The organism is Sulfitobacter guttiformis, from assembly GCF_003610455.1.
In the GTDB taxonomy this organism is placed as follows: domain Bacteria; phylum Pseudomonadota; class Alphaproteobacteria; order Rhodobacterales; family Rhodobacteraceae; genus Sulfitobacter; species Sulfitobacter guttiformis.
Window position 1 is genome coordinate 1,997,101 of record NZ_RAQK01000001.1, and the last position, 57,671, is coordinate 2,054,771.

Here is a 57,671-nt window from a genome sequence, read left to right on the forward strand (position 1 = left end):
GCAGGCGGAGGCGCATTGCAACGCCCTGCCTGAAACGCTGTTGCCGATGATGGTCGAAGCGCAGCAGCACCGCGACATCTCATTGGCTGATGCGGCATTGCGGGCGCTGGAGCAGACGGGCGGGCCGGTCGCCGTTATTACCGGCAATGGACATGCGCGTGCCGACTGGGGTGTTCCGTCCTTGCTTGCACATGCAGCGCCTGATGTGATCGTCTTCGCGCTGGCGCAGGCCGAGGGGGATGCGGAGATTAGCGGTGGTTTTTCTCTTACACTTGATGCGCCGGCGCCGATGCGCGGCGATCCCTGCGCGGCCTTCACTCGGTAGGGTCTGGTGCTGTGTTTCCCTGAGGCATAAGGTGGCACTGAACTTTCGGGGTCCAAGGGGCGCAGCATGCTTGCAGGCAAACATATTCTTCTGATCATTGGCGGCGGGATTGCCGCATTCAAATCCCTTGATCTTATCCGGCGTTTGCGCGAGCGCGGCGCTGTCGTTACGCCCGTACTGACCCGCGCCGGAGAGGAGTTCGTCACACCTTTGTCCGTTTCTGCGCTTGCAGGCAGTAAGGTGTTCCGTGATCTCTTCGATTTGGGCGACGAAGCCGAGATGGGCCATATTCAGCTGAGCCGCGTTGCCGATCTGGTGGTCGTCGCGCCAGCAACGGCAGATCTTATGGCCAAAATGGCAGCGGGGCTGGCCAATGATCTGGCCTCTACGCTGCTGTTGGCCACGGATACGCCGGTGATGATCGTGCCTGCCATGAATGTCCGGATGTGGGAGCATGCAGCGACACAACGCAACCTTGCAACACTCATCGCCGATGGCATTGCCGTGGTTGGCCCGAACAAGGGCGACATGGCCTGCGGAGAGCACGGCCCGGGCCGTATGTCCGAGCCGTTGGAGATTGTCGCGGCGATTGAGGCGAAACTGTCGGATGGGCCGCTGAAAGGGAAACGTATTCTCGTCACCTCTGGCCCGACCCATGAGCCGATTGATCCCGTGCGCTACATCGCCAACCGCTCGAGCGGCGCACAGGGCACAGCAGTGGCGCGCGCGCTTGCAGCGCTGGGTGCTCACGTGGTTTTTGTGACCGGTCCGGCCGATGTCCCGCCGCCTGAAGGCGTCGAGATAATTCGCGTTGAAACTGCACAGCAGATGCAAGACGCGGTCGGTACGGCCCTCCCTGTGGATGCCGCTATTTTTGCCGCTGCTGTGGCGGACTGGCGGGTAAGCTCGGCCTCCGAGCGCAAATTGAAAAAGACAAAAGATGGCTTGCCCGTGCTCGAATTCGCCGAAAATCCCGACATCCTGCACGGCGTTAGCCAGATGAAGACGGGGCGTCCTGCGCTGGTTGTCGGCTTCGCTGCGGAGACGAATGACGTGATCGAGAACGCCACGGCAAAGCGGCTGCGCAAAGGCTGTGACTGGATCGTTGCCAACGATGTGTCCCCCGCGACAGGGATCATGGGCGGTGCGGAGAATGCTGTGACAGTGATCAGTGAAGCGGGCACCGAGGAGTGGCCGCGGATGAGCAAGGACCAAGTAGCGCAAAAACTGGCGGCGCGGATCGCGGATTCGATCACACAATGAATGGTGCTGACATTCGCATGATGTGGGAAGCGGGAGCGGATACGGCGCTGGGTCTGCCGCGATACGAGACGGCGGGGGCCGCAGGGGCAGATTTGCGCGCCAACCTGCCTGAGCGGGCATCAATCACCTTGGCAATTGGCGCGCGCGCACTGGTGCCGACGGGCCTGCGTCTCGCAATCCCCGAAGGGTTTGAGGTACAGATCAGGCCGCGCTCGGGCCTTGCCCTGACGCACGGCATTACGTTGCCCAACAGCCCCGGCACCATTGATTGTGATTATCGCGGCCCTTTGGGGGTGATCATGATGAACGCGGGTGATGCCCCTTTTGTCATTGAACACGGCATGCGGATCGCGCAGATGGTTGTCGCCCCCGTCGTGCAGGCTAGGTTCCACTCCGTAGATGTGCTGGAAGCTACAGCACGGGGTGAAGGGGGCTTTGGCTCAACCGGAACGGAGTAATCGGGTGCTAGTACTGGTTTTAGCGGCAGTAATTTGGGGGATTGGCGCGGTCATGGGCACGCCACGACCAGCGCGCTGGATCATGATCGGGATCTTGCTGGTCGCAGTTATCGGGGTGCAGTTGGTGTTCCCGCAGGGCCATCCGCTGCGTGCGGCCACTGGCAACAGTGCAGCCCCGTGGCTGATCCTCACGGGGATCGGCGGTGTGATATTTTTCTATTCCCGCGTTATCTCAGGGCTGCGCGCGCAAACTGGTGTTGATGCTGATACGCCTGCCGCAGTACCGACCCGACAGGGCAGCTTTTCCGAGACCGAGCTGAACCGCTATGCCCGCCACATTATCCTACGCGAAGTTGGCGGCGCTGGGCAGAAAGCGCTCAGAAACGCAAAAGTTCTGGTGATTGGTGCGGGCGGTCTGGGTGCGCCTGTGCTCCAATATCTTGCGGCGGCCGGCGTTGGCACAATCGGAGTGATAGATGACGACAAGGTCGAGAACACGAATCTCCAGCGGCAGGTGATCCACAAAGATACCAACATCGGGATGCCAAAGGTATTCTCGGCGCAACTGGAAATGCAGGCACAAAATCCTTTCGTCACGGTCAAGCCTTATAACCGCCGTTTGGATGCAGACCTCGCGCCGGAGTTGTTCGCGGAATATGATCTGGTGCTGGATGGCTGCGACAATTTCGATACACGCTATCTTGTGAATGCAGCCTGCGTGGCGGCGCGGATCCCGCTTGTCTCCGGCGCGCTGAGCCAGTGGGAAGGCCAGCTGAGCGTATTTGATCCTGCCCGTGGAGCGCCCTGTTACCAGTGTATTTTCCCCACTGCACCCGCCGCCCATCTCGCGCCGAGTTGTGCCGAGGCTGGCGTGATCGGCCCGCTGCCCGGTGTGGTGGGATCGATGATGGCGGTCGAAGCGGTCAAGATCATTACGGGTGCAGGATCACCATTGCTGGGGCAAATGGTGATCTACGACGCGCTTTATGCCGAAAGCCGAAAAATCAAAATCGGCCCGCGTACTGATTGTCCAGTCTGTGGGGCTACGCAGGCCTGAACATTGTATACCTGTCATCGCACCCTTAGTTTGAGTGCAAAGGAGAACCACCTGATGAATCCGCTGTTGCAAGACTGGAAGACCCCCTTTGGCATCGCCCCGTTCGACGCCATTTCCGACGATGATTTCGCACCCGCGCTGGAGGAAGCACTCGCCGAACACAACGCGGAGATCGCTGCTATTGCAAATGATCCTGCGCCAGCGACCTTTGCAAACACAGTTGAGGCGTTAGAGGCGGTTGGGTCAGCGCTCGATAAGGTGCTGAGCGTTTTCTACTCGGTGGCAGGTGCTGACAGCAACCCTGCACGCGAGGCACTTCAACGCGACTTTTCGCCTAAACTCTCTGCACACTTCTCTGAAATTTCTGCGAATAAGGCGCTGTTCGGGCGGGTTAATACCGTCTGGGAGGCGCGTGATACCATCGATCTGACCGACGAACAGGCGCGCGTGCTCAAGCTGACGCATCTAGGGTTTGTGCGTGCGGGGTCTGCGCTGACTGGCGCAGACGAGGCGCGGATGAAAGAAATCAAGGGTCGCTTGGCCGTGCTCGGCACCGAGTTTACCCAAAACCTGCTGTCAGACGAGCGTAACTGGTTCATGAAGCTGGAGGAGGCTGACCTGAAAGGTCTGCCGGAGTTTGTGATCGATAACGCCCGCGCTGCAGGCGAGGAAAAAGAAGCTGGAGGGCCGGTTGTGACCCTGTCACGGTCGCTCATCACGCCATTCTTGCAATTCAGTAGTCGCCGCGATCTGCGCGAGAAGGCATTTAAAGCGTGGGAAGCACGCGGTGCCAACGGGGGCGAAACCGACAACCGCGCCATCGCGGCAGAAACGTTGGCGCTGCGTAAGGAGCGGGCTGCATTGTTGGGATACAACAGCTTTTCCGACTACAAGCTTGAAACTGAAATGGCCAAGACGCCGGCCGCGGTGCGCGACCTGCTCATGCAGGTTTGGGAGCCGGCAAAGGCACAAGCGAATGCTGACGCTGACGTGTTGACGGCGATGATGCACGCGGACGGCGTGAACGGTGATCTGGCCCCGTGGGACTGGCGCTATTATGCGGAAAAGCGCCGCGCTCAAGAACATGATCTGGATGAAGCCGCGCTGAAGCCGTATTTTCAGCTCGACCGAATGATTGAGGCATCCTTTGCCTGCGCGACCAAGCTTTTCGGATTGAAGTTCAAGCCTCTCGACGTGCCGCTGTACCATGCTGACTGCCGCGCATGGGAAGTGACGCGTAACGGCGAGCATGTTGCAGTGTTCATCGGGGATTATTTCGCAAGAGGCTCGAAGCGCTCAGGCGCGTGGTGCTCTGCGATGCGATCGCAAGCGAAGTTCCCCAAGGTGCAGGCGCCCGTGGTAATCAACGTCTGCAACTTCGCCAAGGGCAACCCTGCGTTGCTATCATATGACGACGCGCGGACGCTGTTTCACGAATTTGGCCATGCGCTACATCAGATGCTGTCGAATGTGACATACGAAAGTGTGTCTGGTACCTCTGTTGCGCGCGATTTCGTGGAGCTGCCGAGCCAGCTTTACGAGCACTGGCTGGACGTGCCGGAGGTGTTGGGCGAATTTGCAACCCATGCCAAAACTGGAGAGGCGATGCCCCGTGAAATGCTGGACAAGGTGCTGGGTGCCGCGACCTTCGACATGGGTTTTTCGACTGTCGAATATGTTGCTTCCGCGCTCGTGGACCTGGCATTTCACGAAGGCGATCCGCCTGCGGATGTCATGGTGAAGCAGCGCGAAATACTTGACGGGTTGGGTATGCCTGCAGCGATTACCATGCGCCACGCCAGCCCACATTTTGCGCATGTCTTTTCCGGTGACGGATATTCCAGCGGTTACTATAGCTACATGTGGTCCGAAGTGATGGACGCAGATGCGTTCGAGGCTTTCGAGGAGGCCAGCGGCGCATTTGACCCCGAGCGCGCAAAAGCGCTTGAGGAGCATATCCTTTCGACGGGTGGCAGCCGCGATGCAGCCGAGCTGTACATCGCGTTCCGTGGCCGCTTGCCCGGTGTTGAAGCCTTGTTGAAAGGCCGCGGATTGAAGGCGGCCTAATATCCCAGGGTGCGGTCTACAAGATTGATATAGGGCGCACCCGCCTCTCCCCGCTTTATGTTTTCGACAATCGTCTCGCTTGCTGTGCTGGCGCGTGTTTCAGCAGCAATATGCGGCGTAACGGTAATTTGTGGGTGGGCCCAGAATGCATGTTCCTGCGGCAAAGGCTCAATACGGAACACGTCCAGCGTGGCATGCGCCACCTGACCACTGTCGAGCGCCGCGATCAACGCATTATCATCGATCAATGGTCCGCGACCCGGATTGATGAGGAAAGCGCCGCGAGGCATCTTTGCAAAAGCTTCCGCGTTCAAGATATCAGTGGTTGCTGGCGTATCCGGCAGCAGGGTCACTGCAATCTCTGCGCGGCTCAACGCGTCCGAAAATCCCGCGTTCCCGTACAGGCAAGTGACGCCCGCTACTTCCTTTGGGCTGCGCGACCAGCCTGTAACACGGAATCCTAACCCCAACAGCGCTTGGGCGCATGCCGTCCCAAGCGCGCCCAAACCGAAAATCACAACCTCCCGCTCTTGTGCGAGAGGTGGCGTTTGAACGGACCATTTATGCTCAGGATTCACGATATGCGCATCCATACCAAGATGATAGCGCAGGACATGGCCTGTCACCCATTCAACCATGCCTTTGGTCAGGCCGGGGTCCACCATTCGTGCCAGTGGGATTTTGAGCGTCTTGTTGCCGGTTATCTGCTCGACCCCCGCCCAGAGGTTCAGCACTGCCTTGGCACGGCTGTAGGGCGTAAAATCCTGCAGGTCGCTGTTAGGCGCATAAATGATATAATCGACCTCAGCGGGCGCAATGTCCTGCGCTAGATGTGCTTCGATTCCTGCTTTTGCGAGGGCAGAGCGCAGCGGCGCTTCGTAAGTGGTCCAGCGCTCGGGCTTTGCGGCGAAAAGAACATTGATCATTTGGCGAACGCTCCGGCCATATCGGCCAGCCCTTTGAACTCCAGCGGATTACCGGACGGGTCGGTGAAGAACATTGTGGACTGCTCGCCCGGCTCGCCGGCGAATCTTGTTTGGGGTGCCAGAATGAAATCAATACCCTGCGCTTCCAGCCTGTCGGCCAGCGCGCGCCATTCGTCATAGGGCAGAACTGCGCCGAAATGCGGCATCGGCACTTTGTGCTCCCCAACAAGGCCGGTTGCGGCAACTGCCATGGGTGTCCCCAGATGGCACGACAATTGGTGTCCGAAAAAATCGAAGTCAACCCAAGTGTCAGTGCTCCGACCCTCTTCGCACCCCAGAAGGCCGCCGTAAAAATTACGGGTCTGATCAAGGTCGGTTACGTTAAAAGCAAAGTGGAAAATGGACATCGCGGCGATCCTTATCTGGTAAAGTTGCGTCACAGATAGCCGAGGGGCGGCGGAGTGCAAAGGGTGGTTAGCGCGGCCTATGCACATGCGCTGATTGCACCAATCCAAAGGCCAGTAGCAGCACCAACATGGCAGAGCCGCCATAACTCACCAGTGGCAGTGGCACACCCACAACCGGAGCGAGCCCCATCACCATCGACATGTTGACCGCGAAGAACAAAAAGAAGTTAAGCGCGATACCAAGCGTAAGCAGCGAGGAAAACCGGTCCTTGTTCATCACAGCAGAGACGATACAGAACAAGATGATAAGTGCATAGAGCACCAGCAACGAGATTCCGCCTATAAATCCGAACTCTTCTGCCAGTGTGGTAAAGATAAAGTCGGTGTGTTTTTCTGGCAAAAAATTGAGGCGTGATTGAGTGCCCTGCATAAATCCGCGCCCCGTCCAGCCGCCGGACCCTAGAGCGATTTTTGACTGTGTGATGTGATAGCCCGCGCCAAGCGGATCGGAACTGGGGTCCAGAAACGTGTCGATGCGGCGGAATTGATAGTCCTTGAGCATCTGCCATGGCATCCCGCGCGATTGGAACACAGCGGCGATCAGCCCGACACCTCCCGCGATGAGTGTGGCGAAATAAGCCCAGTGCACACCTGCCAAAAACATGAGCCCACCACCTGCCGCAAGCAACAGGATCGCAGTTCCAAGATCAGGCTGTTTCAGGACCAGCGCGGTTGGAATTAAAATAAAAATGACAGGAAGAAGCACCCAGACGGGGTGCGATGTCTTTTTCGCGGGGAGCCAGTCATAATAGGCGGCGAGAAACATGACCAAAGTAATTTTTGTTAGTTCGGACGGTTGCAGGCGGATAATACCAAGGTCGATCCAGCGTTGCGCCCCCATGCCAACCGCGCCAAAAAACTCAACCCCGACCAGAAGCATAACCGACACGGCATAGGCTACGCCGGCGAGGTTGCGCCACATCCAGATCGGCACAAGGCCCACCGCGATCATCAGGCACAGGCCTACAGCAAACCGTTTCATCTGGGGTTCGGCCCAAGGCGAATACCCACCTCCCGCCACGGAATAGAGCATTAGAAAACCGGTGCCTGCAACAGCAGTGAGCAACAAGATAAGCGGCCAGTTGAGATAGAGAATTTTACGCAGACCGGTCGGGACCGATTTGACGGTATATTCAAGATAACTCATGCTTGATCCTTGCCCTTTTTGACCCGCGCCTGAGGCTGTACGTCGCGCAGGCGGCGTTGCTGTTCCTCGATCTGGCCGCGGTCTCCGGCAGGATAGGCCTCGAGCGGCGGCTCTCCGTTATAAAGCGCCTGAAGCATCACATCGCGGGCGATAGGTGCCGCTGCGGTCGAGCCACCACCGCCATGCTCCACCAGAACAGCACAGGCATAGCGCGGGTTGTCATAGGGGGCAAAGCCCACAAACAAGGCATGGTCGCGCTGCTCCCATGGAACAGATTTGTTGTCGACCACGGCAGAGCGGACCTGACTGGTGCCAGTTTTTCCGGCCATGCGCATATCCTCCGCGATGATGCGGCTGCGGTAGGCGGTGCCGCGCCGGTCATTCATAACTGCGTACATGGATTTACGCATTTTACGCAGGTTGTTCTCGTTCATGTCCAAGGGGCCGTTGCCCTTAACCGGCTGTTCGACCCCGTCAACGGATTTGATAAGTCGTGGCGTCACATCGCGTCCTGTGGCCAGCCGTGCGGTCATCACAGCCAATTGCATCGGCGACGCGAGCATAAAGCCCTGACCGATAGAGGCGTTCACTGTATCGCCGATTACCCATGGCTCGCCGCGGTTTTCCAGTTTCCATTCTTTGGTGGGGGTCAAGCCAGAGTTGACCGAACTGAGGGCGATGTCATGGCGTATCCCAAGACCAAAGCGGTTGGACATTGCAGAGATCTTTTCGATACCGACCTTGAGTGCCAGATCGTAGTAATAGACATCGCAGGATTGTTTGAGCGAATTCTCCAGATCTACCCAGCCATGGCCCGAGCGCTTCCAGCAGTGGAACCGCCTGCCGCCGACTTCGAGGTGACCAGGGCAATAGACAGTCTCGTCGGGACCTATGATCCCCGCCTCGATTGCGGCCATCGCTGTCATCATCTTAAAAGTAGATCCCGGAGGATAGGCGCCCTGCACTGTCTTATTCACCAGCGGGCGATACTTGTCCGTGAGCAGTGGGTCGTAATCTTTGGATGAGATGCCGCCGATAAAAAGGTTCGGATCATAGGACGGCGCGGATGAGTTGGCGACAATATCGCCTTTTTCACAATCGATGATGACGACCGCCGCGCTCTCGCCGGTGAGCCGCGCTTGAACATAGTTTTGTAGCTTTGCGTCAATGGTAAGCTGAAGTGCGGCGCCCGATTGGCCCTCGCGGCGCTCAAGCTCGCGCATGACGCGGCCTGTTGCGTTCACCTCAACCTGTTTGGTGCCAGCCGATCCACGCAGCAATGCTTCTTCCCGGGCCTCTACGTTGATCTTGCCGATCTGGAAGCGGGGAATGCGCAATACTGCGTCCGGATCGTCGAGGGCGTCGAGATCCATCTGGCTTACCCTGCCCACACGGCCCACCACATGGGCGAAATCTGATCCACGGGGATAAACCCGTGTGCTACCCACCTCTGGCGAAACGCCGGGCAGGGCGGGCGCATTGACAGACACGGCGCTGACTGCGTCCCAGCTTACGTCCTCTGCAATGGTTACAGGCAGGAAAGGCGCGGAGCGGTTGAGCTCGCGAAGCGCGCTGTCAACCTGCTCGGGCGTGAGGTTGATCAGGCGGGCCAACCGCAGCATCACATCATCCACATCACCCGCGTCCTCGCGCACGATTACGATGCGGTAGCTGGGCACATTCTGGGCCAATTGTAGCCCGTTGCGGTCAAAAATCTCACCGCGTTTTGGTGGGATGAGGCGGATATTGATGCGGTTTTCTTCGGCCAGCAGACGAAACTGGTCAGCTTGATCGACCTGAAGGTAGCGCATGCGTGCAGCCAAACCGCCCATAAACAAGAGCTGCACACCACCCAGCAGCGCAGCGCGGCGCCCCAGTGTTGCGTGGTTGGCATCGGTTTCGGCTCTGGAGCGTCTCATGCGGTCTGCCTCATCATTATGTTATGCACGCCCGCCAAGAGCGTCCAGCTCTCCAGGTGCGGCACGCCGGACGCCCATAAGGGATCTGGTGACAAAAACCACGACCGGATAGACCAGTATCGTAATTCCCAGTTCTAATAGGCCGAGCCGTAGGTGCGGAGGCGGTACGAGCATCAAGGATAGCACAACCCTGTTGGCAATCAAAATACCCGTGAGTAATACCGCTACCGCAATCCACTCCGCGCCAAATGTCGCATCGCGCAGGGTTCTGCTGCGCCCCTTGAGATTCTCGCAGGCCAGCAGCGCCAGCAATGCCCACAAACCGGGCGGGCGCTGAAGCAACAGATCACTGAGTAGAAACAGCAGGGCCAGCAGCAGCGATGGCACATATTCCGGTCGCCGAAGCGACCAAGCAAATGCAAAGGCTATCAGCAGATCAGGACCGACGAGTATGCGGTTGCTTCCCTGATCCAGAAGCTCGCGCAGGCGCGCCTCGGCAGGGTCAATTGTTGCAAGCGGCGGAAGTAGGTCAGGTGTGAAAAGCGAAACGGGCTGTGTATCGATGGGCAGCAAGTGAAAAAACAATATCACCAGCGCCACAGCGACAAAGGCAATCCGCATCGTCCACAGGCGCAATGGAGAAAGTTCATCCATTTTTGCTCACTCCGTGACCGCAGGCGTATCAACATCCGCATCCGCCAGCGGCAGTTCGGTCTCGATCGCGTCTGGTGCGTCGCGGATGATAGAAGGAAAGTTCACCACAGCATCCGTACCGTGGTGGCGCAACACGCGCAAAAATTCCAACCTTTCGAAGTCAGCAGCAAGACGGACTCGCAGCCGGCCACCCGGATCTGCAGCAATCTGCCCTATAAGCAAGCCAGCCGGAAATACGCCGCCATCGCCAGAGCTGATCACACGGTCACCGGGACGCACCAGTCCGGGATTTTCCAGGAAATCAATCGGAGGTGCAGCAGAGTTGTCACCCGCAACAATCGCCCGCTGGCCCGACGGCTGAATTATCGCTGGGATACGGCTCGAAGCATCGGTGAGCAAGATTACCCGCGCTGTATTTTCACCTACGCCTGAAATTCGCCCGACAAGGCCGATCCCGTCCATGGTTGCCCATCCCTCGATCAGGCCATCGCGCGCACCCACATTGAGTAAGACAGACTGTCGAAACGGAGAGCCGCTGTCCGCGAGAACCACACCGGTGACATAGGTAAGGCGCGGATCGAGGCGTACCTTGTTGAGGTCGAGAAGCCGGGCGTTTTCCTGCTCCAGTTGGAGAGCAGCCTCTTTCCACGTCTGCATGCGTCGCAATTCCGAGCGCAACTCCTGATTTTGGTCCGACAGGCGCTGATAGCTTTGGAAATCCCGAAGCAGGTTAACGGTGCCTGTTACAGGCGCCATTGCCCAATCCAAATTCGGGACCAGACTGTCGGTTACCTGAGCGCGGAACCGCTCGACGCGGGGACTGTCGATGCGCCACAGAATGAATATCGCGGCCAGCAGCAGGGCAAGCACGGCAAGCAATAACCGGCGCAGTGGGCCGACGTAATCATTTGACTGTTGACTGTTTCTGGCCATAGCGGCGGTGCGTTCCCTTGATCAGGACAGCCGAGGAGGGCCCCCTCGGGGGTACTTTTAGCTGTCGTAATCTATAGCGTGACGCAACTGTTTTTCATACTCAAGCGCTTTGCCGGTGCCGAGTGCCACACAATTGAGCGGCTCGTCCGCAACCGAGATGGCAAGCCCGGTTTGCTCCCGCAGGGCAAGGTCCAGATCCCCCAGCAGCGCACCACCACCGGTGAGCATCACGCCACGGTCGACAATATCCGCCGCGAGATCCGGTGGAGTGGTCTCTAGTGCGGTCATCACAGCTTCGCAGATCTGCTGGACGGGTTCCGCCAGCGCTTCGGCAATCTGCGCCTGTGTCACTTCAATTTCTTTTGGCACGCCGTTGAGCAGGTCACGCCCGCGAATTTGCATCGAGGTGCCACGCCCGTCATCGGGCATGCGCGCCGTGCCGATGGATGTCTTGATCCGCTCTGCCGTCGTTTCACCCACAAGCAGGTTCTGCTGGCGGCGCAGATAGCTGATAATCGCCTCATCCATTCGGTCACCACCAACGCGCACCGAGCGCGCATACACGATGTCCCCAAGGCTCAGAACCGCAACTTCCGTCGTGCCACCACCAATATCCACAACCATGTTGCCGGTCGGATCTGTGATGGGCATGCCGGCCCCGATCGCGGCGGCAATAGGCTCTGCGATAAGGCCTGCGCGGCGTGCGCCCGCTGACAGAACGGATTGACGGATCGCACGCTTCTCAACGGGTGTGGCACCGTGGGGCACACAAACGATAATCTTCGGCTTTGAAAAGGTCGAGCGTTTGTGCACCTTGCGGATGAAGTGCTTGATCATCTCCTCGGCGGTATCAAAGTCGGCGATCACCCCCTCGCGCATGGGCCGGATCGCCTGAATGCTGCCAGGCGTGCGTCCTAGCATCAGTTTTGCATCCTCACCCACGGCCAGCACTTTTTTCACGCCGTCCTTAATGTGATAGGCGACTACCGATGGCTCGCTTAGCACGATGCCCTTGCCCTTCACATAGACCAGAGTGTTGGCAGTCCCCAGATCAATCGCCATATCGGACGAAAAGAGGCCGCGCAGATTTCCAAAGATCGACATGTGAATTAGCACCTTGCAAAAATACGAATACGCCCGCGACTCCGCGAGGATGCAGGCATCGTTCTTATAGGCCTGCACAGCGCGAGATTAAAGGGGGTGCTGGCCCGCTTTGAGCGTGATTGTGCCACTTGAATTCCGCGCTGCATGGGTCACTGTATGCCCATCAGGACGAGAGGCGCTCATATGAAGAAGATACAGACACTTGGCGTGCATCACATCACCATGATGGGCGCAGACCGTAAGACCAGCATCGACTTTTGGGAGGGGGTTTTGGGCATGCCTTTCCTGTTCGACCAGCCTAACCTCGACGATCCGGACGAGGGACATCTTTACTTCGATCCGGGTGACGGACGACTTGTCACAATTTTCACCAACGAAAGCCGTACCCGCGTACACAGCCGCACGCCGATGGACGCAGGATGTGTGCATCACGTCGCCTTCGAAGTGGACCGCGCGATGTTCGATCAGGTGCTGGAACGCCTCGAGGCGCGCGGCATTGGTAATTCGGGGATCAAAGATCGCGGTTTCATGCACTCGATCTACTTCAAAGATCCATTAGGCTTATTAATCGAACTGGCATGCTACACCTTCATCCCGCCCCGCGGCAGCAGCCACGCCGAGGTCATGCTGGAGGCGCACAAACTGCGGGTAGCACGGGGTGACAAAGCCATCTCGCGCGAGCATCTGGCGGATGCTGCTATCATGATCGTGGAGCGCAGTCAGGCAACTTTGTCGGACGATCGGAGCGCCAAAAACCCATACCGCTAGTACAGGTTTCGGCAGAACTCCGCTGTTGTTGCGGAAAATCCACAAGCAACTGTAATGCCGAAGTCAATAAGGAATTGGCGTTGAGCCTTTTGCGCGAAGGGTAGATCATTGCGGAAAAACAAATCAAAAAACTGAGGTATCGAGCTATGAAAAATCTTATGATCACGACAGCGCTTTGCTGCGCTGCAACCGGTGCAGCCGCTGAGCTGACCTACGGATCCGCGTTCGTAAATCACCACAATTTCGAGAATGACGGCGGCAACATCGACCTGACTACATTGGGTGGCGCAGCCGAATTTCGTCTGAACCAGCTGACGTTCTCGGGCGAGTTCAATCGTATCGACGGCGAGGGCGAAGCGCTTGATTTTGGTTCGGTCGGTGTAGGCTATGCACTGCCCAACGGCGTAACGCTGGGCGCGGATTACACTCGCTTTGATTTTGGCGGAGATAGCGCAGACATTCTGTCGGGCTACGCGCTCTATAGTTTCAGCGCGTATACTCTGGGCCTGTCCGCAGGCGACTCCTCCGATTTGTCCGATACAACTTACAGCGTCTTCGGCGCATGGGATGTCTCGCCTGAGGGCACTGTCGGGGCCGATCTGATCCGCCTCGAAGGTGAGAACATTGTCGCTGCCTATGCTGATTACGATCTGGCGAACTACAACCTGCAAGCGGACGCAATCGTGACCGGCGAAGCCGAGCTTTTTGCAGTTTCCGGCGCCTATGATCTGGGCAATAATTTTTCCGTGACCGGTAGCCTGTCCAGCCTTGATGTTGACGGCGACGGCCTAACTGCTTTTTCAGTGGGTGGTGCATATGAATTCGTACCCGGCGCCAAGGCAGAACTGGCTGTTGGACGCTTGAACGTAGATGGCGGGGCAAACGTCAATCGCCTGTCGCTTGGCGTGAACTACGAATTCGGCAGAAAGACATCGAAGCGCCGTACGCTTAGCAATGTCGTGGGTACGCTGGCAAACGGCACATTGGGTCTGACAGACTTCTGATTTATGATTTTAACGAAAAAAAGGCCCCGCTGTGATGCGGGGCCTTTTTTGTGTCGTTAGGTATCTAGCCTTAACTTGCGTCTTTGTAATTGATCTCGCGCTTGTCCGTGCCACCTTTTTCGCGGCGCACCAGCAAGCGGTTGAGCGCGTGGATATAGGCGCGGGCAGACGCGACAACTGTATCGGTATCGGCGGATTGGCCCGTCACGATGCGTCCGTCCTCTTCCAATCGTACAGAAACAGTCGCTTGTGCGTCGGTGCCTTCTGTCACTGCGGCCACTTGATAAAGCTGCAGGCGGGCGGAATGGGCGACGATTGCCTTAATGCACTTGAACGAGGCATCAACGGGGCCGTCTCCGTCCTGCTCGGTACTATGCTCGTCGCCGTCCACCGTCAGGGTCATGCGCGCATGGTTCGGTCCTTCTGTGCCACAAACCACATGCATTGACTTCAGTTTGATCCGGTCGGCTTCCGGATCGGTTGCGATGCGCATGAGTGCGATCAGGTCCTCATCGTAGATCTCTTTTTTGCGGTCGGCGAGTTCCTTGAACCGCACGAAAACATCCTTGAGCTGGTTGTCCCCCAATTCGTAACCGAGGTTTTCGAGTTTGGAGCGCAAGGCTGCGCGGCCAGAATGTTTGCCCATGACGATATTCGTCTCTGTCAGGCCTACATCTGCGGGTCGCATGATCTCGAATGTTTCGGCGTTTTTCAGCATACCGTCCTGATGTATGCCGCTCTCATGCGCAAAAGCGTTCTTGCCGACGATGGCCTTGTTGAACTGCACGGCAAATCCCGAAACAGCAGCAACACGACGCGAGATATTCATCAGTTTCGTGGAATCTACGCGGGTCTGGAAAGGCATGATGTCATTGCGGACTTTCAGGGCCATAACAACTTCTTCGAGCGCGGTGTTACCCGCGCGCTCGCCAAGGCCGTTGATCGTGCATTCAACCTGCCGCGCACCAGCCTCGACAGCGGCGAGGGAGTTCGCCGTGGCCATGCCCAGATCGTTGTGGCAGTGGGTTGCGAAAATGATCTCATCTGCGCCCGGTACCCGCTCCAGCAACATGCGGATGAGTGCCGCACTTTCACGTGGCGCAGTGTAGCCGACGGTATCGGGGATATTGATGGTAGTGGCGCCTGCCTTGATCGCGATCTCAACCGTACGGCACAGGTAATCGGCCTCGGTCCTTGTCGCGTCCATGGGTGACCATTGGACGTTTTCGCACAGGTTGCGGGCGTGTGTCACCGTCTCGTGAATACGGTCGGCCATCTGATCCATGGTCAAGTTCGGGATGGCGCGGTGCAAGGGCGATGTCCCGATGAATGTGTGAATACGCGGGTTGCGCGCATGCTTGACCGCATCCCAGCACCGGTCGATATCCCCGATCTGAGCGCGGGCAAGGCCACAGATTTGTGCGGTTTTTGCCTGACGCGCGATCTCGGACACGGCGGCAAAATCGCCCTCCGAGGCGATCGGAAATCCGGCTTCGATGACGTCTACACCCATTTCATCGAGCAGGCCTGCAATCTCTACTTTTTCGGCATGGGTCATTGTGGCGCCGGGCGACTGCTCACCATCGCGCAGGGTCGTGTCAAAGATCAAGACGCGGTCTTGTTTCTGGTCTGTCATGTGATTGGCTTTCTCTTGTCTGCTTTTGCTTGTCTTGGCGCGCGGCACATCCCTCTGAGCGGGCGCGCCTGTTGGCACGCTCAGAGGCGGGCTAGCAGCAGAAGGGCACGGAGCTGTGGCGCAAAATTCTGCGCGAATGTGGGGCTATGTGCAATTGTGTTCATACGCACTGTTATAACGCAGGTTTTGTAGATGGGAAGGGGAGATTGTCTGCAAAAAGGTGAGAGCAGGTTATAACGTAAAATCCGCACGACAGCAGTGTTGAACGCTGTCGCGTGCGAACTAACTGAAGGTCATGAATAGATTTTTGATTATTGGCGCCTCGGGCGGAATTGGTGCGGCACTTGTATCGGTTTTGTCCGGTCAGGGCGCCGAAGTTGTTGAACTCTCACGGTCCGTCCACGGGTTTGACATAACGGATGAAGCCAGTGTGGAGGCGCATATGGACGCGTTGCAAGGTCCATTCGGTGGTGTGATCGTGGCCACGGGCGCGCTTGAGATTGGCGGGGCCGAGCCAGAGAAAACCATCCGCGCCGTAAGTGCGAAGGCTATGGCTGACCAGTTTGCTGTAAATGCCATTGGTCCCGCTCTGGTATTGCGCCACGCGGGGCGTCTGCTGCCACGTGAGGGGCGAAGCGTTTGTGCGGTGTTAACAGCGCGTGTAGGATCTATCGGGGATAACCGGATCGGCGGCTGGACCAGCTACCGTGCAGCCAAGGCCGCCGCCAACCAGATTGTGCATACTACCGCTATCGAGCTGGCACGCACGCACAAAGAGCTGGTCTGTGTGGCGCTACACCCCGGAACAGTGCAGACTCCATTCACGCAAAAATATCTGGGGCGGCATCCGGCAGTGCCTGCACAGGAAGCAGCGGAGAACCTGATGAATGTGCTAAACGGATTGAAGCCTGAAGACACCGGCGGCTTTTTCGATTGGGCCGGTGAAAAGGTTACATGGTGAGCCGTCTCGTTCTGGTGTTGGGCGACCAACTGTCAGAAGGTTTGAGCGCGCTGCGCGAGGGCAACCGACAGACGGATACCGTAGTCATGGCAGAAGTGGTCGAAGAGGCGACCTACGTTAAACATCACCCCAAAAAAATTGCGCTAATTTTTAGCGCCATGCGCAAATTTGCAGCGGCTTTGGAGGACGACGGTTGGACTGTGGCCTATAGCCAGCTTGATGATACGGATAATGCAGGCTCTATCGTAGGGGAGCTGTTGCGCCGCGCCGAGCAGACAGGAGCGGCCGAGGTGCTCTGTACCGAGCCGGGTGAGTGGCGGCTGATTTCCAAACTGACCCATGCGCCGATCAAGACAGTCATCCTGCCGGATGACAGGTTTCTAGCCTCGCACGGTGAGTTCGAGGAGTGGGCCGAGGGGCGCAAATCCCTGCGGATGGAGTATTTCTATCGTGACATGCGGCGCAAGACGGGCCTGCTTATGGACGGTGATAAACCCGAAGGCGGCCAGTGGAATTTTGACCACGACAACCGCAAACCGGCGCCCGGTAGTATCGCCCCCGAAGGCCCGCTAAGGTTCGAGCCTGACAATATCACCGGCGACGTTCTGGCACTGGTCGAGAGCCGGTTTGGCGACCACTTCGGCGCATTACGGCCCTTTTGGTTTGCCACAACGCGTTCGCAGGCCCTGCAGGCTCTGGACCATTTCATAGGGCATTCGTTGCCCACGTTTGGCGACTATCAGGATGCCATGCTGCGAGGCGAAGACTTCTTGTACCACGCGATTATCTCTCCCTACCTCAATATCGGGCTTCTTGGGCCGCTGGAAGTTTGCCAAGCTGCTGAAAAGGCATATCGGAATGGGGATGCGCCAATCAATGCCGTGGAGGGCTTTATCCGTCAGATCATCGGCTGGCGGGAGTACGTGAGAGGCATCTACTTTCTTGAAGGTCCGGAATATGCTGCGCGCAATGTTCTTAAGCAAAAACGCGATTTACCCGCGATGTATTGGGGCGCTGAGACGAAAATGGCCTGTATGGAGGCAGCCATCGGTCAGACCTCCCGCGAGGCCTATGCGCATCACATACAGCGCCTGATGGTCACCGGTAATTTCGCCTTGTTGGCGGGAATTGACCCGGGGCAGGTGTCGCAATGGTATTTGGAGGTTTACGCGGACGCGTTCGAGTGGGTTGAGGCCCCAAATGTTGTCGGCATGAGCCAGTTTGCCGACGGTGGCGTCATCGCGTCAAAGCCATACGTGTCTTCAGGCGCCTACATCAACAAGATGTCGGACTACTGTAAAGGATGCAGTTATAAGGTGAGCCAGAAGACAGGTGAGGGGGCATGCCCTTTTAACACGCTCTATTGGCACTTCCTTGACCGGCATCGTGATCGGTTTTCCGGCAATCCACGCATGGGAAACATGTACGGCACATGGGACCGGATGGATGCCGAAAAGAGGGCAACGGTTCTGTCCGACGGACAGTCAGTTCTGGATAAACTGGACGCGGGCGAGGTGGTGTAGCGTCCTTGCCCGCACAGGATCACCTGATGCCTTGTTAATTAGTCGCCGTATTTCTCGAGGTTCAGCAACGCTGCTATTGTTGAATCTGGAGAGATACACTCATTGTTTCGCGGGCATTGCCCATCCGCATTCCCGAAACCGGCGCTGCGTCGATTGAATCGCGGCCCACAGCAAGTCGTACATACCGTTCGTCCGGCGAAATACCGTTGGAGACGTCAAACGCGACCCAGCCCAGCCCGTCGATGTGCGCCTCGGCCCAAGCATGGCTGGCATCCTGATCAATGCGGTCATCCATCATCAAATATCCGCTGACATAGCGCGCGGGAATGCCGGCATGGCGCACGGCGGAGATGAAAATTTGCGCGTGGTCCTGACAGACGCCACCCCCAAGACCCAGCGCCTGCTCTGCCGTGGTGGTCACATCGGTAACGGCCTTGCCATAAGGTGCCGCGGCGAGAATTTTTTCTGACAGGCTGTGCAGTTCGTTCAGATTGCCGCCGGAATCGGTGATAAGTTCCGATAACTTTGCGATCCCGCTGCCAGCCATGGTGCGGTTGGTAGATTGCTTGAAGTGCCACAGGGGGGCGGTGCCATAGACCTTGCCGTAAATGCCATCGGAACTGTGGGTTTCGACCTCGCCCGACACGGTCAGGGCGATCTGGGTCGCGCCGTCTTTTGCCTGAATAAGGGTGCAGTGATTGTTATATTGGTCGGTACAGGAAAGCTCTCGTGTACCGCCCTCGATCGCAATGTCCCAGTTCAGCACTGTTTGTTGACGGTCTGTGACAGGGGTCAGGCGCAGCTGCTGGAGACCGTAGAGCACGGGCATATCATAAGAATAACGCGTGGTATGGGTGATTTTCAGCTTCATCTGCTCTGCCTGTCTGTTAAGCTGTTAAGCCCTTGTTATCCGTTGAACCGGTAGTCCTGTTCGATCTGCGCACCGATGGCGTTGTTCTCGCGGATGAAGGTGCTGATGAACTGGTGCAGCCCGTCATTAAATATTGATTCGATGGTGTGCTGCCGCAGCGCCGCAAGCTGGGCGTCGATCAGATCGTGGGAGGGCATGCGGTTGCCGTAATCCTTCGCAAGATAAGCGAGATTTTCCTCGATAATACTGCTGGCGAAATACAGCGACCGCGGGAACCGTGTGTCGAGTATAAGGAACTTTGCGATGCCGATAGAGGTCATTTCACCCTCGCCGAGCCAGCGAAACGAGCGATGTGCAGAGACAGACCGTAGCACGGTTTCCCATTGCACGTTGTCCAGCGGCGAGCCCACGAAGCTGGCCGAGGGAAGGAGAGTATAATATTTCACATCGATGATGCGCGCTGTATTATCCGCGCGTTCCAAAGCGGTGCCAATTTGGGCAAAGTCGTAAATATCGTTGCGCAGCATTGTGCCGTGCAACGCCCCGCGCACCAGTGCACTGTGGCGGCGGATTTCGCCCAGCAGTTTTGGCAGGTCGATATCGCGCACAGGATGTTTGAGCGCATCTTTCATCGCCATCCAGTTTTCATTGACAGCTTCCCAGACCTCGGTGGTGAGCGCCGTGCGTACCATGCGGGCATTTGTGCGCGCACTTCCCGTGACGGCCATCACGCTGGAGGGATTGCTGGCGTCGCGCAGCAGATAATCAACCACATGCTCGGCTGTGTAGGTATCATATTTCGCGTCATATCCGTGACGCACGCCTGCCGTGGTAACAACGGATTTCCAGTCGGAAGTTGTGTCATTGGAGCGGGTGAGCGCGATGCGGAATCCTGCCTCGATCAGGCGCGCGGTATTTTCGCTGCGCTCCATAAAACGGAACATCCAATAGAGGCCCCCTGCGGTTTTTCCCAGCATTGCTTTAGTCCTCCAGAACCCAAGTATCTTTGGTCCCGCCGCCCTGACTTGAATTGACCACAAGCGAGCCTGCCTGAAGCGCCACGCGCGTCAGACCGCCGGGGGTGATCTCGATTCCGTTAGGCGAGACAAGAACAAACGGCCGCAGATCGACGTGACGCGGGGCGAGGCCCTTTTTCGCAAATATTGGCACAGTCGACAGCGAAAGTGTTGGTTGTGCTATATAGTTAGAAGGGTTGGATTTGAGTTTATCCGCGAAATCCGAAAGCTCCTGCCGGCTGGCAGCTGGACCAACAAGCATTCCATAGCCGCCCGAACCGTGGACCTCTTTGACGACAAGCTCGGCCAGATTGTCGAGCACATATTTCAGACTGTCGGGTTCTGCGCAGCGGAAGGTATCGACGTTTTTAAGGATCGCCTTTTCGCCAGTATAAAATTGGACAATATCGGGGATGTAGGAATATATCGCCTTGTCGTCCGCAATGCCGGTGCCAGGGGCATTGGCGATGGTGATATTGCCTGCGCGGTAGACGTCCATGATGCCCGGCACGCCCAGCATCGATTCCGGTTTGAAGTTCAGCGGATCGAGGTAATCGTCATCGACACGGCGGTAGAGCACATCGATCACCTTGTACCCTTGGGTGGTGCGCATCGCGATATGGCCGTCGACCACACGCAGGTCGTGGCCCTCGACCAACTCGACGCCCATCTGGTCGGCCAGAAACGAATGCTCGAAATAGGCAGAGTTGTGGATGCCGGGGGTAAGGATCGCGACAGTGGGCCTGCCGCCGCATTTGGATGGCGCGCAAGCCGCCAGTGAGCGGCGGAGGTTTTTGGGATAATCGCTGACCGGTTTGACCCTGTTCTGGCTGAAAAGCTCTGGGAACATTTGCAGCATCGTCTCACGATTTTCGAGCATGTAGGAAACGCCCGAAGGCGTGCGGGCGTTATCCTCGAGAACGTAGAAATCGTCCTCGCCGGTGCGCACAATATCTGTGCCAACGATATGGGTATATACGTTGCCCGGTGGTGTCATGCCGATCATCTGGGGCAGGAAGGCCGAGTTATTTGCAACAAGCTCAATCGGGATGATCCCCGCGCGCAGGATTTCCTGACGGTGGTAAATGTCGTGCAGGAACATGTTGATCGCACGCACGCGCTGCTCAATCCCTTTGGAGAGCTTGGTCCATTCGCGATTGGCGATGATGCGCGGTATAAGGTCGAAGGGGATAAGCCGCTCCTGTGCAGCCTCCTGACCGTAGACATTGAAAGTAATGCCCGTGCGTCTGAAAAACGCTTCGGCCTCTTTTGATTTTTTCTTCAGGCGCGAGGGGTCCTGCCCAGAAAACCATGTTTTATAAGCGCGGTAAGGCTCCCGCACATTGTCGGGCGCTGACAGCATTTCGTCAAAGTGATTTGGTTGTTCATCCATGCATGAAATCCTATCGGAATTTATGCATACTACAACGTAGCAAATGGGGCGGGTTGTAGTTAACCCTTGAGAAGGGCTGCGGCGAGATTACTTTTTAGGCATAACGCGAACTGGCGCGCCGTGCTTGTATCATTATGGTGCAGGGGAGTGTTGCAACTGGTCGCGCAGTGGTGCCACTCATGAACAGAACCGGACGGCCGACCCGCCCCTGATAGACGCAAGGAGACAAGAATTATGTCAATCACCGCAAGCATCTATCACCTGACGCATTACAAGTATGATCGCCCCGTGACGCTGGGCCCCCAGTTGATCCGCCTGCGTCCTGCCCCTCATTCGCGAACACGTGTGATTTCGCACAGCCTCACAGTCTCGCCTGCCGCCCATTTCGTGAACCACCAGCAGGACCCTTATGGCAATTGGCAGGCGCGGCTGGTGTTTCCCGAACCGGTGCGCGAATTCAAGATCGAGGTCGACTTGGTGGCGGATATGTCGGTCTATAACCCGTTCGATTTCTTTGTGGAGGACAGCGCCAAGGAATTCCCGCTGACCTATGATGCGGATATCGCGCCCGACCTGAGCATTTATATGCGGACCGAGCCTGTGGGCCTGCTTTTGCAGGCGTTTTTAGGTAGTGTGTCGCGCAGCCCGATGGTCACGATCGACTTTCTGGTGATGCTCAACAGCCGCTTGGCCTCCGAGATAAATTACGAGATCCGGATGGAGGCGGGGGTGCAGCCTGCAGAGACAACTCTGGGCCGTGCCGCTGGATCATGCCGCGATACAAGCTGGCTGCTGGTTCAGGTACTGCGCAATCTGGGGCTCGCGGCGCGCTTCGTGTCGGGGTATCTGATCCAGCTCAAGCCTGATCTGATCGCCATTGACGGGCCTGCCGGGACAGACAAGGATTTCACGGATCTGCATGCTTGGGTCGAGGTCTATCTGCCCGGTGCAGGCTGGGTCGGCCTTGATCCGACCTCGGGTCTGTTGGCAGGCGAGAGCCATATCCCGCTCGCCGCGACGCCACATTACCGTCACGCGGCACCGATTTCGGGCGTGGCCAGCGCGGCGGATGTGGAATTTTCCTTTGATATGCAGGTGACCCGCACCGCCGAGCACCCCCGCATAACCAAGCCATTCTCGGAAGATGCATGGCAGGCGCTTAACGCGCTGGGCCACAAGATCGACGCGCGACTGGATGCGGGCGACGTGCGCCTCACAATGGGAGGGGAGCCCACTTTTGTGTCCATCGATGATTTCGAAAGTGACGAGTGGAACTCTGACGCTGTCGGCCCTACCAAACGCGGGCTGGCAGACAACCTTATGCGACGCTTGCAGGACAGGTTTTCGACCGGCGGGTTGCTGCATTACGGACAGGGTAAATGGTATCCGGGCGAAACGCTGCCGCGGTGGACCTTTTCGCTGTACTGGCGCAAGGACGGGCGCCCGATTTGGCGCGATGCCGAATTGCTGGCGCGTGAGGACACACACGAGGATGTCGGACCGGATGATGCCCAGAATCTGCTGACCGCGATTGCGGCGCATCTATCTGTGCCACCTGAAAATGTGTTGCCCGCATTTGAGGACCCCGCCGAGTGGATCATCAAGGAAGGCAATCTGCCCGCTAATGTGACACCTGAAAACTCCAAGCTGGCCGACCCCGAGGAACGTGCGCGAATCGCAAAGGTGTTCGAGCGCGGGCTGAGCACACCTGCAGGATATGTTCTACCAGTGCAGCGCTGGCAGGCGCGGGCATCGAGCCGGTGGATGTCCGAGGTTTGGAACCTGCGACGTGGCAAAGTGTTTCTTGTGGCGGGCGACAGTCCTGTCGGCTACCGCCTGCCGCTGGGGACTTTGCCCCACATCCCGCAGAGTGATTACCCGTTTATCATGCCGCAGGACCCAACAGAGGCACGCGGCCCGCTACCCGATGTGGTGCGACAGGCCGCTCCCGTCAAAGAGCAGCCAGTTGCGCACCGGACGGATGCCACCGCAGGGCAGCAACAGGTCGAACAAACGTTGAAAGACATGGATGGGCGTGTGCGCACCGCCATCTCGGTAGAGCCGCGCGACGGGCGATTATGTGTATTTTTACCTCCCGTCGAAACGCTCGAGGATTACTTGGAATTGATCGCGGCCGTTGAGGCGGCGGCAGGTTATATCGGACGTAAGGTTCTGATCGAAGGCTACGCGCCCCCCTCTGATCCGCGCATCGAAGTTATGCGTATCGCCCCTGACCCCGGCGTGATTGAGGTGAACATCCACCCCGCCGCGAACTGGAAAGACTGTGTTGCAACCACACAGGCAGTCTATGAAGAAGCACGGCAGTGTCGCCTCGGCGCGGATAAATTCATGACAGACGGGCGCCATACCGGTACGGGCGGCGGCAATCACGTTGTCGTGGGCGGTGCGACCCCCGCCGACAGTCCGTTTCTAAGGCGGCCTGATCTGTTGAAAAGTCTGATCCTGTTCTGGCAGCGGCACCCCAGTTTGTCCTACCTCTTTGCGGGAACATTTGTTGGCCCCACATCGCAGGCGCCACGCATCGACGAGGCGAGGCATGATGTGCTGTATGAACTCGAAATTGCGCTCGACCAGATTTGGCCACCCAGCGAAGGGGCTGTGCCGCCTCCATGGCTGACAGACCGGCTGCTGCGCAACGCATTGATTGACGTGACGGGAAACACGCATCGCACCGAAATTTGCATCGACAAGCTGTACTCTCCCGACGGTCCAACAGGACGTTTGGGACTGGTGGAGTTTCGCGGCTTTGAGATGCCGCCCGATCCGCGGATGAGCCTTGCGCAGCAGCTTTTGATCCGCGCAATCATCCTGCGCTGTTGGGAGAACCCTATCAGCGGCAATCTCACTCGCTGGGGCACTACGTTGCACGACCGCTTTATGCTCCCTGATTTCATCTGGGAGGATTTCACCGATGTGCTGTCCGATTTGCGGCTACATGACCTACCGCTTGATCCGGCATGGTACGAGGCGCAGGCCGAGTTCCGCTTTCCGTTCTGCGGAGAGGTCAAGTATGAGGGCGTCACGCTGGAATTGCGACAAGCGCTGGAGCCGTGGCACGTGCTGGGCGAGACCGGCGCGATTGGCGGGACAGTACGTTATACCGACAGTTCGTCCGAGCGGATGCAAATATCGCTGAAAGGCGCCAACCCCGACCGGTACAACGTAACGGCAAACGGGCGTGTTGTACCTCTGAGCCCAACTGCGACAAATGGCGTGCGTGTGGGCGGGGTGCGGTACAAGGCGTGGAAACCCTCGCTATCGCTGCATCCGGTGCTGGAGGTGGATGTGCCGCTGCGGTTTGATATCTACGACAGCTGGACCGGCACATCGCTAGGGGGCTGCCGCTATCATGTGGCGCATCCGGGCGGGCGAAGCTTTGATACTTTCCCTGTTAACGGCAACGAGGCCGAGGCGCGCAGGTTGAGCCGGTTCGAGAAGATGGGCCACACCCCCGGCGCATTCACGCCCGTACCGGAGCGCCCCCATCCCGAGTTCCCCATGACCCTTGATTTGCGGCGCAGGCCTGGTCTGTAGTGTTTATGTCTTGAAATGTGCGGTAAATAGATGCGACCCGCAGGACCGGCGCATTTATTTACCGGCTGGCATGCCTTTTTTGCGGTAGCTGGGCAGACGCATCAGCGCGGTGCGCAGTGCATCCCCCCATCCATCCGAAATAGTCTGGTAGTAGGGGTTATCAGCCTCGATGCGGGTCTGCTCTTCGATGGAGAAGCTGTCTTTTGCATAGACCTGAAGATCGAGTGGCATTCCGACAGACAGGTTAGCCTTGATCGTAGAGTCGAATGAAACGAGCAACAGTTTGATCGTATCTTCAAAGCTCATGTCGGGCTGGTAGGCACGCACCAGAATGGGTTTGCCATATTTCGCCTCGCCAATTTGGAAAAACGGGGCATCGTCGGTCACTTCGATGAAGTTACCTTCGGGATAAACCAGAAACAACGTTGGCGCGCCGCCTTTGATCTGTCCACCGACGATAACCGACGCAGTAAAGCGCGACGATCCTGTTTGGCCGCCCTGTGCGCTGTCGCGGATAACTTCCTGAAGGGTGGCACCGACAAGGCGTGCAACCTGAAACATGGTGGGTTGTTCAAGAAGGGTGGGGTTCCGCTCAGATACAGTTTTGGAGCGCTCCTCCAATACGCTGATGAGCGCCTGCGTTGTAGCCAGATTTCCGGCGGTCATGATCGTAATGGTCCGTTCACCGGGGACATTCCACGTAAACATCTTTTTGGTGGTCGAAAAATTGTCGACCCCTGCGTTAGTCCGCGTGTCGGCCATAAAAACAAGGCCGCGGTTAAGGCGAAGGCCAACGCAATAGGTCATTTTGAATGGTCCAGAACAGGGAAAAAACAGGTTTAAAACTCGGGAGATACTTAAAGCGATGCAGACTGCGTTACAATAAAAGATTGTTTTGCATTTTCGGGAGGATGCTTGCGGTAGCCTGTGGATCAGGACGCAATTCTGTGCACCTCGACGGTCTGTTTGCGTAGGTCCATCCAGCCATACGAAGTCATGAACGAGGCATCGGCGGCATCACGCCCCACACAAATGCGGACCATGTCGGAGGGTTTGGCCATGCCGGTCGGATCGAGAAGATGCCAGCCCCCGTCAAGGTAGACCTCGACGACGGCATGAAAGTCCTGGGGGACGACATCGGGAGCATAAACGCTGACGAAACGCGCAGGAATGCCTGCGGCGCGGGCAAACGCGATCATCACATGCGCGTAGTCACGGCAGACACCGGCAAGGCTTTGGAAACTGTCGCTGGCCGTGGTGCCCGCATTGCTGGCACCGTTGTCATAAGTGAAATTGGTGTTGATCCAGTTGCGCATCGCCTCCACCAACACGCCGCCTTGGGAATCTCCGAATTCGGAAGAGACAAAATCGAGGAACAATTCAGAGTGGCAATAGCGTGATGGCATCAGATATTGCACGACATTCGCCGGAATTTGTGTGCGCGGTGTTTGAAGCAACGTGGCGAGGCTGCCGTTGTTGCGCGTGACCTCAACCTGCGCCTGATAGTGACAGTCAAAGTCAGGGCCTGCCTCGATCCATTTACGCGTCCCAAGGCCTTGCTCGCCTTCAATGTTGTGGTGCACGGACACAGGATCAAAGCTGATCTCCGAATGTACGATCCGCTGGACGGCATCCTGCATCGCCTCGATCTGTAATAACAAATCGCAGGGCTGGGTGGCCGCATAGGACAGATGGGTGCGGATCAAAAAGCGCATTTTCGTTTCCAGAATCTTGGGCATGTGCGGATCGCAGAGAGGGTGTATCCCATATAATTGGTCGCATGTCGACAGCCCGCTGGAATGTGCTGTCAGGCGAAGGAAATAAGGGCATGCAGGCATGGCTCGCGGGCTTGAAGGGCCTCATTATCGGGCAAGGGGTGGCATGGCCCGCCTTGTCGGTCGTGTGCACATATGTAAGCCTATATTGAAATTAATTAAACCTAGCAGGATTAAAGATGTCAGTCATACCACCGGATTTCCCGCATTCCACCGCCATTAACGCCCATGGATTTTATTGTATCCCAGGCACATTCCGCAAGCGGGAGGTCGCGCAGATGTTGCTCAAGGGAGAGGTCAACGAACCGCGCACCTTGTCGTTGATGCGCCAGTTTGCGGGTAATGGCGATGTTGTAAGCGGCGGCGCTTTTGTGGGGGATTTTCTGCCATTCTTGTCGCGCAGCCTCAAGCGGGGCGCGTATCTACATTCGTTCGAGCCAAATCCAACGGGATTTGCCGCCACCACGATGACGGTCGCCCTCAATGATCTGACAAACGTCAGGCTGTCACCGGTGGCGGTGGGCAACGAGACGGGCGTTCTGCCGCTGCTGGTGGCGGATGCGGCGGGTAAGCAGATGGGCGGCACCTCGATGATCGTAGCCGAGGCGCAGGAGGGGCGCACGGTTGATGTGGAGATTGTTAGGATCGACGATCTGGTCCCTGCCGACCGCAAGGTGAGCGTGCTGCAGCTCGATATCGAAGGCTACGAGTGGCAGGCGCTTGAAGGTGCGCCGCAGACTATCGGTAAAGGGCATCCGCTGATCGTGCTGGAGACGCTGGCGGCGCAAGACCCCCGCGAGATCGAGAAAAAGCTACGCGCGCTCTGCCCTGCGGCGGACTATACTTTTATGGGTATGATAGAGCGGAACGCGTTTTACAAACCCTTTAAGTCAAAGAAATAGCACCGAATTCAGTCGGTCACGGGAGTAGGGGCATCCGTTGTTGCCGGCTCTGCCGTGACGGGGTCTGCGCCAGTCGGCTCAGCATTGGCTGGGTCCGCGGCGGCGGGTTGAGCCAATGTGCCATTATCCCAATCGCCCGAGGCCTGCTCCCCCGTGGCATAGGTCATGGTGCCTACACCCTGCCGCTTGCCATCCTTGAAAGTACCCACATAGACATCGCCGTTGGGATAGGTGGCGGTGCCTGTGCCCTCAATCTCGCCGCCAGCCCACTCGCCCTCATAGATAAAGCCGCTAGCCATGGTGATCTTGCCCATGCCTGAGCGGCGACCGTCGACAAATTCGCCGACATAGGTGGTGCCATCGGGATAGGTGGCGGTGCCGGTGCCGTGCCGCAGCCCTGCCTTCCACGTGCCCACATACGAGCGCCCATCGCCGTAATCTAGCGTGCCTTGTCCTTCGTTGCGGGCATCAACAAAGCCGCCCTCGTACACCATCCCGTTCGGATAGGTGGCGCGGCCCTGACCTTCAATCACGCCGGCATTCCAGTCTCCGGTATAGGTAGAGCCGTCAAGATAGGTAATGCTACCAGCGCCTTGCGCCAGATTGTCCTTGAAGAGGCCGGTTTGAACCGAGCCGTCCGGATAGGTCACGGTGCCTGTGCCTTCCGCGCGGCCCTCGACCCAGTCACCCTCGTATTTGTAGCCATCCGCGCCGGTGAAGGTGCCGGTGCCATGCCGCTGGTCATCCAGATAGGCGCCCACGTAGGTGTCTCCCGCTGCCGTGGTTGAAGTGCCCGTGCCTTCGCGGCGGCCTTCGACCAGATCGCCCGCATAGGTGTCGCCATTTGCCTGGGTGATCGTGCCAGTGCCATTAAGTTGGCCGTTGGCCCATGTCCCTTCAAGGGTGAACCCCTCGGGATGGATGAGTTTGCCCGGACCCGAACGCGCGCCATCGACTACTGTACCCTCGTATATCGCGCCTTCGGCGTCTTTGATCACGGCCTGGCCTGTGGCCTGTCCGTCGACCCAGTCCCCCTTGTATTCATAGCCTGCGGGCGTAACCAACACGCCTTTTCCGTTCCTTTTGCCATCGCGAAAGGCGCCTTCATACCGCTCTCCGTTTGCGTGAATTGCCACGCCTTGCCCCATGATGGTGCCAGCTTCCCATTCGCCCTCGTAGGTGCCGCCGTCCGACATTGTGATCTTGCCAATACCCTCGGGCTTTCCCTTCGCAAAATCACCTTCGTAGACCGAGCCGTTCGGGAAACGCGCGATGCCGGTGCCGCGGATCTCGCCCTCGACCCACTGGCCGGAATACTGGTAGCCGTTGGGCAGAGTGTAGGTGCCGGTGCCGTGCTGTAGCCCGTCTTTGAACGTGCCTTCATATACGCCGCCGTCGTCGTATTGCTTGCTTAATACTTGTGTGTTTTGCGCAAACGCGGACCCAAGCATCAAAGGGGCGAAAGCGGCAGCGAGCATCAGGGTGCGGAAAGTCATGGCGGTCCTGTCCAATAGAGCGGGCAAGGGTGCCCGTGGTTTTCCATCAGACTAAAGACGCCACGTCCGAGGGGCAACGGCCTTTTGCCGCGTGGGCCATTGCGTGCTTTTCTTGGACGCCCGATCTGCTACATCGTTGGTCCAACAGCGAGAGGGACGACAATGGCAGAGCGGTTTCGCATCACATTGGGGCAGTTGAACCCGACGGTTGGTGATTTGGCAGGCAACGCGGAACAAGCGCGTGCCGCTTGGGCGCAGGGGCGTGACGCCGGTGCCGATCTCGTAGCGCTGCCGGAGATGTTCATTGCGGGATACAACGCCCAGGATCTGGTGATGAAACCCGCGTTCCAGCGCGATGTCGTGACCCATCTAGATGCGCTGGCGGTTCAGTGTGCGGACGGTCCTGCGCTTGCGATCGGTGCGCCGCTGGTTGAGGGTGGCAAGCTTTATAACGCCTATATGATTCTCAAGGGAGGCAAGGTGGCGAGCCGCGTGCTCAAGCATCACCTGCCCAACGAGACGGTATTCGACGAGGTTCGCATATTTGACAGTGGCCCTTTGGGTGGACCTTATTCCATAGGTGACACGCGCATCGGCTCGCCGATTTGCGAGGATGCGTGGCATGAAGATGTGGCCGAGACTTTGGCCGAAACCGGTGCGGAGTTTTTGCTCGTGCCCAATGGCTCGCCCTACTACCGCGGTAAATTCGACACCCGCCTCAGCCATATGGTAAGCCGTGTCGTCGAGACAGAACTGCCATTGATTTATCTGAACATGGTCGGGGGGCAGGATGACCAGATTTTTGATGGGGCGAGCTTTGGTTTGAATCCCGGCGGCAAGTTGGCGTTCCAGATGCCAGCGTTTGATGCGGTCACGCAGCACATCGATCTTGAGCGCGGACCGGATGGCTGGCGCATCCTGGAAGGCAACAAGGCAGTGCATGCCGACCCTTACGCGCAGGATTACCGCGTTATGGTTGAGGGCTTGCGTGATTATATGCGCAAGACAGGCTTTGAAAAAGTGCTTTTGGGAATGTCCGGCGGTATCGATTCGGCGATTGTTGCCACGATTGCGGTCGATGCTTTGGGGCCTGACAATGTGCGCTGTGTTATGCTGCCGTCCGAATACACCTCTAACGCGTCGCTGGAAGATGCGGAGGCCTGCGCCAAGGCGCTGGGCGCGCGATATGACTATGTGCCGATCAAGGCGGGGCGCGATGCGATTACGCAGACTTTAACGCCATTGTTCGAAGGCACCGAGCCTGATCTAACCGAAGAGAACATCCAGAGCCGCCTGCGCGGCCTCCTTTTGATGGCGCTGAGCAACAAGTTCGGCGAGATGCTTTTGACAACGGGCAATAAATCGGAAGTGGCTGTGGGATACGCCACCATCTATGGCGATATGGCGGGCGGATATAACCCGATCAAAGACCTTTATAAAATGCGGGTTTTCGAGACATGCCGCTGGCGCAATGCCAATCACGCCGACTGGATGATGGGGCCTGCGGGCGCTGTGATCCCTGAAAATATCATCACCAAAGCGCCGTCGGCCGAATTGCGCGATGACCAGAAGGACAGCGATAGCCTGCCCGATTATCCCGAGTTGGATGCGATGCTGGAAATTCTGGTGGATCGCAACGGATCAATTTCAGATTGCGTGGCAGCGGGGTTTGACCGTGATGTCGCCAAACGTGTCGAGCATCTGGTTTATATTTCGGAATACAAAAGATTCCAGTCTGCACCAGGGCCCCGCCTGACGAAGGGGGCATTCTGGCTTGACCGACGGTATCCTATTGCCAACCGTTGGCGAGATCCTTCCTGATAACATCATATCTTTTCCTACACTTTGCCGCACGCGGCGATGTGATGTGCGAAGTCTGCAATCATGGGTTAATCCGGTGCAAACGGGAGTGCTGCGATGAAATGGCTTTTGGTGATCTGGACAGTTTTGACGGCGACTGCGCTACAAGCGTGCGGAGCGGACAGTGATTGCGTAGTCGGCGACAGGATCTACCGCATATCGCTGCCACAAGGTCGGACTGCGCCATCAGGTGCGGTGATTTGGGCGCATGGTTATCGCGGGGCGGCTGAAGGTGCCATGCGAAACGCCAGCCTGCTCAATTTAGTTCATGCACAAGGGTTAGCTTTGATCGCTTTGCAGGGCGTGAACGGTACATGGGATCTGCCCAACGGGCCGCGCACCCCCGACAGTACCGGTGCCCCTGAATTTACCTATGTCGACAGGGTGATTTCTGACGCCGTCGAGCGCTTTGGCGTCGATCGAACCAAGCTGGTGGCGAGCGGATTTAGTGCCGGTGGCATGCTGGTGTGGAATATCGCCTGCGCCGAGCCGGAGAAGTTTACGGCGTTTATACCCTTTTCGGGGACGTTCTGGCGTGGGCCGCCTGCGCAATGTGACGCGCCGGTCGCCAACATGATCCATATTCACGGTGACGATGATGCCACCGTTCCCCTCGACGGGCGGGCCATTGGTGCGACCCGTCAGGGCAAGGTGTCGGAAGCGATGGCAATGTATGGCGCGCTGGGTGCTTTTGGGCCAGCAGAACAGATGGACACGCCTGACCTGCGCTGCGCGCGGCAGGGTAACGCGGCGGGCAAGCTGCTGGAGTTGTGCCTGTTTGAGGGCGGTCATTCGTTCCGTACGGAATACCTTGGCTATGCGCTTGATCGGTTGAAGGCTGCAGGGCAGCTTTGAGCGGGCAGATAGGCGTCCCTAACTGGACAAAGCGGCGGCGCTGTGCCAGCAGGTGAGGCAACAGGAGGCCCTTCATGTCTGACAAAACCACAACCCGTTTCGCCCCGTCGCCCACCGGCTGGATCCACATCGGTAACCTGCGCTCGGCGTTGATGAACTTCATGATTGCGCGCAAGGCAGGTGGCACGTTCATTCTGCGTATCGATGACACCGACCCGAACCGCTCGAAGGAAGAGTACGTCGACGGGATCAAACGTGATCTGGAATGGCTTGGTCTGCATTGGGACCGAGTCGAGCGACAATCCCTGCGTCTCGAAAAATATCATGAGGCAGCAGAGAAACTGCGCGGCATGGACCGTTTCTACGAGGCGTTCGAGACGCCAACGGAGCTGGACCTCAAGCGCAAGAAGCAGCTCAACATGGGCAAGCCGCCGGTCTATGACCGCGCGGCACTGGCATTGAGCGGTGCGCAAAAAGAGGCGCTTCGTGCTGATCGGGGCGATGGCGTATGGCGGTTCAAGTTGTTGCAGGAGCGAATCGTCTGGACGGACGGTATTCTGGGCGATGTGAGCATTGATGGCGCATCGGTGTCCGATCCGGTGCTTATTCGTGGGGATGGACAGATCCTCTATACGCTTGCGAGCGTTGTGGATGACACTGAAATGGGCGTGACCCATGTGGTGCGTGGTGCTGATCACGTCACCAACACCGGCACACAGATCCAGATCATGGAGGCGCTGGGCGGTACAGTGCCTACTTTTGCACATCACTCGTTGCTAACCGGTCCTCAGGGTGAGGCATTGTCCAAACGTCTGGGCACGCTGGCATTGCGCGACCTGCGCGAAGCTGGGATTGCCCCGCAGGCCCTCCTTAGTCTGATGTCGCGTTTGGGATCAGCTGATCCGGTAGAGTTGCGCACAGAAATGGCAGAATTCATTGAAGGCTTCGATATCTCTCGCTTCGGCTCTGCGCCAACCAAATTCGACGCAGAAGACCTCAAGCCGCTGACAGCAAAATATTTGCAGTGTCTGCCTCTGGACGCTGTCGCGGATGAGATTCGCGCATTGGGCGTGCCAGACGATAAGGCCGCGCAGTTCTGGGCGGTGACGCGCGAAAACATCACGACCCTGCATGATCTGGGTCCATGGTGGGAAATGTTTGCGAAAGGTGCCGAGCCAGCGATTGACGACGAAGACCGTGAATTCATCGCGCAAGCTATGACGATGCTCCCCGAAGGGCCCTACGATGCGGATACTTGGGGTAATTTCACTACAGCAGTGAAAGAGGCAACAGGGCGTAAGGGCAAGAGCCTATTTATGCCGCTGCGCAAAGCGTTGACCGGACAGGCCCACGGTCCGGACATGTCGGCTGTGCTACCGCTGTTGCAGGTAATCAAGGCACGCGGCTAAATCCAGCAAACAGTGTATCGTGGCGGGCTCAGCCTGCCACGATGACCGCGTTGCGAAGGGCCAGATGCTGGTCGACCAAAGCGGTCTCCTGCATACTGAGACGTTGCGCACGCGGATAACGCGGCATGGCACGATCATCCAGAATGTGCGTATCCCAGCGATCGGTCGTGGCAAAGAAATCGGCCACACCGCCCGCGCCGAATTCGCGCAGATAACCCTGAACCACCACATCAAGATAGCTCAGCAAAATGTGGTTTTCCCTGCTCTGGGTCCATGTATCGCGCGGCACGGCGTAGTGCGAGATATCCTGTGCTGAAGCGCGGGGATGCTGTACGGCACTGCCCGAGGCGATGCGGGAATAGCCGTGTTCGCGGGCATCCAAAGCATCCCAGTCGCCATGCGGCACCTCGGCAATCAGACCGTCAATAACGGTGTCGGGGTCTGGGATTACGCTGAGAAATGCCTGCCCGCGTTCTGCGGTGAAAACCCATGTGCGGCGCCAGCCCACCAATCGCGCGCGCGCGGCGTTTTCATAGATGTGGGTGTCACGGTTAACGAGGCTGCCGTAGCCGAAAAAACAGGGATGCATGGGGGGCCTTTGCGCTGGAAATCCAAGCACTATTTAATCACTGCGTATGCGTAGGGGCAACCATGCGCAAAGGAGATTGAAAAAGTCGGCGCGCTTTGGCAAAACAAAATGACGGAGGGCCAATGCCATGAAATTTACCGAAGAACATCTGTGGTTGCGCGTCGAGGACGGCGAGGATGAAATCACTGTAGGATTGAGCGCATATGGTGCGGAGCAGCTTGGTGAAGCCAAGTTTGTAGAGCTGCCGGACGAGGGTGATGTTGTATCGGTCGATGATCCGGTTGTCGTAATCGAGGCGGATGATGATGCCGTTGATATACTTGCGCCGCTTGACGGTGAGATCACGGAAGTAAACGAGCGTTTGGTCGAAGCGCCCGAGGTCATCTCCGAGGACCCTCAGGGCGATGGATGGCTCTTCAAGATGAGCATTGATGACCTCGACGCGCTGGAAGAACTGATGGATGAAGCGGCCTACCAGAAATACATCCGCTAAGTCGCAGCGTTATTTGGGCTCGGGATCCGTTGCGGTCCCTTTGTCTTCCAAAAGGAAGCTGAATACCTTTTTCAGCTTGTTCCACGTTGCCTTGTCAGGCGCGATAAGCAGGTGTCCGGTAAGGCGCGTGGCAGTGTAGTCGCCACCATCAAGCATTTCGACATGCGCTCCTGCACGTGCCGCAATAAGCGCTCCGGCGGCGTGATCCCAAGGGTGCAACAGGGCGGTTAGGCTGAAATCAATATGGCCCTGCGCCAGCATGCGGTATTCATGCGCGGAACACCGAAGCGTATTGACGCGGGCAAAACCGGGAAATGTCGCAGCGAGCAGGGGCTGCTTTTCGGCTGCGAACAGATGAAGGGGAACGATGCCCGAAAGCTCCTCGAGTGGCTTGCCCATCGCGACCTTGAGCGGGCGGGCGGAGCCAAAAGGGCGTTGCAACTCTGGCAGCATTTCCTCGTCCGCGATGGCCCAGTCATCACCGATTGGATCATAGATCAGGCCGAACACGGGCTTGCCGTACCTGGTGGCGGCGATGATCACGCCGAACAGAGCCAGGCCATGTGCAAAGTTCCACGTCCCGTCCACGGGGTCGATGTGAAAGGCCAGTTGCGCATCTGCTATCCCGTCTAGAAGTTCGGGTTTTGCAGCGACCGCCTCTTCCCCGATGACCAGCGCCGAGGGGAAGGCAATCTGCAAAGCGCGTGCAATCATTGCCTCGGCTTTGGTATCCGCATCCGTGACCAGATCGGCAGCATTTGATTTCGTACGAATATCGCCGTCAGACAGGCGACGGAACCGGGGCAGGATCTCGGCTTTAGCGGCGCGGCGCACGATGTTGACGATCTGCATACGCTGCGCAGGTGTTATTGCGGGCGCGAGTGTTGCGGGCAGGTTGCCCGTTGTGGCGGATTCAGTATCGTGATCTGACATTCGAGCGCTCCTTTGTTTTTGGTAGATTAGGACATGATGCGTAGAAGGCAACGGGGCAACGCGAGCGGCTTTTCCCTGTTGCTGATTATTCGCGTGCGCGCAGGACGCGGGCAGGACGCGCCTGAAGAGCGCGGCGCGCAAACCCGAGGCCTGCAAGGACCGTCGCCGTGATGCCTCCTGCGACGATCAGCAGGGCGGACGACCAGATTACGGTATAGTCGGTCTCCATCACGAATGTGCTGACGGCCCAGCCTCCCAGTGTTCCTGCCAGCAGGGCAACCGCACCGGCGGCAAGGCCCAGAAGGGCGGCACGCAGGATAAAGCTCGCTGCTATCATACGGCGGGAGGCGCCCATCGTCTTAAGCATCGCCGCCTCGTACGTGCGCGCATCAGCACCCGCGGCAGCAGCCCCAATAAGAACCAGAAAACCGGTCAGGAGCGTCGCCGCAGCGCCGTAAGATGTGGCGGCAGCCAGACCGGCAAGAACCCCTGCGACGCGGTCAATAGCATCCTTAACGCGAATGGCGGTGATATTTGGATAGGCTTGCGCCAGATCGCGCAGGATCTGGGCTTCCGCCTCCGGTTCGGCGTAGACGGTCGAGATAAATGTGTGGGGCGCTCCGGCAAGGGCGGAGGGGTTCATCGTCAGGATAAACCCGATGCCAGCGGTGGAAAAATCAACTTCCTGAAAGCTGGTTATCGTTCCTGTAACGTCACGGCCCAGCACATTGATCGTGATGGTATCGCCAAGAACAAGGCCCATTTCCTCGGCTTCTTCCGCGGCAAAGCTTATCTGCGGCGGGCCGGAGTAGTCTGGTGCCCACCATTCCCCTGCCGTGATGAGTGCACCGTCCTTGGGTGCTGCGGCATAGGTCACCCCGCGATCGCCCGAAACGACCCAATGATCGCCCGCCACTTCGGCAGCAGGACGATCGTTTATTTGGGTCAGTATTCCGCGCAGCATGGGCGCCGAATCGATGCGGCTCACGGCAGGATCGTTCTCTAACCGCTGGGTATACCCGTCTATCTGGTCCCTCTGGATGTCGACAAAGAAGTAACTGGGGGCGATGTCGGGGAGGTTTCCGTTGATCGCCTGCCGCAGGTTGCCGTCAATTTGCCCCACCGCAGCGAGCACCGACAGCCCGAGGCCGAGGGACAGCACGACCGCGCCAGCTCCTTCACCGGTGCCGCCGATTGCCGCCATCGCCCAACGCCAGCGCGGGTACCCGCGCAAGCGGTGGCTGAGGCTGCGGGCGGCGATACGGATGAGGAATGCAGCAACTGCCAGCAGTGCGAGCGCGCCTGCGATACCGCCGAGCGTCCAGAGGGTCAAAAACCAGCTCCCGTTAAACCACCCGGCCATACCAACGAGGGCAGCGATCGCGATAGCGGTCGTAATGATGAAAGGGAGCGCTGGCAGACGGTTGGCCCCGTCCCATGCATCGCGAAACAGCGTAGCGGCGCGCACGCGGTCGGTCCGCGCCAGTGGCCATAGAGTAAATATGAAGGCAGTCAGCAGCCCGTATAGCCCTGCCTCGATTAGCGGGGCGGGAAAGACGCGGAACGCGGTCGGAATTGGGAGGCGAGCCTCAAGAATTGGAGCTGCCAATAGCGGAAGAATTGCGCCGAGGATCACACCGATCGCAACACCGAGCACCGACAAAACACCGATCTGGATGAAGTAGGTCTGAAAGATGGTAGCGCGATCAGCCCCGAGGGCACGCAAGGTCGCGATGACTTCGGTTTTGCGGCTGAGATAGCTGCGCACAGCCGCCGAGACACCCACGCCGCCCACAGCGAGGCCCGAGAGGCCAACGAGGATGAGAAAGGCGCTGAGCCGTTCAACGAACCGCGAGACCTGTGGCGCGCCGTTGCGCGAATCGCGCCACCGCATGCCGCTGTCGGTAAACTGGTCTGTTGCCCGCGCCTCAAGCGCATTAATGTCGGTGCCTTCGGGAAGAAGTAGACGGTATTTGGAGTTGAAGCGCGAGCCTGCGGAGAGCAGGCCAGAACCCTCGAGGCTGTCGCGCAGAACGAGTGTGCGGGGACCGAGCGAGAAGCCCGCAGCGGCTGCGTCCGGTTCGCGAGTTATCGCGGCTCTCAAGGTGTAATAGTTGGTGCCGAGCGCGAAACTGTCACCGAGGCTGAGGCCCAGACGATCAATGAGTGCGCGCTCCATCACGGCGCCAGGCGTACCGTTTTGTATGGCAAGCGCATCAGCCAGCGGCATTTCGGGATCAAGCGTTACTGCGCCGACTAGAGGATAAAAAGCATCGATTGCTTTGACCTGCGTCAGGGCGCGGTCTTCACCTGCCACGGCCATCGAACGGAAATCGGCAATCTCTGAGATCGCGCTGGCCTGCGATTGCATCCATGCACGCTCTATCTCGGTCGCAAAGCGGTAGGTCAGTTCAAGCTCTGCATCGCCCCCCAAGATCGCCGCGCCTTCTCGCTCCAGCCCTGCCTCGATGGCGGCGCGGACGGATCCGACAGCGGCAATTGCGGCAACACCAAGTGCAAGACATGCAAGGAACAGCCGAAAGCCGCGCAGACCACCGCGCAGTTCGCGGCGGGCAAATTTGGTGGCGAGAGCAAGGCTCATGCGATGGCACCGTCGCGCAGCGTGACCACGCGGTCACAGCGCTTCGACAGAACATCGGAATGGGTCACAAGCACAAGCGTCGAGCCGAACTGGTCGCGCAGGTTGAACAGCAGATCCATAATTGCCTCGCCATTGGCACTGTCGAGATTTCCTGTAGGCTCGTCGGCCAGCAAGATCGCAGGGCGCGGTGCCGTTGCGCGGGCCAGCGCCACGCGCTGTTGTTCGCCGCCTGACATTTGCGCGGGATAATGACCCGCTCGCGAGGCGAGGCCTACAATTTCGAGTGCTTCGGCGGCGCGGTCGAATGCGTCTGTGTGACCTGCGAGTTCCAGCGGAGTTGCGACATTCTCCAACGCGGTCATGGTCGGGATGAGGTGGAATGACTGGAACACAATGCCCATGCGATCGCGACGGAAGCGCGCCAGTTGGTCCTCATTCATATTGGTGAGGTTCTCGCCCATGGCAAGCACTGTGCCGCCTGTTGCCTGTTCCAGCCCGCCCATGACCATCAAGAGCGATGATTTTCCAGAGCCGGACGGGCCGACCAAGCCTATACTTTCGCCTGCTGACACCTCAAGCGAAATACTGTGCAGTATATCGACAGGTCCGGCATTGCCATTCAGCCGCAAGGCTGCATCTTTAAGAGAGAAAATAGGATTGCTCATAGGGGCCCCTTCGATGGCGTCCTTAGGGGATATGGAGGGAATATGGCGATGCGCAAGGCTTTGGCAGGGATTCTTATGGTTTGGGCAAGTATTGCGCAGGCCGACGAGATCGTAATCGCGGCACTGGGCGACAGCCTTACGCAAGGCTACGGCCTTATGCAGGAAGACGGTTTTGTGCCGCAACTGGGTGCTTGGCTGGCCGCGCAGGGCATTGAGGCCGAACTGGTGAATGCAGGCGTGTCAGGCGACACGACTGCCGGGGGGCTGGCGCGGGTTGGATGGACACTGACGGAGGATGTGGACGCGATGATTGTGGCGCTGGGCGGCAACGACATTCTGCGTGGGCTGGACCCTGCGCAGGCGCGCAAAAATCTCGAAGGGATTTTACAGGCTGCTGATGCCGCTGGCGTCGAGGTGTTACTGATCGGTCTAGAAGCACCAGGCAATTACGGGCCAGACTACAAAGAGCAGTTTGATGCGATCTATCCTGATCTGGCAGAAGCTTATGGCGCGATTTATCTCGAAAGCTTCTTTGCCGGACTGGGTGATGATGTCATGACAGCCGACCCTGCGGGGCTGCGCCAGTGGTTTCAGGCGGATGGTATTCACCCGAACGCCGAAGGTGTTGCCAAGATTGTGCAGGCTATAGGCCCGAAAGTGATCGAGCTTTATGAGGTCGTTGAGTCCGCCTACTAGGGTGATTTGAACGGTGACTGCCTGTTTCTTGGGCAGTCACAATTTACTGCGCCCCCGCTTAAATTTTACCAGTTGATAAAAAAATAGACCTGTGCCAGCGTTTATCCAGAGGAACGGATATTGGCAGAGGATCAGCAGATGACAGATAAGGTTTTTGAACCAGGCGTGATGGCGGGGCGTCTGGCGCCAGCGACATACGAGGCGCACTTTGGCGACCTGCATCCGCCCCTTGACCGACATGAGGCGCTGGTCGCAGCAGACCGGTGTTATTTCTGTCATGATGCGCCCTGCATAACGGCCTGTCCCACCGACATCGACATCCCTTTGTTCATCCGCCAGATCGCCACGGGCACACCTGATGCGGCCGCGAAAACGATCCTGAGCCAGAACATTATGGGCGGGATGTGTGCGCGGGTCTGCCCTACCGAGCAGTTGTGTGAACAGGCCTGTGTTCGCGAGGAGGCAGAGGGCAAACCGGTGCTGATCGGTCAGCTCCAACGCTTTGCCACAGATCATTTGCAAGCCCAGGGCATTCATCCGTTTGTGCGGGCCGAGGCCACTGGTAAACGAATTGCCGTGGTGGGTGCTGGGCCTGCGGGTCTGGCTGCGGCACACAGGCTGGCGATGCTGGGGAATGATGTTCTGGTTTATGATGCGCGGCCCAAAGCGGGCGGGCTGAATGAATATGGAATCGCCACCTATAAAACTCCTGACGGTTTTGCGCAGGGCGAGGTGGATTGGCTGCTTAAGATCGGCGGAATCAAGGTCGAGACCGGCAAGGCGCTGGGTGCGGACCTGACCCTCGGGGCACTGCAGGCGGAATTTGATGCGGTATTTTTGGCCATCGGTCTGGGCGGCGTAAACGCGCTGGGGGTCGAGGGTGACGATAAGAATGGCGTATTGGATGCGGTGGATTTCATCGCGGAGTTGCGGCAGGCGGGCGATGTCGCATCGGTTCCTGTGGGCCGTGATGTGGTTGTGATAGGTGGTGGTATGACAGCGGTGGACGCAGCAGTGCAATCCAAACTGCTCGGCGCGCTCAACGTTACACTGGTTTACCGGCGCGGGCGCGAGGCGATGAACGCGAGTGTCTTCGAGCAGGATCTTGCGGCCAGCAAGGGTGTGCGGATTGTAACCCATGCGACGCCAAAGGCCGTGCATGGAAATGGATCTGTGCGCGAGATCGAATTTGACTATGTGGGGCCGGATATGAAGCCGACCGGCCAGACGCTGCGCCTTGCTGCGGATCAGGTCTTTAAGGCGATTGGCCAGACGCTTGAGGGGGATGCTCTTCCTGCGCTGGAGGGGCGGAAGATCGCTGTGGATGGCGCTGGGCGCACCAGCATCAAAGGTGTCTGGGCTGGTGGCGATTGTGCCTCGGGCGGAGATGACCTCACGGTGACGGCTGTGGCCGAGGGCCGCGATGCCGCAATGGATATTCATGCAGTTTTGACTGGGGGCTTATAAGATGGCTGATCTGACGACCGATTTTCTGGGGATCAAATCCCCCAATCCTTTTTGGCTGGCCTCGGCGCCGCCGACAGATAAGGAATATAACGTCCGGCGCGCCTTTGAGGCGGGATGGGGCGGAGTGGTCTGGAAGACGCTGGGTATGGAAGGGCCGCCTGTCGTCAATGTGAATGGCCCTCGCTACGGCGTAGTCCACGGGGCAGACCGCCGTGTGCTGGGGCTCAATAACATTGAGCTGATCACTGACCGTGATTTGCAGACAAATCTGGACGAGATCACGAGGGTCAAGCGAGACTGGCCTGACCGCGCGATGATCGTGAGCATTATGGTCCCCTGCGAGGAGCAGGCATGGAAAGATATTTTACCTCTCGTCGAAGCCACTGGAGCAGACGGGATTGAACTAAATTTTGGCTGTCCGCATGGCATGTCGGAACGGGGCATGGGCGCTGCCGTGGGGCAAGTGCCGGAATACATCGAAATGGTCACACGCTGGTGTAAGCAGTATTACAGCAAGCCTGTGATCGTAAAACTGACGCCGAATATCACAGACGTGCGCAAACCGGCTGAGGCAGCACGGCGCGGTGGCGCGGATGCGGTGAGCTTGATCAATACGATCAACTCGATCGTGTCGGTAGATCTGGACACGATGAGCCCGCACCCGAGCATTGACGGAAAAGGCACACATGGCGGCTACTGCGGTCCGGCAGTCAAGCCGATTGCCCTGAGCATGGTGTCCGAGATTGCGCGGGCGCCGGCCACGGCGGGCATGCCGATCAGTGGCATCGGTGGCGTGACAACATGGCGTGATGCGGCAGAATACATCACCATGGGGTGTGGCAACGTGCAGGTGTGTACAGCCGCAATGACCTATGGGTTCAAAATTGTTCAGGAAATGATCAGCGGTCTGTCGGAATGGATGGACGAGAAAGGCCATACATCAATTCAGGACTTCATGGGCGCAGCAGTGCCGAACACGACTGACTGGCAGTATCTGAACCTCAACTACATCGCCAAAGCGCAGATTTCGCAGGATGATTGCATCAGTTGCGGGCGCTGCTACGCTGCCTGCGAGGATACCTCGCATCAGGCGATTGCCATGTCCGAGGATCGCACATTTACAGTGATTGAAGAGGAATGTGTGGCGTGCAACCTCTGTGTCGAGGTTTGCCCGGTAGAGAACTGTATCACCATGGTCGAGATGCCCAAAGGGAGTACCGATCCGCGCACCGGCAAGGTTGTTGAGGACGTCTACGCCAACTGGACGACCCACCCCAACAACCCCTCCGCAACCGCAGCGGAGTGAACGGTCATTCCGTTGTCTTGCGTGTTGCGTAGGATAACGCAGCCAGAAGGATCGGCGGGGTTGATGTGGGTCGGGAGGTGCGTAACATTCAATCTCGGACGGGCTTGGGCCCGTCCGGTGCTGCGGCGGGGTCGCCTCAGTGCCCCGCTGTCGGGTTTGTGTTGGTACAGCCGACATCGGCGCAGCCTTAAGGGGCGTCATGCGGGCAGCTTGCTCGGCATGCTTCGGGAAAACTGGCGCTTGTCAGTAGGTGTCGCTTTTTTGTGCAGATTTGCCGCCGTTGGCGGAGCCGCGGCTCGTGCCCAAGCTTTCGCCCACAGGCTTGATTGCGTAAGGGCTGACGTCGGCCGCAGTAAGGTGCAACCGTTGTTGCCAGAACGTTAATGCGGCGAGCAAAGGTAATTTATTGGATAACGGGTGCCAGAAGTTTCCGGAACATCATTTCCAGATGCGCACCCGCCCGCAGCGAGGGGTCATCTCCACCCAGCAGCACAGACACTTGCGCGCCAAAGTCGGCATAGTGCTGGGTCGTTGCCCAAATCGAAAAGATCAGATGCGCAGGATCGACAGGCGCGATGCGGCCTGTGTCAATCCAGTGCTGTATGACGATGCATTTCTGGTCGAACAGGGGTTTTAGATCGTCCTTGAGGTGGTCGGTCATACGGGGTGCACCTTGTAGGATCTCACCGGCAAACAGCTTGCTCTCGGCAGGCAACTCTAACGCCATATCTAATTTGAGGCGGACGTACCCCAGCAGTTCCTCGATGGGATCGCCCTCTGGGTCAAGCTCGATCAGGGGATCAAGCCATGTCTCCAGAAGCTGACTTAGCAGGGTTACATAAATCTCTGTCTTACCGTCAAAATAATAAAGGAGGTTGGGTTTGCTCAGACCTGCTCCTTTTGCGATCGCGTCTAGTGTGGCACCGCCGTAACCGTCTGTAGAGAACACGTCGAGGGCGGCATCGAGGATCAGGCGGCGGTTGCGGGTCTGGATGCGGCTCGGTTTTTTGGCGGGAGTGTCTGGCAAGGGTGGGCTCCGCTTTGTGCTGGGAAAATAGGCAGAATGTCAGAAGTGCTGTGCCGCTTTCTAAAGCAGAACTTGACAGACAGGAAGGCAGGCGCAATCGTCCATTGACCAATTGGTAAAAAATTGATCGTCCAACAGATCAGCACAGACAGGAGCAGCCGATGCCAGCCCCCGGAGAAAACCTTAAGATTAATGCAGACCGCCTCTGGGATAGCCTGATGGAAATGGCAAAGATCGGCCCCGGTGTGGCGGGCGGCAACAATCGCCAGACGCTGACGGATGCGGACGCAGAGGGGCGGGCCTTGTTCCAGAAGTGGTGTGAGGAAGCGGGATGCACGATGGGCCTTGACCAGATGGGCAACATGTTTGCTCGGCGCGAGGGCACGGACGCTGATGCGCTGCCGGTTTATGTGGGATCGCATCTGGATACGCAGCCGACAGGCGGCAAATATGATGGTGTGTTGGGCGTATTGGGCGGGCTGGAACTGTTGCGTACCCTGAACGATCTGGGGATCACGACAAAGCACCCGATTGTGGTTACGAATTTCACCAACGAGGAGGGGACACGCTACGCCCCTGCGATGCTGTCATCAGGTGTTTTTGCTGGCATTCACACCCAAGACTGGGCCTACGCAAAGAAGGATGCGGAGGGCAAATCATTCGGGGACGAGCTTGCGCGGATCGGCTGGCGCGGCGACGAGGAAGTGGGCGCGCGGAAGATGCATGCGTTCTTCGAGTTGCATATCGAGCAGGGGCCGATACTGGAGGCCGAGGGTAAGGATATTGGCGTCGTTACGCACGGTCAGGGCCTGTCATGGATACAGGTCACCGTGACGGGACGTGATGCGCATACGGGATCCACGCCAATGCCGATGCGGCGTAATGCTGGGCTTGGTATGGCGCGAATCCTTGAAAAGGTTGAGGAAATTGCGCTGAGTCATGCGCCCCATGCGGTCGGGGCGGCAGGGCATATCGATGTTTTCCCGAATTCGCGCAATGTGATCCCGGGGTGTGTGGTTTTCACGGTCGATTTCCGCTCGCCTGATCTAACAGTGATTGAGGATATGGAAGCGAGGCTGCGTGTCGAAGGGCAAGTTGTGGCCGATACGATGGGGCTGAAGATTGAATTCGAGAAGGTCGGTGGGTTTGATCCAGTTGCCTTTGACGATGGCTGTGTCACTGCGGTGCGCAATGCGGCGGAGCGGTTGGGGTACTCCCACATGAACCTGATTTCGGGCGCTGGGCATGATGCATGCTGGATTAATCGCGTGGCACCTACGGCGATGGTGATGTGCCCTTGTGTGGACGGGCTGTCGCACAATGAGGCGGAGGAAATTACCAAGGAGTGGGCCATGGCGGGGGCGGATGTGTTGCTCCATGCGGTGCTGGAGACGGCAGAAATTGTTGGGTAAGCCTTAGGTTTCAGGTTTGGACTGGGGCCGGCCTCCGGTACCGGAGAATTTAAGGCCAAGAAAGACAGACGGGAGATAGGAATGAGTAAGGTAATCAAAGGCGGCACAGTCGTCACAGCGGACCGGACGTGGAAAGCGGATATCCTGATTGAGGGCGAGAAGATCGTTCGCATTGGCGAGGATCTTAAGGGCGACGAGTATATTGATGCGGAGGGGGCTTATGTGATCCCCGGCGGGATTGATCCGCATACGCATCTTGAGATGCCGTTTATGGGGACCACCGCCGCCGAGACGTTTGAGAGCGGAACATGGGCTGCGGCCTGCGGCGGTACCACGATGATTGTGGATTTCTGCCTGCCCGGTGCTGATGGCTCGATCAAGAATGCGATCAATGAATGGCACCGGAAATCTGCGCCGCAGATTTGCAGTGATGTCGGATATCATATGGCGATTACCGGCTGGAACGAGAACGTCTTTAACGAGATGAAAGACGCCGTGGACATGGGTGTGAACTCGTTCAAACACTTCATGGCCTATAAGGGCGCGTTGATGATTGAGGACGATGAGATGTTCGCGTCCTTCAAGCGATGCCGAGAGTTGGGTGCGCTGCCGATGGTGCATGCCGAGAACGGCGATCTGGTGGCCGAGTTGCAGCAGAAGTATTTTGACGAGGGGATTACGGGGCCTGAAGGGCATGCCTATTCGCGTCCGCCGGAGTTGGAGGGCGAAGCGGCGAACCGTGCGATAACGATTGCGGATACGGCCGGTGTGCCGCTCTATATTGTGCATGTCTCTTGCGAGCAGACCCATGAGGCGATCCGCCGTGCGCGGCAAAAGGGAATGCGGGTGTATGGCGAGCCGTTGATCCAGTTTTTGACTCTCGACGAGAGCGAGTATTTCAATAAGGATTGGGACCATGCCGCGCGGCGGGTGATGTCGCCGCCGTTCAGAAGCAAGGACCATCAGGACAGTCTCTGGGCTGGTCTGCAAGCAGGATCGTTGCAGGTTGTAGCGACAGACCATGCAGCCTTCAGCACGGAGCAGAAGCGAGCGGGGCGTGATGACTTCCGGATCATTCCGAACGGGTCTAACGGTCTGGAGGAACGCTTGGCCGTGCTGTGGACGACAGGCGTTGAGACGGGGCGGTTGACGATGAATGAATTTGTCGCGGTGACCTCAACAAATGTGGCGAAGATTTTGAACATCTATCCGCGCAAGGGGGCGCTGGTTGAGGGGGCGGATGCGGACATTGTTGTGTGGGATCCAAAAATTACCAAGACGATTTCGCCAGCGAACCATCATTCTGTGCTGGATTATAACGTGTTCGAGGGGTTTGAAGTGCGCGCGCAAAGCCGCTTTACTCTGAGTCGTGGTGAAGTGATCTGGGCCTGGGGGCAGAACTCACAACCCAATCCGGGACGCGGGCGTTTTATTCCGCGGCCCGCATTTCCGAGCGCAAACGTTGCATTGAGTAAATGGAAAGAGCTGAACGCGCCGAAAATGATCAAGCGTGATCCACTGAACATTCCGGCGGGGATATAAAGCCGGACATGGAATTTCAAAAAGAAAATTCGCTTGCGCGTGTGAGTTATACGGGTGGCATATTAGGGTTGGTTGTGGGCAGCCAGTTCGCGCGGCTGGAAAAAGTAATAGCGGCGAAAAACAGGGATGGATGGAATTTGGCGGAAGTTATCCCGGAGAACCGGAACTTGATCATCTGGGTTTTCCGTATTTTGCTACTGGTGGTTACGCTCGGGCTTTGGACATTGGCAACGGGATACATTCTGGTTTTTGAACGCCAGGTTGTTCGGCGCGAGGGGGAGCAGAAGATAAATTCGACCCGAAAGGAGCCAACATTGGCCGCACGGAGGCCAGCGATATGACCGCAGTTATCAGTGCTCGGAACCTTGACCTGACATTCCAGACAAATGACGGCCCTGTTCATGCCCTCAAAGGCGTTGATCTGGATATCAATCAGGGTGATTTCGTTAGCTTCATCGGTCCCTCCGGCTGTGGCAAGACGACATTCTTGCGGGTGATGGCGGATTTGGAGCAGCCAACGGGTGGTGAGATTACGGTTAATGGGGTCTCTCCACGTGAAGCGCGTGAAGCGCGGGCTTACGGCTATGTGTTTCAGGCGGCGGGGTTGTATCCTTGGCGTACGATCGGCGGGAATATCCGGCTGCCGCTCGAAATTATGGGAGTTCCAAAGGCCGAGCAGGCCGAGCGTGTGGCGCGGGTACTTGAGCTTGTGGAGCTGAGCGGATTCGAGAACAAATTTCCGTGGCAGTTGAGCGGGGGCATGCAGCAGCGGGCAAGCATCGCGCGGGCGCTTAGTTTTGATGCTGACCTTTTGTTGATGGACGAGCCGTTTGGCGCGCTGGACGAGATTGTGCGGGACCACCTGAACGAGCAGTTATTGAAGCTTTGGGCACGGACGGAAAAGACCATCGCTTTTGTGACGCATTCGATTCCCGAAGCAGTCTATCTGAGTACGAAGATCGTGGTGATGAGTCCGCGACCGGGTCGTATATCAGATGTGATCGAGAGTACGCTGCCAAAAGAGCGGCCTTTGGAGATACGGGAAAGTCCCGAGTTTTTGGCGATTGCGCACCGTGTGCGTGAGGGGCTGCGGGCGGGACATTCGGATGATTAGTGTTGAAATAAATGACGTTCGTCGCGCGTGTGCCGCGACGCCCCGCCCGCCCTCCAGCGCAGTGCAATATGAATGGCTACTTCATGCAGCGGCTGCAAGGCTGGCTTTTAGGGGTAAAATAAAAGGTGCAGCGGCGTGAGGAATATATTGCCTGTCCTTACTGTTCTGGCAGCCGTTGTCGGGTTCTGGCTTTTGGCCGTGATCCCGATGAATATGCATCTGGTGGCGGATCAGGCACAGCGGGACGGAGCAGTGGTCGTACCTGAAACGCCAATGGAGCGGCAGGAATTTAGCGGAGCGGGATTGGCGGTGCGTAATTTGCATCTGGTGCCGCTGACCTATGATTTCCAGCGGCCAAGATTGCCCAGCCCCCAGCAGGTGATTGGTGAAATGGTGGATACTATTTTCGGGCAGAAGGTGACTTCGCGCCGCTCGCTAGTGTATCACGGCTGGGTTACGCTCGCGCCGACGTTGTTGGGGTTTGTGATCGGGACGGCGCTGGGCGTGCTGCTGGCGGTCGGAATTGTCTATAGCAGGGTGATGGATCGGTCTGTCATGCCTTGGGCAATTGTGAGCCAGACGATCCCGATTTTGGCGCTGGCGCCAATGGTTATTGTGGTTCTCGGCTCCATGGGGGTTCAGGGCTTGTTTCCAAAATCCCTGATTGCTGCCTACTTGTCGTTCTTTCCCGTTGTGGTGGGCATGGTAAAGGGCTTGCGCAGCCCCTCTGCAATGCAGCTGGATTTGTTGCGGACCTATAACGCATCGGGGGCACAGGGGTTTTGGGCACTGCGGTTGCCCGCCTCTGCGCCATATTTGTTCGCCTCGCTCAAAATTGGAATATCGGCGTCTTTGGTAGGTACGATTGTGGCGGAGCTGCCCACGGGCGCGCGGGCCGGATTTGGCGCGCGAATGCTGGTGGGCGACCAATATGGGCAGCCACTGGTGAGTTGGGCAGCATTGTTCGCAGCTGCATTGACGGCCGCAGCATTAGTGGCGCTTTTCAGCGCGGTCGAAAGGGCCACGTTGCGGCGCATGGGGATGGCTGTGGCATGATGTACGTACTGCTAGGATTGATAATCTGGGGCGCTGGATGGCTATTGAATGTGTGGCTATCGCAGGGACCAAATTCAGACGGAGTTGCGGTGCGGATTATTGTACCTGCAATTTTTGGTCTGACGATCGTCATAGTTTGGGAGATGATGGTACGCGGATTCGAAGTGAACCCTGTGATCCTGCCAGCGCCTTCGTCGGTTGCTGCACGTGTTATTCAGGAGGGTCCAATCCTGTGGGCGGATTTTCGGCAGACCGTACTAAAGGGGGCGTTGGTTGGCTATCTGGTTGGGATGGTGGGCGCCTTTGGCATTGCAGTGCTTGCTGACCGGTCGGATTTCCTCACGCGCGGAATACTACCAGTGGGGAGTTTCATGGCGGCACTGCCGATCGTTGGGACAGCGCCTATTTTGGTGAAATGGCTCGGCAGCGGTTGGGAATCCAAAGCGGCGGTGGTCGCTGTGATGGTGTTCTTTCCGATTCTTGTGAACACAGTGGCAGGATTGAAAGACACAAGCGGCATGCAACGGGATCTTATGCGGACCTATGCTGCGGGCTATTGGCCGACATTGTTCAAGCTGCGGCTGCCTGCGGCGTTGCCGTTTATGTTTAATGGCCTCAAGATCGGCACCACGCTGGCGTTGATCGGCGCAATTGTTGCCGAATTTTTCGGCTCTCCCACGGTGGGGATGGGGTTTCGGATATCTACGAGCTTCGGGCAGCTTGCGCTGGACATGGTCTGGGCCGAGATTGTTGTGGCGGCCATCGCGGGAAGCGCGTTCTATGGCCTTGTAACGCTGATCGAAAAGCGGGTGACGTTTTGGCACCCGTCGCAACGATAACAATGACCCCGACAAACGGGGCGTTTGTATTAACCAACCGACTTGGAGGTCGAAAGATGAAGAGATTTATGATCGCGGCGGCATGCACCGCAGGACTGGCGGGAACGCCTGTTTTTGCGGATGGCCATGCTAACACCGTCACACTGCAATTGCAGTGGGTCACGCAGTCCCAGTTTGCGGGCTATTATGTGGCCCAGGATAAGGGGTTTTACGAGGAAGAGGGGCTTGATGTAACGATCCTTCCAGGCGGTCCAGATATTGCACCGCCGCAGGTTCTGGCCGGTGGTGGCGCGGATGCAATGCTCAACTGGATGCCATCGGCGCTGGCTGCGCGTGAAAAGGGGCTGCCGGTGGTTAACATCGCACAGCCGTTCAAGACATCCGGCCTGATGCTGACCTGCTGGAAGGACACCGGCATTACGTCGGTGGAGGATTTCAAGGGAAAGACGATCGGTGTCTGGTTCTTCGGCAATGAATATCCGTTCCTGAGTTGGATGTCCCAAGCGGGCATTTCGACAGATGGCGGCGCAGAGGGTGTTACTGTCCTCAAGCAGGGTTTCAACGTCGATCCCCTGTTGCAACGCGAGGCGGACTGCATCTCGACGATGACCTACAATGAATATGGTCAGGTTCTGGACGCTGGTGTGAACCCTGAGGAACTGGTTACGTTCAAATACGAAGATCAGGGTGTTGCCACGTTGGAAGATGGCATCTGGGTGCTTGAGGATAACCTCAAGGACGAAGTGTTCGTCGACAAAATGACCCGCTTTGTTCGTGCGTCCATGAAGGGGTGGAAATACGCGGAAGAGAATACTGCAGAAGCAGGTGCAATCATCATCGAGAATGACGAGACCGGTGCACAGTCCGAAGAGGCGCAGGTGCGGATGATGGAAGAAGTGGCCAAGCTCACTGCGGGATCCAACGGCGCACTGGCCGAGGCGGATTTCCAGCGCACGGTGGATACGCTGCTGGCAGGTGGATCTGATCCGGTGATCTCCAAGCAGCCCGAGGGCGCATGGACAAGCGTCATCACGGATGGCGCACTGAACTAAGTATAGTCAAATTGGCATGAGGGGGCTGGCGCATAGGTGCCGGCCCCTTTTTTATGTGAAGTCAGGCCTTGAGTGACGCAGAACTGTCACGGTTACGTTGCCAAAGCTTCACCTGATCGCAAGAATGCCGTTACATAGGGGGGGCAGTATTTGCAGGCTCATGTTTGCTTTTACTGGAGAAGTCCCGATGTATCCCACGTCTTTTATCACGGCCTGCACAACCGCGCTTATGGCGCTGCCTGTTGCTGCGCAGGAGATGATGCCAGCAACCCTTGCAGGGCATGCTGTTATCCCCGCATTCTCATTTTCGGCACCGCCCGCGGATGCGCCCGCCGAAACGTGGGTTTCTGGGAAATATACCAATGGCCCTGCCGCCATCGCCGCGCCGCAATCGGTTGAGATCAACGGGCTGATGCTACCGTTTTTCGGGCAACCGCTACAGGGTTTTTCGGGCTATGCCGCGCAACGTGGCGCGGAGAATAGCCTGTATGCGCTGATTGATAACGGGTTTGGAACTAAGGCGAACAGCTCGGATGCGCTGCTTGGATTTACCCGTATTTCGCCAAACTTTGACGAGGGAACTGTCGCTGTAGAAGAGCGGATCTGGCTGCATGATCCTGACCGCCTTGCACCGTTCCGCATTGTTCACGACGGCTCCGAGACACGCTACCTGACGGGCGCGGATTTTGATCTCGAAGGGATGCAGATTGTCGGCGACACTGTCTGGATCGGGGAGGAGTTCGGCCCCTACCTAATTTCTGCCACACTGGAGGGTAAGGTTACAGGGGTCTACCCGACGATGGTAGACGGCAAGGAGTTGCGCTCACCCGATCATCCGGCACTGCGTGCGACAGCACAGGCGGGTGTGGATTGGAAGCTGCCCGGCTCCGGCGGGTACGAAGGTTTGGCCCTCACGCCGGACAAGAAAACACTTTGGGGTATGTTGGAAAAGCCGATGCTGGACGAGACGGGAGCACCGGAGGGCAATTATCTGCGGGTGCTGGCGTTTGATCCCGATGCACGTCGCTGGACTGGGGATAGTTTTAAGTTTGCGCTGACTGAAGGGGCGGTGGCGATCGGTGATTTCAACTTTATCGATGATACGCGCGCGCTGGTGATTGAGCGTGATGGCGGGCAGGGGCATGTGTCAGCAGCTTGTGCTGCAGGTGCAGCAGGGGACTGTTTCGATGCCCCCGCACTGATAAAGCGCGTGACCCTGATTGACACCGCGCAGATCGACGCCGAGGGCTTTGTGCGGCGCTTGGCGCAGATTGATTTGATGGATATTTCAGATCCTGACGGGATCAGCCGGATGGGCGACACCAGCGGGCAGGTAGAAGATGGTAAATTTGTTTTCCCGTTTGTCACTATCGAGAGTGTCCTGCGCGATGGCGAGGATCATATCCTTGTTTCAAACGACAATAACTTGCCATTTTCGGCGGGCCGGACGCTGGGCGTGCCAGACAGTAACGAGGTGATCCGCCTTTATGTTCCGGAGTTGTTGGCTGCCAAGTAAGTCGAGCTGATGTCAGGGGTGAGGGGCTGGTCTAGACCGGCCCCTTTTTCCCACTTTCAGAACAGGGCGAGCCAGATGCCTACGAACATCGCGATGCCGCCAAAGTTGACGCAGGTGTGCCAGATTGCATAGCGGTAGGGCATCTGGCGGCGTGCATAGAACGCAGTGCCGATGACATAAGCGATTGCACCTGCAACGATGCACCAAAGAGTCGCGAGGGGAACTGTTGTCATATCTGGCAATGCGCTGAGGCCAATTGCACCAAGGCCAAGGTAGGATGCGGTAGACCACCGCGATTGAACGGTTACATTTGTTATCTTGTTCCAAATCGCGATGGCTGTGAGTCCCCAGCAAACCCAGAGCAGGATGATGGTCCACGGAGTGTTTGCGAAGACAAAAAACGGGGTGAACGTGCCTGAGATGCTGGGATAGATTGCTGCATGATCAATGCGGCGCAACAACAGCCGGTGCGCGTGCCATGGCGAAAAATGATAGGCGCAAGATGCAAGATTCGAGGCTAGCGCGCACAAGACATATACGACAAGCGCTGCGATGAGAGACGGGGCGAGCATGGCTGTGCTTGCCCTTGTGAGCAAAAGCCCCCCTGCGACAAGTATCAGACACAGGCCGATCACATGAACGATCAAGTCGGCGCGCCGGTAGTGGTGATTTTGGCTCGGGTAGGTAGGTTCGATCATTGGACGCCCTGCATTTTTGTCGCTTCGAGGTATCTGCTGGGAGTGGGGCTGTCCAGAATTCCGGTACGGCAGTTTACCGAGAGACTCTTGCAGAACTGCCAATCGAAAAGGGCCAGCGAAATCACCGGCCCTTTGGATGGAAAATTTTGGAAGGTTTAGACGACAGTCACTTTTGTGCCGAGTGGGACGCGCTTGTACAGGTCTTCGACATGGGCGTTCAGCATGCGGATACATCCGTTGGAAACGGAGCGGCCGATTGATTTCGGCGCCGTGGTGCCGTGGATGCGGAAGTACGTATCCTTGCCGTTCTGGAACAGATAAAGTGCGCGCGCACCGAGCGGGTTACCGGGGCCACCGGGTTGTGCTTCGGTGTTGCCGATAAAGCGGGCGTAGGCTTTTGGATCACGCTCGATCATTTCGTTGGTCGGGCGCCATGTTGGCCACTCTTTCTTTACGTCGATCGTGGCGGAGCCGGTGAACTCAAGACCCGCTTTCCCGACGCCAACGCCATAGCGCATGGCCATGCCCGGCTCTGTCACGAAATACAGATAGTAACTGCGGGGCAGGATCAGCAGCTCGCCTACATTATAGCTTTTTTTGATGCGGACTAATTGCGGCGTGGGATCAAAAACGGCGGCCTGTGCCGAGACAAGCTGTGGCAGGGCGGATGCGGCTATAGTACTGGCAATAAACGAACGGCGGCGCATGAAATTGTCCTTATAAAAGCAAATTTGCGCTTAGTTTTAGCAAACTGAGGGAATTTTCAAGCCTAGAACAGAAAAACCGACCATCCGTTGCAGAATGGTCGGTCAAATCTTTGTGTAGAGCGGGCCGTAGCCCAAGCGTCTACGACTTATGCAAGTGCGATGTTTGTCGCGGACTCGCGGCCATCACGGCCTGCTTCGATGTCGAAGGTCACTTTCTGGTTGTCGGCAAGACCTGTGAGGCCGGCGCGCTCAACAGCAGAGATGTGTACGAATACATCGCTCTTGCCGCCATCTGGTGCGATAAAGCCGAAGCCTTTTGTTGTATTGAACCATTTTACGGTGCCAGTAGCCATTCCGTAGTCTCCTAAACTTTAGTGTCCCATCCGCGTGGTGCGATGGCGTGGCGTGGTCGGTCTGAAGTCGTCCGTGGCGCCGTGTTAGGGAGACAGTGGGTCGAAATAGATAACGTTAGCAACTTCCAAGATAGGGCCTGACAAGGATTCGATCAAGGGGTCTGCGATGATGCGCGAATATTGGCTTGTGAGAACAGAAATAGCGGGCGGTACTAAGGTCGCCCGCTATTTCAATCGGCTCAATGACCGGTATTTTTCTAGCGCACGAATTTCTTGTGCTTCAGGCGCTTAGGTTCGAGTGCGTCGGCACCCAAACGACGTTTTTTATCTTCCTCATAGTCCGAGAATGCACCCTCGAACCACTCGACGTGGGCTTCGCCCTCGAAGGCGAGGATATGCGTGCAGATACGGTCAAGGAAGAAACGGTCGTGGGAGATGACCACAGCACAGCCTGCGAAATCGACAAGAGCGTCTTCGAGCGCGCGGAGGGTCTCAACGTCGAGATCGTTTGTAGGTTCATCGAGGAGAAGTACGTTGCCGCCCGATTTCAAAAGGCGCGCCATGTGAACACGGTTCCGCTCACCGCCAGACAGCAGGCCAACCTTCTTTTGCTGGTCCCCACCTTTGAAGTTGAACGACGAGCAATAGGCCCGCGAGTTTACTTCGGCATCCCCCAGCGCGATCAGTTCGGCTCCGCCCGAAATCGCCTGCCAGACGTTGTCATCGGGATTCAGGTCATCACGCGATTGGTCAACATATGAAAGCTGGACGGTATTGCCGATTTCGACCGTGCCCGCATCTGGCGTTTCCTGACCAGTGAGCATTTTGAACAGCGTTGATTTGCCTGCGCCGTTGGGACCGATCACGCCGACAATGCCACCCGGTGGCAGGGAAAACTCGAGGTTCTCGACGAGAAGTTTGTCGCCCATCGCTTTTGTCAGGCCAGTGACATCTATCACCTTGTTGCCAAGACGCTGACCGTTGGGGATCACTATCTGGGCGTTTGCAAGTTTTTCGCGCTCGGATTGGTCGGCCATCTCATTGTAGGACTTGATACGCGCTTTTGATTTTGACTGGCGTGCTTTGGCGCCCTGACGCATCCACTCCAGCTCACGCTCAAGTGTTTTCTGGCGGGATTTATCTTCACGGGATTCTTGGGAAAGGCGCTTTGCCTTCTGCTCGAGCCAATCGGAATAGTTTCCCTCGTTGGGGATGCCGCGGCCGCGATCAAGTTCAAGAATCCAGCTGGTGATATCGTCGAGGAAGTAACGGTCGTGGGTGACGATCAGGATTGTACCTTTGTAGGCCATCAGGTGCTGTTGGAGCCAAGCGATCGTTTCTGCATCAAGGTGGTTTGTCGGCTCGTCGAGCAGCAGCATTTCAGGCTGTTCCAGCAGCAATTTGCACAAAGCTACACGGCGCAGCTCACCACCGGAGAGTTTCGAGATATCGGCATCGTCAGGCGGGCAGCGCAATGCCTCCATCGAGACATCGATCTGACTATCGAGATCCCAGAGATTCTCGGCGTCGATCTGGTCTTGCAGGGCTGCCATCTCGTCGGCAGTCTCGTCGGAATAGTTCATTGCCAGTTCGTTGTAGCGGTCGAGTACGGCTTTTTTCTTGGCAACGCCAAGCATTACATTCTCGCGCACAGAGAGCGTCTCGTCGAGCTTTGGCTCCTGTGGCAGGTAGCCAACTTTTGCACCTTCGGCGACCCATGCTTCACCGGTGAAATCCTTATCAAGGCCGGCCATGATCTTCATCAGCGTCGATTTACCCGAGCCGTTAACACCGACCACGCCGATTTTCACACCGGGCAAAAAGTTCAGGTGGATGTTTTCAAAGCATTTCTTACCGCCGGGATAGGTCTTTGATACCCCTTGCATGTGATAGACGTATTGATAGGCGGCCATGGTGCGACTCCTCGTGCGTGTCAGGATTTGCCCTGCAATATCTGGGGCGCTGCGCAATATCAACGTCCCGCTGATGCAAATGGCGGACTGTCTGTTGGCCATGACGGGTATGGCTGAGGGAAAGTAGGGAAGATTCTCTCAAAAAGGGATGGAGGAATCAGCACATCGGCTTGGTTTGAGCGGGACGTTCGATATGCGCTGTTGACTGAAGCAATTCATTTAGATTGCAAATTTTCATAATTCAGGCAGCATTACAGGGCTAGGAAAAAATTAAGGCAAATTAGTAAGAGGGAATTTGCTAGGCTGATGTCATGCCCGTGGGGCGGGAATGTCCCTGTGCCGCGGATTAACCGGATCGTTATTCAATACGATCGAGAACAGGGAAAATACCAATGTCTCAGACAACCCTCATTGTGGGGCTGGATGGATCCGAGCCGGGCAAACGCGCGCTCGCGTTTGCAACAGCCCGTGCCAAGCTGATCGGCGATTGCCGTGTTTTGCTGGTTTACGTGATCGAATGGTCGCCGTTCAGCTTTCAGACAGCAGAAGAAAATGAAAAGCGCCACGTGCGGCGTGAAGAGGAGTTAGGCCTTGCGCGGGAGCGTATTCTGGACCCTGCAATCTCATCTGCAAAGGCGGATGGCGTTGTGGTCGAGGGCATCGTGAAGCACGGTGACGTCGCCGAAATTCTCGAGAGCCTCGCCAAAAGCAATAATGCCTCGCAGATTGTTGTGGGTCGCATCGGTGAGCGCGGGATCAAGGAACGTCTGTTTGGCGGTGTGACGGGGCGTCTAGTTGCTGCATCCAGCGTGCCGATCACGATTATCCCGTAGAAAGGAAAGAGATATGAAGCACTTTTTTGCATTGGGAGCAGCCGCCACGGCGATCAGCTTGCCCACCCTCGCCGCCGCCCAAGAGGCTGTATCAATTGACCAGCGGGTGAATGATATTTTTGCCGGCTCTACCGGATGGTTCGTTAATCTGATTTTCATGAACCTACCGGGAACCAATTTTCCGTGGATTGTTTTATGGCTGGTTGTGGCCGCTTCGATCTTTACGGTCTATTTTGGGTTCGTCCAGCTTAAGGCGTTCGGCCATGCGATCAGCCTTGTAAAAGGCGACTATTCGGATCCCGATGATGCGGGTGAGGTCAGCCATTTTCAGGCGTTGACGACGGCGTTGTCCGGCACTGTAGGCCTTGGCAATATCGCGGGTGTTGCAGTGGCCATTGGTATCGGCGGGCCGGGTGCAACGTTCTGGATGATTGTTGCGGGCCTCCTTGGGATGGCGTCGAAATTTACGGAATGTACACTGGGGGTGAAATACCGCAACGAATATCCCGACGGCACCGTATCAGGCGGTCCAATGTATTATATGGTGAAAGGGTTCAAAGAGCGCAATCTGCCCGGTGGCCGTTTCCTCGCCATCGTGTTTGCGATCTTCACCATCGGTGGGGCGCTTGGTGGCGGGAACATGTTTCAGGCCAATCAGGCACATGCCCAAATCACGCAAATTACGGGTGATTTCAGCGGTCTGATCACCGGGGTGATCTTTGCTGCGGTTGTCTTCATGGTTATTGTTGGGGGAATCAAATCTATTGCCAGCGTGACAGAAAAGGTCGTGCCGTTCATGGGGGTGCTGTACGTTGTAGCGGCATTGATGATTCTTGCAGTGAACTACGACCAGATTGGCTGGGCCTTCGGCCAGATATTTGCCGGTGCGTTTACCGGCCTGGGGGTTGCGGGCGGCTTTGTCGGTGCATTGATCCAAGGGTTCAAGCGTGCCGCGTTCTCGAACGAAGCCGGTGTCGGTTCTGCGGCGATTGCACACTCTGCTGTGCGCACCAAAGAGCCTGTGACAGAAGGCGTCGTCTCCCTGCTGGAGCCATTCATCGATACTGTTGTGATCTGTACAATGACGGCACTTGTGATCACCATTTCAGGCGTATTGGTTTGGGACCCTGTTGCGGGTGCCTACCTGCTTAATGAAGCAGGGACATCAATCCTGACTGCGGATGGATCTTCGGGTGTGGCGCTGACTTCGGCGGCCTTCGCTTCCGGCTTCAGCTGGTTCCCTTATGTGCTGGCGGTTGCGGTCATCCTGTTTGCCTTCTCCACCATGATCTCGTGGTCCTATTACGGGCTCAAGGCATGGACCTACCTGTTCGGTGAGGGCAAAACGACAGAGCTGATCTTCAAGCTGATCTTCTGTTTTTTCATCATCGTGGGAGCGGCTGCACAGCTGGGTGCGGTCATCGACTTCTCCGACGCCATGATCTTTGCGATGGCGGTGGTTAACATCACGGCGCTTTATTGTCTGATGCCGATCGTCAAGCGTGAGATGAACA

Annotated in this window: 51 protein-coding genes (2 of these 51 only partly in view); 28 read left to right on the forward strand and 23 right to left on the reverse strand. The window is 57.5% G+C overall.

The window, feature by feature from the left end; all coding sequences use genetic code 11:
- The 5 genes from C8N30_RS09845 to C8N30_RS09865 form a co-directional block, all read left to right on the forward strand.
- Positions 1-325, forward strand: partial view of a ChaN family lipoprotein gene (locus C8N30_RS09845; RefSeq protein ID WP_232222861.1) — the 3' end only. 446 nt of this gene lie to the left of the window's left edge; only the last 325 of its 771 coding nucleotides appear in the window; the start codon falls outside the window, past its left edge; its stop codon occupies positions 323-325.
- Positions 326-391: 66 nt separating this feature from the next.
- Positions 392-1,588 (forward strand): bifunctional phosphopantothenoylcysteine decarboxylase/phosphopantothenate--cysteine ligase CoaBC, encoded by a 1,197-nt coding sequence (gene coaBC, locus C8N30_RS09850; RefSeq protein ID WP_025064337.1) that lies wholly within the window; start codon positions 392-394, stop codon positions 1,586-1,588.
- A complete protein-coding gene (gene dut, locus C8N30_RS09855; RefSeq protein ID WP_025064338.1) occupies positions 1,585-2,046 on the forward strand; it encodes a dUTP diphosphatase in 462 nt (153 codons plus the stop codon). Before coaBC ends, dut begins: the two co-directional genes overlap by 4 nt.
- A gap of 52 nt (positions 2,047-2,098) precedes the next feature.
- Positions 2,099-3,103, forward strand: coding sequence for a HesA/MoeB/ThiF family protein (locus C8N30_RS09860; protein WP_051567313.1), 1,005 nt, complete (start codon positions 2,099-2,101; stop codon positions 3,101-3,103).
- Positions 3,104-3,154: 51 nt separating this feature from the next.
- Entirely contained in the window at positions 3,155-5,170 is a 2,016-nt protein-coding gene (locus tag C8N30_RS09865; RefSeq protein WP_025064340.1) for a M3 family metallopeptidase, read from the forward strand.
- On the opposite strand, the gene C8N30_RS09870 is transcribed toward C8N30_RS09865, so the two are convergent.
- The 7 genes from C8N30_RS09870 to C8N30_RS09900 form a co-directional block, all read right to left on the reverse strand.
- On the reverse strand, positions 5,167-6,096 hold the full coding sequence (locus C8N30_RS09870) for a 2-hydroxyacid dehydrogenase (protein ID WP_025064341.1): 930 nt from the start codon (positions 6,094-6,096) through the stop codon (positions 5,167-5,169). The genes C8N30_RS09865 and C8N30_RS09870 overlap by 4 nt on opposite strands.
- A complete protein-coding gene (locus tag C8N30_RS09875) occupies positions 6,093-6,503 on the reverse strand; it encodes a VOC family protein (protein ID WP_025064342.1) in 411 nt (136 codons plus the stop codon). Before C8N30_RS09875 ends, C8N30_RS09870 begins: the two co-directional genes overlap by 4 nt.
- Before the next feature lie 67 nt (positions 6,504-6,570).
- The gene (rodA, locus tag C8N30_RS09880) at positions 6,571-7,710 is read right to left on the reverse strand and encodes a rod shape-determining protein RodA (protein WP_025064343.1); all 1,140 of its coding nucleotides are present in this window, start codon (positions 7,708-7,710) and stop codon (positions 6,571-6,573) included.
- The gene (gene mrdA / locus C8N30_RS09885) at positions 7,707-9,629 is read right to left on the reverse strand and encodes a penicillin-binding protein 2 (protein ID WP_025064344.1); all 1,923 of its coding nucleotides are present in this window, start codon (positions 9,627-9,629) and stop codon (positions 7,707-7,709) included. Before mrdA ends, rodA begins: the two co-directional genes overlap by 4 nt.
- Positions 9,630-9,650: 21 nt before the next feature.
- The gene (locus C8N30_RS09890) at positions 9,651-10,283 is read right to left on the reverse strand and encodes a hypothetical protein (protein WP_025064345.1); all 633 of its coding nucleotides are present in this window, start codon (positions 10,281-10,283) and stop codon (positions 9,651-9,653) included.
- A 6-nt stretch (positions 10,284-10,289) separates the two neighbouring features.
- Entirely contained in the window at positions 10,290-11,216 is a 927-nt protein-coding gene (gene mreC / locus C8N30_RS09895) for a rod shape-determining protein MreC (protein ID WP_025064346.1), read from the reverse strand.
- 57 nt (positions 11,217-11,273) lie between these two features.
- A complete protein-coding gene (locus C8N30_RS09900) occupies positions 11,274-12,320 on the reverse strand; it encodes a rod shape-determining protein (protein ID WP_025064347.1) in 1,047 nt (348 codons plus the stop codon).
- A gap of 183 nt (positions 12,321-12,503) precedes the next feature.
- Here C8N30_RS09900 and C8N30_RS09905 point away from each other — a divergent pair, with 183 nt between their 5' ends.
- Positions 12,504-13,088 (forward strand): VOC family protein, encoded by a 585-nt coding sequence (locus C8N30_RS09905; RefSeq protein WP_025064348.1) that lies wholly within the window; start codon positions 12,504-12,506, stop codon positions 13,086-13,088.
- Positions 13,089-13,234: 146 nt separating this feature from the next.
- On the forward strand, positions 13,235-14,092 hold the full coding sequence (locus C8N30_RS09910) for a 2-isopropylmalate synthase (RefSeq protein WP_025064349.1): 858 nt from the start codon (positions 13,235-13,237) through the stop codon (positions 14,090-14,092).
- Between the two features lie 70 nt (positions 14,093-14,162).
- On the opposite strand, the gene C8N30_RS09915 is transcribed toward C8N30_RS09910, so the two are convergent.
- Positions 14,163-15,728, reverse strand: coding sequence for a 2-isopropylmalate synthase (locus C8N30_RS09915; protein WP_025064350.1), 1,566 nt, complete (start codon positions 15,726-15,728; stop codon positions 14,163-14,165).
- A 295-nt stretch (positions 15,729-16,023) separates the two neighbouring features.
- Between C8N30_RS09915 and C8N30_RS09920 the strand changes: the two genes are divergently transcribed.
- Both C8N30_RS09920 and C8N30_RS09925 read left to right on the forward strand, forming a co-directional pair.
- On the forward strand, positions 16,024-16,689 hold the full coding sequence (locus C8N30_RS09920) for an SDR family NAD(P)-dependent oxidoreductase (protein WP_025064351.1): 666 nt from the start codon (positions 16,024-16,026) through the stop codon (positions 16,687-16,689).
- Positions 16,683-18,212, forward strand: a complete 1,530-nt coding sequence (locus tag C8N30_RS09925) for a cryptochrome/photolyase family protein (RefSeq protein ID WP_037968062.1) — start codon at positions 16,683-16,685, stop codon at positions 18,210-18,212. The genes C8N30_RS09920 and C8N30_RS09925 overlap by 7 nt, the downstream gene beginning before the upstream one ends.
- 73 nt (positions 18,213-18,285) lie before the next feature.
- On the opposite strand, the gene C8N30_RS09930 is transcribed toward C8N30_RS09925, so the two are convergent.
- From C8N30_RS09930 to C8N30_RS09940, 3 genes are read right to left on the reverse strand one after another with little or no spacing between them, the layout of a single operon-like run.
- On the reverse strand, positions 18,286-19,083 hold the full coding sequence (locus tag C8N30_RS09930; RefSeq protein WP_025064353.1) for a transglutaminase family protein: 798 nt from the start codon (positions 19,081-19,083) through the stop codon (positions 18,286-18,288).
- A 35-nt stretch (positions 19,084-19,118) separates the two neighbouring features.
- On the reverse strand, positions 19,119-20,060 hold the full coding sequence (locus C8N30_RS09935; protein ID WP_025064354.1) for an alpha-E domain-containing protein: 942 nt from the start codon (positions 20,058-20,060) through the stop codon (positions 19,119-19,121).
- Between the two features lie 4 nt (positions 20,061-20,064).
- Positions 20,065-21,492, reverse strand: coding sequence for a circularly permuted type 2 ATP-grasp protein (locus C8N30_RS09940; protein WP_025064355.1), 1,428 nt, complete (start codon positions 21,490-21,492; stop codon positions 20,065-20,067).
- Between the two features lie 234 nt (positions 21,493-21,726).
- Between C8N30_RS09940 and C8N30_RS09945 the strand changes: the two genes are divergently transcribed.
- Positions 21,727-25,047 (forward strand): transglutaminase family protein, encoded by a 3,321-nt coding sequence (locus C8N30_RS09945; RefSeq protein WP_025064356.1) that lies wholly within the window; start codon positions 21,727-21,729, stop codon positions 25,045-25,047.
- A 54-nt stretch (positions 25,048-25,101) separates the two neighbouring features.
- On the opposite strand, the gene C8N30_RS09950 is transcribed toward C8N30_RS09945, so the two are convergent.
- Positions 25,102-25,854 carry a proteasome-type protease gene (locus C8N30_RS09950; RefSeq protein WP_025064357.1) on the reverse strand — a complete coding sequence of 251 codons (753 nt, stop codon included), beginning with the start codon at positions 25,852-25,854 and terminating at the stop codon, positions 25,102-25,104.
- Positions 25,855-25,979: 125 nt separating this feature from the next.
- Complete coding sequence (locus C8N30_RS09955; protein ID WP_025064358.1) at positions 25,980-26,762, reverse strand: transglutaminase-like domain-containing protein; 783 nt, start codon at positions 26,760-26,762, stop codon at positions 25,980-25,982.
- Positions 26,763-27,001: 239 nt separating this feature from the next.
- Here C8N30_RS09955 and C8N30_RS09960 point away from each other — a divergent pair, with 239 nt between their 5' ends.
- The gene (locus C8N30_RS09960; RefSeq protein ID WP_025064359.1) at positions 27,002-27,724 is read left to right on the forward strand and encodes an FkbM family methyltransferase; all 723 of its coding nucleotides are present in this window, start codon (positions 27,002-27,004) and stop codon (positions 27,722-27,724) included.
- Positions 27,725-27,732: 8 nt separating this feature from the next.
- Here C8N30_RS09960 and C8N30_RS09965 read toward each other — a convergent pair whose 3' ends face one another.
- Positions 27,733-29,220, reverse strand: coding sequence for an MORN repeat-containing protein (locus C8N30_RS09965; protein ID WP_025064360.1), 1,488 nt, complete (start codon positions 29,218-29,220; stop codon positions 27,733-27,735).
- Between the two features lie 162 nt (positions 29,221-29,382).
- Here C8N30_RS09965 and C8N30_RS09970 point away from each other — a divergent pair, with 162 nt between their 5' ends.
- From C8N30_RS09970 to gltX, 3 genes are all read left to right on the forward strand, one after another.
- Entirely contained in the window at positions 29,383-31,041 is a 1,659-nt protein-coding gene (locus C8N30_RS09970; RefSeq protein WP_025064361.1) for an NAD+ synthase, read from the forward strand.
- A 96-nt stretch (positions 31,042-31,137) separates the two neighbouring features.
- The gene (locus C8N30_RS09975) at positions 31,138-31,935 is read left to right on the forward strand and encodes a CE1 family esterase (RefSeq protein WP_025064362.1); all 798 of its coding nucleotides are present in this window, start codon (positions 31,138-31,140) and stop codon (positions 31,933-31,935) included.
- Between the two features lie 74 nt (positions 31,936-32,009).
- On the forward strand, positions 32,010-33,344 hold the full coding sequence (gene gltX / locus C8N30_RS09980) for a glutamate--tRNA ligase (RefSeq protein WP_025064363.1): 1,335 nt from the start codon (positions 32,010-32,012) through the stop codon (positions 33,342-33,344).
- A 28-nt stretch (positions 33,345-33,372) separates the two neighbouring features.
- Here the strand turns inward: gltX and C8N30_RS09985 are convergent, their stop codons facing one another.
- The gene (locus C8N30_RS09985) at positions 33,373-33,933 is read right to left on the reverse strand and encodes a gamma-glutamylcyclotransferase family protein (RefSeq protein ID WP_025064364.1); all 561 of its coding nucleotides are present in this window, start codon (positions 33,931-33,933) and stop codon (positions 33,373-33,375) included.
- Positions 33,934-34,060: 127 nt separating this feature from the next.
- Here C8N30_RS09985 and C8N30_RS09990 point away from each other — a divergent pair, with 127 nt between their 5' ends.
- Complete coding sequence (locus C8N30_RS09990; protein WP_025064365.1) at positions 34,061-34,426, forward strand: glycine cleavage system protein H; 366 nt, start codon at positions 34,061-34,063, stop codon at positions 34,424-34,426.
- A gap of 9 nt (positions 34,427-34,435) precedes the next feature.
- Here the strand turns inward: C8N30_RS09990 and C8N30_RS09995 are convergent, their stop codons facing one another.
- From C8N30_RS09995 to C8N30_RS10005, 3 genes are all read right to left on the reverse strand, one after another.
- Positions 34,436-35,359 carry an inositol monophosphatase family protein gene (locus C8N30_RS09995; protein ID WP_025064366.1) on the reverse strand — a complete coding sequence of 308 codons (924 nt, stop codon included), beginning with the start codon at positions 35,357-35,359 and terminating at the stop codon, positions 34,436-34,438.
- Positions 35,360-35,444: 85 nt separating this feature from the next.
- Positions 35,445-37,961 (reverse strand): ABC transporter permease, encoded by a 2,517-nt coding sequence (locus C8N30_RS10000; protein ID WP_025064367.1) that lies wholly within the window; start codon positions 37,959-37,961, stop codon positions 35,445-35,447.
- Positions 37,958-38,626 (reverse strand): ABC transporter ATP-binding protein, encoded by a 669-nt coding sequence (locus C8N30_RS10005; protein ID WP_025064368.1) that lies wholly within the window; start codon positions 38,624-38,626, stop codon positions 37,958-37,960. Before C8N30_RS10005 ends, C8N30_RS10000 begins: the two co-directional genes overlap by 4 nt.
- A 48-nt stretch (positions 38,627-38,674) precedes the next feature.
- Between C8N30_RS10005 and C8N30_RS10010 the strand changes: the two genes are divergently transcribed.
- The 3 genes from C8N30_RS10010 to preA all read left to right on the forward strand — a co-directional run bounded on the left by C8N30_RS10010 (position 38,675) and on the right by preA (position 42,095).
- Complete coding sequence (locus C8N30_RS10010; RefSeq protein ID WP_025064369.1) at positions 38,675-39,322, forward strand: arylesterase; 648 nt, start codon at positions 38,675-38,677, stop codon at positions 39,320-39,322.
- 138 nt (positions 39,323-39,460) lie between these two features.
- Positions 39,461-40,789, forward strand: a complete 1,329-nt coding sequence (locus C8N30_RS10015) for an NAD(P)-dependent oxidoreductase (RefSeq protein WP_025064370.1) — start codon at positions 39,461-39,463, stop codon at positions 40,787-40,789.
- Position 40,790: 1 nt separating this feature from the next.
- Complete coding sequence (gene preA, locus C8N30_RS10020) at positions 40,791-42,095, forward strand: NAD-dependent dihydropyrimidine dehydrogenase subunit PreA (protein ID WP_025064371.1); 1,305 nt, start codon at positions 40,791-40,793, stop codon at positions 42,093-42,095.
- A gap of 403 nt (positions 42,096-42,498) precedes the next feature.
- On the opposite strand, the gene C8N30_RS10025 is transcribed toward preA, so the two are convergent.
- Positions 42,499-43,122 carry a TetR family transcriptional regulator C-terminal domain-containing protein gene (locus C8N30_RS10025; RefSeq protein WP_025064372.1) on the reverse strand — a complete coding sequence of 208 codons (624 nt, stop codon included), beginning with the start codon at positions 43,120-43,122 and terminating at the stop codon, positions 42,499-42,501.
- A gap of 161 nt (positions 43,123-43,283) precedes the next feature.
- On the opposite strand from C8N30_RS10025, the gene C8N30_RS10030 reads away from it, so the two are divergent.
- The 8 genes from C8N30_RS10030 (at position 43,284) to C8N30_RS10065 (ending at position 51,653) form a co-directional block, all read left to right on the forward strand.
- Positions 43,284-44,534 (forward strand): Zn-dependent hydrolase, encoded by a 1,251-nt coding sequence (locus C8N30_RS10030; RefSeq protein ID WP_025064373.1) that lies wholly within the window; start codon positions 43,284-43,286, stop codon positions 44,532-44,534.
- Between the two features lie 81 nt (positions 44,535-44,615).
- Positions 44,616-46,076: a dihydropyrimidinase gene (gene hydA, locus C8N30_RS10035; protein ID WP_025064374.1), complete on the forward strand. Its 1,461-nt coding sequence runs from the start codon at positions 44,616-44,618 to the stop codon at positions 46,074-46,076.
- Between the two features lie 8 nt (positions 46,077-46,084).
- Positions 46,085-46,417: a hypothetical protein gene (locus C8N30_RS10040; protein ID WP_025064375.1), complete on the forward strand. Its 333-nt coding sequence runs from the start codon at positions 46,085-46,087 to the stop codon at positions 46,415-46,417.
- On the forward strand, positions 46,414-47,190 hold the full coding sequence (locus C8N30_RS10045; protein ID WP_025064376.1) for an ABC transporter ATP-binding protein: 777 nt from the start codon (positions 46,414-46,416) through the stop codon (positions 47,188-47,190). The genes C8N30_RS10040 and C8N30_RS10045 overlap by 4 nt, the downstream gene beginning before the upstream one ends.
- Positions 47,191-47,325: 135 nt before the next feature.
- A complete protein-coding gene (locus C8N30_RS10050) occupies positions 47,326-48,246 on the forward strand; it encodes an ABC transporter permease (protein WP_025064377.1) in 921 nt (306 codons plus the stop codon).
- A complete protein-coding gene (locus tag C8N30_RS10055) occupies positions 48,243-49,085 on the forward strand; it encodes an ABC transporter permease (protein WP_025064378.1) in 843 nt (280 codons plus the stop codon). The genes C8N30_RS10050 and C8N30_RS10055 overlap by 4 nt, the downstream gene beginning before the upstream one ends.
- 56 nt (positions 49,086-49,141) lie before the next feature.
- Positions 49,142-50,137, forward strand: a complete 996-nt coding sequence (locus C8N30_RS10060) for an ABC transporter substrate-binding protein (RefSeq protein ID WP_025064379.1) — start codon at positions 49,142-49,144, stop codon at positions 50,135-50,137.
- A gap of 187 nt (positions 50,138-50,324) precedes the next feature.
- Positions 50,325-51,653 carry an esterase-like activity of phytase family protein gene (locus tag C8N30_RS10065; protein ID WP_025064380.1) on the forward strand — a complete coding sequence of 443 codons (1,329 nt, stop codon included), beginning with the start codon at positions 50,325-50,327 and terminating at the stop codon, positions 51,651-51,653.
- 56 nt (positions 51,654-51,709) lie between these two features.
- On the opposite strand, the gene trhA is transcribed toward C8N30_RS10065, so the two are convergent.
- From trhA to ettA, 4 genes are all read right to left on the reverse strand, one after another.
- The gene (gene trhA, locus C8N30_RS10070; RefSeq protein WP_025064381.1) at positions 51,710-52,351 is read right to left on the reverse strand and encodes a PAQR family membrane homeostasis protein TrhA; all 642 of its coding nucleotides are present in this window, start codon (positions 52,349-52,351) and stop codon (positions 51,710-51,712) included.
- A 155-nt stretch (positions 52,352-52,506) separates the two neighbouring features.
- Complete coding sequence (locus C8N30_RS10075) at positions 52,507-53,058, reverse strand: L,D-transpeptidase (protein WP_025064382.1); 552 nt, start codon at positions 53,056-53,058, stop codon at positions 52,507-52,509.
- A 146-nt stretch (positions 53,059-53,204) separates the two neighbouring features.
- Positions 53,205-53,411, reverse strand: a complete 207-nt coding sequence (locus C8N30_RS10080; protein ID WP_025064383.1) for a cold-shock protein — start codon at positions 53,409-53,411, stop codon at positions 53,205-53,207.
- A 257-nt stretch (positions 53,412-53,668) separates the two neighbouring features.
- Positions 53,669-55,324, reverse strand: a complete 1,656-nt coding sequence (ettA, locus tag C8N30_RS10085; protein WP_025064384.1) for an energy-dependent translational throttle protein EttA — start codon at positions 55,322-55,324, stop codon at positions 53,669-53,671.
- Between the two features lie 392 nt (positions 55,325-55,716).
- On the opposite strand from ettA, the gene C8N30_RS10090 reads away from it, so the two are divergent.
- Together C8N30_RS10090 and C8N30_RS10095 are read left to right on the forward strand one after the other, a co-directional pair.
- Complete coding sequence (locus tag C8N30_RS10090) at positions 55,717-56,157, forward strand: universal stress protein (protein WP_025064385.1); 441 nt, start codon at positions 55,717-55,719, stop codon at positions 56,155-56,157.
- A 13-nt stretch (positions 56,158-56,170) separates the two neighbouring features.
- A protein-coding gene (locus C8N30_RS10095; RefSeq protein WP_025064386.1) for an alanine/glycine:cation symporter family protein crosses the window boundary here: on the forward strand, positions 56,171-57,671 show its 5' portion. The gene runs 50 nt beyond the window's last position; the window shows 1,501 of its 1,551 coding nt (coding positions 1-1,501); the start codon lies at positions 56,171-56,173; its stop codon lies off the right edge, out of view.

Bases quoted from the DNA above. Each gene is read 5' to 3' on its own strand.
- coaBC (WP_025064337.1), top strand. From the start codon at position 392: ATGCTTGCAGGCAAACATATTCTTCTGATCATTGGCGGCGGGATTGCC.
- dut (WP_025064338.1), top strand. From the start codon at position 1,585: ATGAATGGTGCTGACATTCGCATGATGTGGGAAGCGGGAGCGGATACG.
- C8N30_RS09860 (WP_051567313.1), top strand. From the start codon at position 2,099: ATGGGCACGCCACGACCAGCGCGCTGGATCATGATCGGGATCTTGCTG.
- C8N30_RS09870 (WP_025064341.1), bottom strand. From the start codon at position 6,096: ATGATCAATGTTCTTTTCGCCGCAAAGCCCGAGCGCTGGACCACTTAC.
- C8N30_RS09875 (WP_025064342.1), bottom strand. From the start codon at position 6,503: ATGTCCATTTTCCACTTTGCTTTTAACGTAACCGACCTTGATCAGACC.
- rodA (WP_025064343.1), bottom strand. From the start codon at position 7,710: ATGAGTTATCTTGAATATACCGTCAAATCGGTCCCGACCGGTCTGCGT.
- mrdA (WP_025064344.1), bottom strand. From the start codon at position 9,629: ATGAGACGCTCCAGAGCCGAAACCGATGCCAACCACGCAACACTGGGG.
- C8N30_RS09890 (WP_025064345.1), bottom strand. From the start codon at position 10,283: ATGGATGAACTTTCTCCATTGCGCCTGTGGACGATGCGGATTGCCTTT.
- mreC (WP_025064346.1), bottom strand. From the start codon at position 11,216: ATGGCCAGAAACAGTCAACAGTCAAATGATTACGTCGGCCCACTGCGC.
- C8N30_RS09900 (WP_025064347.1), bottom strand. From the start codon at position 12,320: ATGTCGATCTTTGGAAATCTGCGCGGCCTCTTTTCGTCCGATATGGCG.
- C8N30_RS09905 (WP_025064348.1), top strand. From the start codon at position 12,504: ATGAAGAAGATACAGACACTTGGCGTGCATCACATCACCATGATGGGC.
- C8N30_RS09910 (WP_025064349.1), top strand. From the start codon at position 13,235: ATGAAAAATCTTATGATCACGACAGCGCTTTGCTGCGCTGCAACCGGT.
- C8N30_RS09915 (WP_025064350.1), bottom strand. From the start codon at position 15,728: ATGACAGACCAGAAACAAGACCGCGTCTTGATCTTTGACACGACCCTG.
- C8N30_RS09920 (WP_025064351.1), top strand. From the start codon at position 16,024: ATGAATAGATTTTTGATTATTGGCGCCTCGGGCGGAATTGGTGCGGCA.
- C8N30_RS09925 (WP_037968062.1), top strand. From the start codon at position 16,683: ATGGTGAGCCGTCTCGTTCTGGTGTTGGGCGACCAACTGTCAGAAGGT.
- C8N30_RS09930 (WP_025064353.1), bottom strand. From the start codon at position 19,083: ATGAAGCTGAAAATCACCCATACCACGCGTTATTCTTATGATATGCCC.
- C8N30_RS09935 (WP_025064354.1), bottom strand. From the start codon at position 20,060: ATGCTGGGAAAAACCGCAGGGGGCCTCTATTGGATGTTCCGTTTTATG.
- C8N30_RS09940 (WP_025064355.1), bottom strand. From the start codon at position 21,492: ATGGATGAACAACCAAATCACTTTGACGAAATGCTGTCAGCGCCCGAC.
- C8N30_RS09945 (WP_025064356.1), top strand. From the start codon at position 21,727: ATGTCAATCACCGCAAGCATCTATCACCTGACGCATTACAAGTATGAT.
- C8N30_RS09950 (WP_025064357.1), bottom strand. From the start codon at position 25,854: ATGACCTATTGCGTTGGCCTTCGCCTTAACCGCGGCCTTGTTTTTATG.
- C8N30_RS09955 (WP_025064358.1), bottom strand. From the start codon at position 26,762: ATGCGCTTTTTGATCCGCACCCATCTGTCCTATGCGGCCACCCAGCCC.
- C8N30_RS09960 (WP_025064359.1), top strand. From the start codon at position 27,002: ATGTCAGTCATACCACCGGATTTCCCGCATTCCACCGCCATTAACGCC.
- C8N30_RS09965 (WP_025064360.1), bottom strand. From the start codon at position 29,220: ATGACTTTCCGCACCCTGATGCTCGCTGCCGCTTTCGCCCCTTTGATG.
- C8N30_RS09970 (WP_025064361.1), top strand. From the start codon at position 29,383: ATGGCAGAGCGGTTTCGCATCACATTGGGGCAGTTGAACCCGACGGTT.
- C8N30_RS09975 (WP_025064362.1), top strand. From the start codon at position 31,138: ATGAAATGGCTTTTGGTGATCTGGACAGTTTTGACGGCGACTGCGCTA.
- gltX (WP_025064363.1), top strand. From the start codon at position 32,010: ATGTCTGACAAAACCACAACCCGTTTCGCCCCGTCGCCCACCGGCTGG.
- C8N30_RS09985 (WP_025064364.1), bottom strand. From the start codon at position 33,933: ATGCATCCCTGTTTTTTCGGCTACGGCAGCCTCGTTAACCGTGACACC.
- C8N30_RS09990 (WP_025064365.1), top strand. From the start codon at position 34,061: ATGAAATTTACCGAAGAACATCTGTGGTTGCGCGTCGAGGACGGCGAG.
- C8N30_RS09995 (WP_025064366.1), bottom strand. From the start codon at position 35,359: ATGTCAGATCACGATACTGAATCCGCCACAACGGGCAACCTGCCCGCA.
- C8N30_RS10000 (WP_025064367.1), bottom strand. From the start codon at position 37,961: ATGAGCCTTGCTCTCGCCACCAAATTTGCCCGCCGCGAACTGCGCGGT.
- C8N30_RS10005 (WP_025064368.1), bottom strand. From the start codon at position 38,626: ATGAGCAATCCTATTTTCTCTCTTAAAGATGCAGCCTTGCGGCTGAAT.
- C8N30_RS10010 (WP_025064369.1), top strand. From the start codon at position 38,675: ATGCGCAAGGCTTTGGCAGGGATTCTTATGGTTTGGGCAAGTATTGCG.
- C8N30_RS10015 (WP_025064370.1), top strand. From the start codon at position 39,461: ATGACAGATAAGGTTTTTGAACCAGGCGTGATGGCGGGGCGTCTGGCG.
- preA (WP_025064371.1), top strand. From the start codon at position 40,791: ATGGCTGATCTGACGACCGATTTTCTGGGGATCAAATCCCCCAATCCT.
- C8N30_RS10030 (WP_025064373.1), top strand. From the start codon at position 43,284: ATGCCAGCCCCCGGAGAAAACCTTAAGATTAATGCAGACCGCCTCTGG.
- hydA (WP_025064374.1), top strand. From the start codon at position 44,616: ATGAGTAAGGTAATCAAAGGCGGCACAGTCGTCACAGCGGACCGGACG.
- C8N30_RS10040 (WP_025064375.1), top strand. From the start codon at position 46,085: ATGGAATTTCAAAAAGAAAATTCGCTTGCGCGTGTGAGTTATACGGGT.
- C8N30_RS10045 (WP_025064376.1), top strand. From the start codon at position 46,414: ATGACCGCAGTTATCAGTGCTCGGAACCTTGACCTGACATTCCAGACA.
- C8N30_RS10055 (WP_025064378.1), top strand. From the start codon at position 48,243: ATGATGTACGTACTGCTAGGATTGATAATCTGGGGCGCTGGATGGCTA.
- C8N30_RS10060 (WP_025064379.1), top strand. From the start codon at position 49,142: ATGAAGAGATTTATGATCGCGGCGGCATGCACCGCAGGACTGGCGGGA.
- C8N30_RS10065 (WP_025064380.1), top strand. From the start codon at position 50,325: ATGTATCCCACGTCTTTTATCACGGCCTGCACAACCGCGCTTATGGCG.
- trhA (WP_025064381.1), bottom strand. From the start codon at position 52,351: ATGATCGAACCTACCTACCCGAGCCAAAATCACCACTACCGGCGCGCC.
- C8N30_RS10075 (WP_025064382.1), bottom strand. From the start codon at position 53,058: ATGCGCCGCCGTTCGTTTATTGCCAGTACTATAGCCGCATCCGCCCTG.
- C8N30_RS10080 (WP_025064383.1), bottom strand. From the start codon at position 53,411: ATGGCTACTGGCACCGTAAAATGGTTCAATACAACAAAAGGCTTCGGC.
- ettA (WP_025064384.1), bottom strand. From the start codon at position 55,324: ATGGCCGCCTATCAATACGTCTATCACATGCAAGGGGTATCAAAGACC.
- C8N30_RS10090 (WP_025064385.1), top strand. From the start codon at position 55,717: ATGTCTCAGACAACCCTCATTGTGGGGCTGGATGGATCCGAGCCGGGC.